Origin of the sequence: Atlanticothrix silvestris CENA357 (assembly GCF_016056295.1) — a bacterium.
Classification (GTDB): domain Bacteria; phylum Cyanobacteriota; class Cyanobacteriia; order Cyanobacteriales; family Nostocaceae; genus Atlanticothrix; species Atlanticothrix silvestris.
In genome coordinates this window covers 1-57,671 of record NZ_JAECZB010000094.1, presented here as the reverse complement: position 1 = coordinate 57,671, position 57,671 = coordinate 1, and the positions used below count along the sequence as shown (strand labels likewise).

Sequence of the window (57,671 nt, the reverse complement as noted above, 5' to 3'; positions counted from 1 at the left end):
CCTTTAAAATCTAAAGATTTAACTAAGGTTTAGTGCTAAAATAAAAATAATCTTAACAAAAGTTAATAACTTAATAAATAAGTATATTATTTGACGTAGATTTTATTGCGAATCTGCCCTAAGTAACACTATAAAATCCCCCAATAGGGCATTGAAAAAGGAATAGAAATTTTGTTTCCTATTAATTTGATGCCGTAATTATATTATTTAAATTGTGTGAGCCAACACATTCAATATAGGGGACATCATGCATATTCCTGATGGTTTTGTTTCTCCACCAGTAGCAGTGGCTACCGGCTTGGCAAGTGCGGCTGCGTTGTTTATCGCCTGTGGGCGATCGCAAGAGGCTTTTGGTATCCGTCGCGCCCCGATACTGGGCTTAACCACTGCCTTTATTTTTGCCGCCCAAATGATCAATTTTCCTGTAGCCGGAGGTACTAGCGGTCACTTGTTAGGGGGAACCTTAGCAGCGATCGTTTTGGGTAGCCCTTGGGCAGGGATTTTGTGCATTGCTACAGTTTTTATTATTCAAGCTGTGTTGTTTGCCGATGGTGGTATCACTGCCTTGGGTGCAAATATTTTAAACGCGGGAGTAATTGCTGTTTGGGTAGGCTGGGTATTAACCCAAACCTTGCAGCGTCTATTCGGAGGGTCTAAAGGTCGTTTACCTCTAGCTGCTGGCATTGCCGCTGCTGTCAGTGTAGTCGTAGCATCTGTAGCTTGTGCCATTGAGTTAGCCCTTTCTGGGACAGCATCCTTAGCCGTAGTTTTGCCAGCCATGACTGGTGTGCATATTTTGATTGGCATCGGTGAAGGGCTAATTACTGGAGGTGTACTGGCTTATCTAGCCACAGCCAGACCAGATTTATTACCAGGAGAACAACAGCAGTTTAAAGGGTGGTTAGTTCCTGTTGTCAGCATTTTCCTAATTGCCGGCGTGCTGTCATTGTTCGCCTCAGCATGGCCCGACGGTTTGGAAAGGGTTGCCGAAAACATTGGCTTTATTGACTTAGCTGATCAGGTGCGGGTAACTGTACCAACGCCTCTAGCTGACTATGGGATTGAAGGCTTAGGGCAAATTGGTGCGAGTCTTGCTGGTTTAGTTGGATCTGCGGTTTGCTTTGCTGTTGCCTTTGGAATTGCCAAGGTGGTGAAACCAAAGAATGCTTAAAATTGCTTTGCCGTTACGCTTGCATCTATCTTTAGTCATTGTCGTGGGAGCAGCCTTACTCAAGTATGATGCTTGGCCTTGGCTAGCTGTATATGCTGCGATCGCCCTTGTTTGGGCAGGAATATTGCGTGTACCTGTCCGCTATTTGGGAGGATTATTAGGTACCGAATTAATTTTCTTGACATTCATGGCATTGCCCTTGGGATGGGAGCGAGCCAGTTTTTTGCTGTTTCGTTCTCTGGTATGTCTGATCGCCATGAATAGTTTTTTGTTAACTTTACCTCCCCACAGTTTTGGTATTGCCCTCAAAAATTTACCTGTGCCAGCACCCATTAAGGAAAATTTACTATTAGCTGGACAATATCTAGAAATTTTGCTGTCGGAAGTCACACGGATGCAGCGCAGCGCTCAATTGCGAGGTCTAAATGGTGCAACCGGATGGTTACGCTATGCTAGTGCTGCCATGATTGGAGCCTTGTACCTCCGGACTCTAGACAGAGCAGAACGAGTCTATGCAGCAATGGTAATTCGTGGTTATAACGGAAAACTGCCAGTAGATTCGACATTAAGACCAAAAGAGCGTTTTGCCCTGTTAGCCGCTGGAGCGATCGCTAGTTTTTTAACCCTGACCTCTTACCTTCAGAGTTCCGTTAACAGCTAACAGTTAATGGAAGTAAAGTTGTAAATTTTGAGTTGTGCATCTTGAAATCTTTGACCTTTAATCCCCAAGCTTCAACTTCTAATCCCCATGCTGCGGTAGTCGAAGTCCAGAATTTGGTATATGCTTATTCCCGACAGGAACCAGTATTGCAAGACATTTCTTTTACCTTAAACTCAGGCGATCGCGTAGCCTTAATGGGGGCAACTGGGTCTGGTAAAAGTACCTTGCTAGAGAACCTGATTGGCTTAAAACAACCACAATCAGGCAAAATTTGGATTAATGGCATTCACGTAGAACCTAAAACTCTGCCCCAAGTGCGTCGTTACATCGGCTTTGCCTTTCAAGATGCCAACGACCAACTGTTTATGCCTACCATACTAGAAGATATTACCTTTGGGCCACGAAATTACGGCGTACCACCAGCAGTAGCAATTGATCGGGCACGGCAGCTATTAGCAGATTTTGGTTTAGAAGCCTATGCCAACCGTTCTGCCCACGAACTTTCTGGTGGACAAAGACGGCTTGCTGCCCTAGCGGCAATTTTGGCCTTAGAGCCTACAATTCTGATTTTAGATGAGCCGACTAATGGTCTTGATCCCGCATGGCGGCGACATTTAGCTCAAGTATTGTTAAAGTTGCCTGTGCAGATGATGTTAATTGCCTCCCATGAATTGCAGTGGTTGGGAAAAGTGACTCAACGGGCTTTAGTACTTTCTGGTGGTCGCATTCCCATAGATGGCCAGATTCAACCACTTTTGCAAGAGGGAAAAACTTTAGATCAGTTGGGTTTACCAGTCGATTGGTGATTATTTAGATTAGATACCGCAATGCCCAATGCCTCATGCATGGCATAAAAAATGGGCGTTGGGACTGCCTTGTATCTGCTCATATTGGTGAGAGCCTGCTAATCTCTTACTGGGAGTTCAAACCTGGGGAATTTATGCAACAAGCATCTGCTGCTCAATCAGCCTCCATCGGTAATCAGGCTATGGCTGCAAAAGATATTAAATTACTGGTTTTAGATATAGACGGTACCATTTCTGGGGAGTCTAACACCTTGAGCAAACCTGTAAAGCAAGCGATCGCAGACGTTCAAGCACAAGGAATTCGAGTGGCAATTGCCACTGGTCGTATGTATCGTTCAGCTTTACGCTTCCACCAAGAAATTAGCTCTGTCCTACCGTTAATGGCTTATCAAGGAGCTTGGATTCAAGATCCAATCAATCAAAAAATTCATCGGCATTTGGCTGTTTCTAGAGAAATTGCCCACCAGCTACTAGACTATTTTGAACAACCGCAGTTGCGATCGCTTTTATCTGTTCACTTCTATATTAATGATCAGTTATATGTGCGGGAGTTAACTAGAGAAACCCAAATTTATGCACAACGTTCTGGCATTACTCCAATTCCTGTAGGCGATTTACGTCAAGTCTTGAATAATGAACCGACAAAGGTGTTAGCTTTGTGCGATGACACAGATGTGATTAATGATTTATTAGGGAATTTACGTCGTCAATACACACCCGCTGAACTTTATCTAACAACATCTGTTGCTACTTTTTTTGAAGCGACTAATGCCTCTGTTAACAAAGGAACTGCTGTGCGTTATTTAGCTGAAGAATTATTAGGACTACAAAGCACCAACGTTATGACTATTGGTGATAATTTCAATGATCTAGAAATGCTGGAGTATGCTGGCATTGGTGTAGCTATGGGCAACGCACCAACGGCAGTTCAGGCGATCGCTCAATGGGTAGCTCCTAATGTTGAAGAAGACGGAGCCGCAATTGCAATCAAAAAATTTTTACTCTCGTAAGGGCAATTTTTTATATTTGTCCTCAGCAAAACAGGATGAAATCAGAAAGAGCACCGACGACTGGCCGTGTTTCGTCTCGGTGCTCTTGCTGGTTCGCTCCTCACACACCTGTAAATATAACTGAGGTGATCAAATGAGTCAATAGATATTATATAAAGTTTTTACTCTGTGCGTGAAAAACACTGTTGAGGAATAGCACGCTTATTCAAAGCAAAATTACGTAACCGTTTGTTGAGAAATCAAACGCCGTTATTTTAATAAAATGGTTAGTCTAATGCAAATTGAACATTGTATAATTTTTCGTTAGTCAGCAAGATTTAACACTAATGGCTCATAACTCCATCTGAGCTAAAACTCCCAGCTTTTCGACCAGCAAAAACCTTAATACAGACTGAGTAGCTATCAACAATCCCAGTCTAGCTTTGGCTAAGTCGGGAGATAAAATTTTAACCTCACCCCAAATGCGGCATTTGCACCAAAATTTTTCCCACGCTTGACTCAAATTTAGTCCCGCTTTTTCCCAATTCACCGAACCACCTCTATCATTAAACTCTAAATCGTCTACCACTTGCACTAACTCGGTAATTAGACGACTTTCATCTGGATGATTCAGACAAAGTTTGGCATTAGAGTCTAGCCAAGGTATTTGCTCTGGGGAAATTACACTCCAAAAAGCTGGGCTACTATTTGGTAAAGGTTCCCTGAGTTCAATTAATCCTTCTCGATGAGCTAGCAGCAATAGTGAGCAGCAACGCGCATGGGCATATTGAATTGCAAATAAGTGAGCAGGATTAAGAATTTGAGCATTAGATATTAATGATTCTTCTTTACTCTCCTGCTTCTTAGTATTCCCTCCTCGCCCTAAACTCCCCGCTACAAGACTTTGTAACCACGCCGCGACAAGAGGCGGACTCAATTCTAAATGAATCCAACCCGGAGGAACAATTTGGATACTAAAAACACCACTATAGTTTTCTGATAAGTAAGAGCCAATGCCATTGGCTACTTCCATAGGTTGTTGATTATGAGATTTTGACACCCCCAAAGCTATACCTGAGATATATAATATTCGACTATTATCTCTATCTTTATATAGATGACTTTTTTTATCATCTATGCTTATGCTTTTTTGCTCATTAGTATAAATACTTATTGCACTTATTATTTGACTATATATTAGCTGTTTGATTGCTGTGTATTCGCTTACTAGTAAGCTGAGATGCACGTAGTTATTAATAAATAAATTAAAACCTTTTTTTTCCGGATTTACTGTCATCTCTCTTTAGAGATAAGATTAATCTAAATGAAGAAAAATGAGAACAGCATAAAATTTGATGAATATTCTATGAATAATGGGTAAACTTTACTACCATCATTGTACAGTAAGAAGTATAACAAAAAGTAGAGAGCAATTTGCTTTCTGCTCTTTGGATGGCTGGCGCTGTTAGGCGTTAAGCCGAAACCGCCAACACAAAGACACTCCTTGCACCTTTTTATGACGTCTTTGTCTTCAGCCGAACGCTCTTTGTTACCTATGCAATCTCCATCTTCTTTTTCTGAGGCATCACGGCCTTTTTTGACTTGGCAACGAATTCTTGATTGGGCTCAAGAACACTACCGTTGCCGCACCTTTAGCAAAGATGAACGCATTCCAGCCCGGCCTGGATTGCTGTATTTGGTGCAAAGGGGTGCAATCCGCATGGTAGGAACTGCTCAAGTGAGCGCTACTGCCAGTCAGCTAACATCTCGACGAATCAACAGAACCCCAGAAGAAGCTTTCTTGGGTTTTGTAGGAGCAGGGCAACCATTTGAAATTGTTGCTCAGTCACCATTCACGCTCCAGGCATACGCTCATGTAGACCAAACTGCTGTGCTGTGGATGTACTGGCATGATTTAGACAATTGGCCTCACTTCCGTCGTGAAGTTATGGATGCCTTTAGGTATCAGCACCAGCGTAAACTGTTGTGGCTGAGTGCCTTGGGACAAAGGCGCACAATTGACCGACTCTTAGGATTTCTCACATTGTTGATTGAGGAATATGGAGAGCCGTCCATGAGTGAAACTGACCCCGACGTGATTCGCGGCTATTGTTTGCCTTTCCCTCTTACCCATGCTCAAATTGGTAGCGCTATTGGTTCGACTCGCGTTACCGTCACCCGTCTGATGGGCAAGTTGCGTCAGCGCGGTTTAATTCTCACTCAAGGGGATAATCTTATTTGCTTACCAGCAGAGTCGATTAATCGAGTCAGCTAAAGCACATTTCCCATCTCTCAAAAAACCAGTCATGCCCTACAAGCATCTACGGTAGGAATTACCGCTATACTTGTCAGCAATAGCAAGTGTCAGCAAATTGTGACATACCAGCCTAGGTCATCAGTTCCTACCCCCGATCGATAAGCAGTAAGGCGGCACCAGCAACATCCGCTTCCTGCTCAGTTTGACCAATCTGTTTGACCACCACAAACAGATTGTGTGTAATCGGGTCATTCCATTGACTGAAAGTTTCAATGTTCAATCTGTTATGTTTATCAGGAAACTCACAAGGGAGGACAAATGGTTTTTGCCTTTGTGTCCACCCTAATTGCAAGGGCTACATTGAACATTGAAAAACAACCTCTGGAGCAGAAGCGTACTACATGCTACCAGCAATATCAGCTAGTTTTGACATTACTTGGATGGTCGTGGCAACAGCATTCCACTTTCAAACCGAAAGGTTGACCATCCAAGATGTTTTAGAAAATAATTTTTCTATGATTAGTACTGTTATAGTTAAAAGATTTAATTTTTAGTAGTGGCTGATTTGTACTAGCTTAAAATCATTTATTTAAATAAAAAAGTGATTATCATTTAATATTTTGTAATTAAAATATTAAATATAATAATTTATAAACAAGGCGGAATACTGCTGTCACTGCAACAGTTAACAAGCATCCCATAACCACTAAAATTATAACTTCTTCAACCCCAATACCCCTTCTTAAAAAGGGCATAAACAATACAAGAGCAAAAGTAATTCCAGAAATAATTAATAAACTGAACTTTTCAATCCATCGCCTAGTCTGGGCAAAAATTAAAATTCCTAAAATTAGGACAGAAACTACTAGGGGAATTATTGGCGGCTTGAATAGACTAAAGAGAGCAATCGCAATTAATGCACCTTCAAACCCACTAAATGCTGCTCCACTTAACAGTTCCCAAGGGGAAAAACTGGGTTGAGGCTGTTTTGTTTGGGGTAGAAGAGTTGGTGGTATTAACTGGTGAGAGAGAACTTTGAGAACTTGATCAGCTGACTGAAAGCGTTGATTAGCAGCACTCAGGAGCATTTTGTCTAAAATGTTAGCTAGGCGAGGGTTGACAGTTACATGCATTCGCCATTGCCATTGATTACTATGAGCATCAAACAGCTGAGTAGCCTCTTGACCTGTAAGTAAAGTCAAAATAGTTACAGCCAAAGCGTATAAGTCTGTAGAGGGGTATACTTGGCCACCAGCCATCTGTTCAGGTGGCGCAAAACCTATAGAATAAATTCCCGTAGAAGAGCCAGATCTACCAGATGAAGCATTTGTTACTTGCTTAACTGCGCCAAAATCTAGTAAAAATAGTTTGCCATCACGACGGCGCATAATGTTAGAGGGTTTTATATCTCTGTGAAGTATGTTTCTATCATGGACGAACTTTAGTACATTTAGAATTTCTTGCAGCACATGTAAAACTTGCTGTTCCGAAAATCTACCTTTTTGAATTAATTCTTCCTCTAAATTTTGCCCATCAATATATTCTTGCACTAAGTAAAAAAATTGATCTTCTTGACCTAGTTGTAAACTAGGAACTGTCACCGGAAAAAAGGCAAATAAGTCAGGAATTTGCTCGTGTTCGTTACCTATTTGTGCTAAAACTTCTGCCTCTCTCTCAAAAAGTTGTTGTGCTAGTTGCAGTTGAGTAGGAGTGAAATCTCCTGCTGGCTGGAACTGCTTAACCACGCATGAACGCATTCCTGGAATCCGGCGATCGCGTGCTAAAAAGGCTGCACCAAAACCGCCCCTACCTAGCAAATTTATTGTTACATATCTACCATCTAGTATTAATGGCATTCCGCAGGTAAGACAGAATTTTTGTTGTGTTGTTTTTAGGGTTGTAATATCATCTAAATCCGCAAAATGATTTTGTGGACGCGGACAGTGCGGACGAGTGCAGTAGACTTCCATTTTTTTTGTTTTTGGTCAGTTGTGAGTCAGTTGCCAAAAGTCAAGAATTTTTTAATAACTACTGACTATTGACTACTGACTATTGACTATCGACAAAATGTTAGCCTGCGTCAGAAGAAGTAGTTGTCGCTGTATCTAAAGTGTTTACTACTAGCTTCTTTTGCGATAATTTTAATGCTTCATGATTCCATCCAGGGTTAGCAAACTGGGGTAAAATCTCCTGGCTAAACGCTTCTGCTGCCTTAGATCTGTAGCGATTAGGATTAAAAATCAGCCACAACGTTCGCTTGACAACAACACCTTCAATAGGTGTGCAATGCAGTACACCCATTTGTAATTCTTTAGCGATCGCCGAAGTGGAGACAAAAGCGGCCCCTAAACCAGATTGCACAGCATTTTTAATTGCTTCTATGGAATTTAGTTCCATTTCAAATTTAAAACGCCTTGTATCAATTTCACAGCGAGCTAGTACCTGATCAATTACTTTGCGGATAGTTGATTGAGAATCTAGAGCAATGAATTGTAGTTTATAAAGGTCTTCTTTTTGGATTGTTTCAAGTTTGGCAAAGGGATGAAAAACGGGCAAAATTAGGGATAATTCATCTTCAGCATAAGGAAGAATTTCCAAAGATTCTGCTAGTTCACCAGGAATTTCGCCACCAATGATAGCCAGATCAACTTGTCCATTAGCTACGCTCCAAGCAGTCCGACGGGTAGAGTGGACATGTAATTGCACTGCCACATCTGGATATTTTTGCCGGAACATGCCGATCATTTTGGGCAAAAGATAAGTACCGGTGGTTTGGGAAGCGCCGACAATCAAAGTACCGCCTTGGAGATTTTGTAAATCTTCGATCGCACGGCAGGTTTCTTGGCACAGACTGAGGATTTTTTCACCGTAGCTTAAAAGTAAATGCCCAGCTTCGGTTAACTGTGCGCGACGTCCTCCACGGTCGAATAAAGGGACATCCAATTGCCGTTCGAGATTTTGGACTTGTAAACTCACGGCAGGTTGGGAGACGTAAAGGCTATCAGCGGCGCGCTTGAAGCTGCCTTCTGCGGCGATCGCTTTTAAAATACGTAACTGATCTAAAGTGAAAGGAAGGTCAGACATAAGGCTCAACCCACAAACTTTGAAAGGAGCAGCTTTGGCAACAAATCAAGACTCACAGCTTTCTAGTGTGGCGTGATTCGTTGCATTTTAAACTCAGAGGTTTGACTCGAAAAAGACAGTACCACAACATTTTGACTAAACTCTCCTTTTGAATACTTTGTGGTATTGGTTGTACTGAGTTAAGTTTTCTTTAAATTACTTCACCCATGTATTATCATGTTGAATCCTTGGTTTACTCCCAGTCATTTTGTCATGTTGGGGTTACAGTTAGCTTTTGCGATCGCCCACAGTGGAGGAGCTGCTTTGCGACCTTGGGCAGAGAAGCATATAGGGCCAAGGCTTTATCGCATTTTCTTTGCATTAGTTAGTTTACCGTTGGCTGTAGTATTAATAATTTACTTTTTTAACCATCGTTATGATGGGTTGCAACTTTGGCAAGTGCAGGGCGTACCGGGAGTACAAGCATTCGTTTGGGTATTGTCAGCAATTTCCTTTTTGTTTTTGTATCCTGCCACCTTCAATCTACTAGAAATTGCTGCCATTCAAAAGCCCCAAGTCCATCTCTACGAAACAGGAATTATTCGTATTACTCGTCATCCTCAGATGGTGGGGCAAATTATGTGGTGTATTGCTCATACCCTTTGGTTAGGTACTAGCTTTACGTTGGTGACTTCTATGGGATTAGTGTTGCATCACTTGTTTGGGGTTTGGCATGGCGATCGTCGCTTAGCCCACCGCTATGGAGAAGCCTTTAAAATAGCTCAACAGCGCACGTCAATAATTCCCTTTCAGGCAATTATTGATGGTCGTCAATCTATCTTGTGGCAGGAATTTCTGCGCCCCGCCTATTTAGGAGTTGCCATTTTTATAGCTTTACTTTGGTGGGCACATCCCCTGTTGCTTGTCGCAACTAGTAAGGTAAAATGGTAGTCCTAGGTGATCCCCACTAATAAAAGAAAAGACTAAACAAATGAAAATTTCTGCTTATCAATTGCTACCAAATCAATGTAGGATGAATTGAAACAGCTGTTAGTGGGGGTGCGCTCAGTCAGTTTGTTATTTCCATACTGGTATCTCGCTGACCAATTGCCTAAGCTAGGGAGTAAATGGCACAGCAGTCTAAATTTATCTCTAGCAACGGTAATTAGGAGTAAAAAACAAAGCAGCCGCTAAAGAAGTCACATTGGCTTTTTTGGCAAAGCTCAAATCAATCCTGCAAGAGTTGCATAATAGTTTTTGCCCTGAAGCTTCTATAGGCATTGACCTGCTTGCCAACTTCTCTTGCTAATGGCTAGTTTAATAATAAAACCCTATAATTCTTAGAGGCGTCATGGTGTTGTCGGTTAGTGAGCGGACATTTACTCAAGAAGTTTTAGAATCTCCACTTCCTGTTTTAGTAAATTTTGAAGCACCTTGGTGTGGTTTATGTCGCATTATCCACCCCTTGCTGTTGCAATTTCAAGCTCAATGTGGAGAGCAAATTAAATTAGTTGGGGTTAACGCTGATGATAATTTCAAACTTGCTAATACTTATCGACTAAAATCACTACCAACTTTACTACTGGTTGATAACGGCATAGTCCAACGTCGCTTAGAAGGGTTTCGTGGTAGAGAAGATTTGCGTCTAGCTTTAGAAGAAATAAAAATTACTTACAGCAACCGTTCGAAAATATACAGCAACTCAAAGACAGCAGACTTGGAATATCGCTCTGCATGAAGTAAGTTAATAGTCAATATTCAGCACTTAAGAGTTATTACTTTTGACTGCTGACTTAGAAATTAGACTCAGTGTATTGGGCAGCAAATATAAAACCATGCTTAATTACCCCACCCAAAGCTCATTGGGTGGGGTATTTTATCCTCAAGGGTGTGTGTCACAATTATTAACAGTTCTGCCTGGACAGTTGCCTGCGGCGGAAACCGTCCGCAGTACTGTCCTAAACTTAGTCAAGAATTCTAAAAATAAGCGTCAGTGATGGAAGTAATCTATGAATATGCCTGGCTGATTCCGGTATTGCCTCTTGTAGGAGCAATGCTAGTCGGTCTAGGATTAATTTCGGTAAATCAGGTGACAAACCGCCTGCGGCAACTTAACGCTGTAGTTATCATCTCCTTGATGGGAGCAGCGATGGCGTTGTCTTTGGCCTTGCTGTGGAGTCAAATTCAAGGACACCCGGCTTATCTCCGCACCCTCGAATGGGCAGCAGCAGGTAATTTTCACCTGAGAATGGGCTACACTATCGACCACCTCACAGCCCTGATGCTGGTGATTGTGACAACGGTAGCTCTATTAGTCATGATCTACACTGATGGCTACATGGCTCATGACCCAGGGTATGTCAGGTTTTACGCCTATCTGAGCTTGTTTGGTTCCTCCATGTTGGGTCTGGTAGTTAGCCCTAACCTGGTACAGGTTTACATTTTTTGGGAACTGGTTGGCATGTGTTCCTACTTGCTGGTTGGCTTCTGGTACGATCGCAAATCCGCAGCAGATGCCTGTCAAAAAGCATTTGTAACTAACCGAGTGGGTGACTTTGGTCTTCTACTTGGCATTCTGGGACTGTTCTGGGCAACAGGCAGCTTTGATTTTAATGTGATGGGCGATCGCCTCGCACAACTCGTAGAATCAGGTTCTGTGAGCAATTTCCTCGCCATTGTCTTGGCAATTTTAGTTTTCCTGGGTCCAGTTGCTAAATCCGCCCAATTCCCCCTACATGTCTGGCTACCAGACGCAATGGAAGGCCCCACACCCATTTCTGCCCTGATTCATGCGGCAACAATGGTGGCAGCAGGTGTATTCCTAATTGCCCGGATGTATCCAGTTTTTGAACACGTTCCCGCAGCAATGAACGTAATTGCCTTTACAGGGGCATTTACGGCATTTTTAGGGGCAAGCATTGCAATTACCCAAAATGACATCAAAAAGGGTCTAGCATACTCCACCATCTCCCAATTGGGTTACATGGTGATGGCAATGGGACTAGGCTCATACAGTGCTGGATTATTCCACCTAATGACCCACGCCTATTTCAAGGCGATGCTGTTCTTAGGTTCCGGTTCTGTAATTCACGGCATGGAAGGAGTTGTTGGTCACGACCCTGCCTTAGCGCAAGATATGCGGTTGATGGGGGGATTGCGAAAGTATATGCCCATCACAGGAATTACCTTTTTGATTGGTTGCTTGGCAATTTCTGGTGTTCCACCTTTTGCTGGGTTTTGGTCAAAAGATGAAATTCTCGGACAAGCTTTTGAGGCTAACCCACTTCTGTGGTTGATTGGTTGGCTAACTGCCGGCATTACTGCTTTCTACATGTTTAGAATGTATTTCATGACATTTGAAGGCAAATTTCGCGGTACTGACGAGAAAATCAAGGACAAGCTTAAAAAGGCCGCCGCTACAATTATCCTGGAATCAGAATCAGCAGAACTAGCCCCAAATTTTGGCCCTGGGGCAATGAAACATGGTGAATTGGCTGCTACTGGTGATCATCATGATTCCCATGACTCCCACGGGCATCATAGCGATTCTCCTCACGAATCACCGTGGACAATGACCCTGCCGTTGGCACTGTTGGCTGTGCCTTCGATTTTGATTGGTTTAACAGGTACACCCTACGCTAATTATTTCGAGGAGTTTATTTTTCCTCCTAGCGAAACCCTCACTGAAGTTCTAGAAAAGGCCGCCGAGTTCAATCCGACGGAATTTTATGTGATGGCTGGGGCTTCTGTAGGTATTTCCTTAATTGGGATTACCTTGGCTTCCTTGATGTACTTACAGCGTAAAATTGACCCAGCTGCGATCGCATCTCAAATCAAACCACTTTATGAGCTATCCCTCAACAAGTGGTACTTTGATGACATTTACCATCGTGTCTTTGTCGTTGGTTTGCGTCGCATCGCTAGACAAGTTATGGAAGTTGACTTCCGTGTTGTTGATGGTGCAGTTAACCTCACAGGCTTTTTCACCCTTGTTAGTGGCGAAGGTCTGAAATACTTAGAAAACGGTCGCGCTCAATTTTACGCCTTGATTGTATTTGGGGCAGTTTTGGGTTTAGTGATTGTCTTTGGTGTCACCTGATTTTAATAGGGGTGGGCGGATGTCTGCCCCTAAGTTTTTTAAGAGTCTAATTTAGACTCTTTTTTTTGACTGAAGTTAAGATATATAAGGTAATCTAACGAATCGATAATCTAAGCATCAGTGGCTTAAATTCCCTAATTCAAAAAAGGCAGTGAATAGGCGAATGATTAAGAAAAAATACATTTATTGGCAAGATGATGATATGTGGTTAGGTTATCTCGAAGAATATCCTGACTATTGGACTCAGGGTGAAACTGAAGAGGAGCTAAGAGAAAATCTACTCGATATTTACAGTGAATTAACAAGTGGAACTATCCAAAATATTCGCAGAGTTGCAGAACTTGAAGTTTCGTGAAACGAAGAAATTTAATCAGTAAACTTGAAGAAATGGGTTGTATCTTGGTTCGTCATGGTGGCAAACATGATTGGTATCAGAATCCAATAACAAAAATTTCTCAAGCCGTTCCCAGACATAGAGAAATCAAAGAGCAACTTGCAAAACATATTATTAAGATGCTTAATGATGAAGCTGGCTAACACTGCATTAGTGTTAACTGTTGAGGTTTTATGATTTGTAATTCCAGTAAAATAAGAGGTACTGTACTAGAGAGTTTAGGTATTCACTATGACCCTTGAACAGCTTGAAGCCGAAGTTCTTGCACTTCCAAAAGATTCTCAAGTGATTTTATTAGCAAGATTACTGGAAAGATTGGGTCAAGAAAGTGGAATAGATCAAGAAATTGCGGCTAGTTGGGCTGAAGAAGCCCAGAAGCGTGATGAAGATATGAACACCAATCAAATTACTGGTATTCCGGCTGAAGAAGTATTTCAACGAGTTCGTGCATCTTTACAATGACAAGAATTGTATTTCATCCATTGGCAGAGCAAGAACTGGTTGATGTCGCAAGTTATTACGAGGAACAAAATCAGGGGCTAGGGCTAGATTTATTGACAGAAATAGAAGGTGCAGTTAATCTCCTCATACGTTATCCTACTGCTGGTGTAGTAGTTCGAGGATTTGTTCGTCGGCTTATTCTGCCTAAATTTCCTTATTCACTCCTATACCGTGTTGTCGATGATGATTTAATTCGGATTCTAGCCATAGCACATCACAAACGTAAGCCTGTGTACTGGATTGGTCGAGAATAAAATTCAGAAATCAATTAAAGGATTAGTGAAATCGGAGAAAGGCATGAAGTTATTGCTATGGGAGACAGACTACACAGTAGATAAATGATATACCATCGTGAGTGATAGTCTAGGCACGGTTTGCGATCGCTCTTTCTCTGTGTGCGATCTTTTTTAAATGTATATAGATATAAGATAAAAGTAATTGTTTATTTTAAACTATGCTAAATCAACCAATTTCAACAGTCTTAACCCGGATACGCGAAAACTTAAAACAACTCTATGGAGAACAGTTAGACAAACTAATTTTATTTGGTTCACAAGCCAGAGGAACAGCACAGCCAGACTCAGATATTGATATTTTAATTGTATTAAAAGATGTTTTTAGCTATTCTCAAGAAAGCGAAAAAATAAGTCAAAGTATTGCAGATTTATGTTTAGAATATAATGTTTTAATTAGTTGTGCGTTTGTTACCCGCGATCAACTCGAAAATTATAATAGTGGTTTCTTCCGTAATGTCAGACAAGATGGGTTAGTAATATGACCCCTGAACAACAAAGACTCCTAGAAAAAGCAGAGAGAAGTTTGCAAGCAGCGGAAGAACTCAATCAAAAAGGTTTTGCTGAATTTGCAGCATCTCGTAGCTATTACGCAATGTTTTATATTGCTACCGCTTTTTTAGAAGGCGAAGGACTTGGTTATTCTAAACATTCAGCCGTAATTGCTGCTTTTGGAGAAAGATTTGCACGTCCACAGCGAGTTCCCCGTGAATTTCATCGTTATCTAATTGATGCAGAAAGAACTCGTTTACGCGGTGACTATAATACTGATCCTAATATTACACAAGCTGATGCCGATCAGATTATTCAAAGAGCTATCGAAATTCTTAATTTTGCCAAAGCAAATATTGACTCTTTATGCCCTTGAATAATCACAAAAATCCTGTTAATCCTTTTATTTTGTTAGCGCAGCGTTAATTATACATCCTGATTCTGACATTTGATCAAATAACTCTAGGCTTCAATATCGTCCCAAAGCTCCGAAACTGGGAAAGTTTATCCTACTGCTGCTTGTCGCACGGACTCTTGCAGGTCGGCTAATATTTGTGCTTTTGGCTCCTGTTCATCAATCCAAGCTAAACCACTGACGTTATCAGAATTTATAGAACTCATCAGCTGTTGCCAAAGTTCTACAGGGACGAGTACATCTGTTGTTTCTCCATCTGTGTTGGTGACATAACGAATTTGACTTTCAATTTGTGCGATTATCATAAGCTTATTTCTCCTAATCATGCTTTTTTGCATTAAATCGCTTTTTTCAACAACTACCAAATAGATCGTGTATCCTGGGTTGGGTTATGCGTAGACGCGGAGCGGCTTGTCGTAGACATCGCATCGCTATAATTCTAGTCTAGTGGCTCTTTCAGGGTAAGTTTTTAACTTGACTGGGTGTATCCTAACCCACATCCTGCTCATCCTTCCTCTAGTCAAAAGAAACTCTCAAGAGCAAAATGGGGGATTGCCAATTTAATTAAATCAACCTAACAAGAGAGACCAAATACCCAAAAAGCTGTTAGTTAATAGCTAGTGACTTTTTGCCAAACATGACTTTGATTGCAGACGAATTGTGATGAATATAACTAATTTCCCGTGGCTGACGACGATTATCTTATTGCCGATAGCCGCGTCACTACTGATTCCCCTCATCCCAGATAAAGACGGCAAAACAGTGCGCTGGTATTCCCTAATCGTAGGGTTGATAGATTTTGCGCTGATTGTTTATGCTTTTTATACTGGGTACGACTTCTCCAATCCCGATTTGCAACTGGTAGAGAGTTACCCTTGGGTACCGCAACTAGATTTGAATTGGTCAGTAGGGGCAGATGGCTTGTCAATGCCCCTAATTATTTTGACTGGATTCATCACCACGCTGGCGATTTTAGCAGCTTGGCCTGTGACGTTTAAGCCAAAGCTATTTTACTTTTTGATTTTGGCGATGTATGGCGGTCAAATTGCTGTATTCGCTGTTCAGGATATGCTGTTATTTTTCCTGGTGTGGGAACTAGAACTAGTACCAATATACTTTCTGCTGTCGATTTGGGGAGGTAAAAAGCGGCAATACGCAGCGACAAAGTTCATTCTATACACAGCAGGTGGTTCGCTGTTTATTTTGCTGTCTGCCCTGACAATGGGATTTTACGGCGATACGGTGACGTTTGATATGCGAGCGATCGCTCTCAAGGATTTCGCCCTCAATTTCCAGTTGGCGCTATATGCCGGCTTCCTGATTGCCTACGCCGTTAAATTGCCAATCATTCCCTTGCATACCTGGCTACCAGATGCCCACGGTGAAGCAACAGCACCAGTACACATGCTACTAGCGGGTATTCTGCTGAAAATGGGCGGTTATGCCTTGGTTCGCATGAATGCTCAAATGCTCCCCGATGCCCACGCTTATTTTGCGCCGGTGTTAGTGGTGCTGGGGGTAGTTAATATCATTTACGCAGCCCTCACATCCTTTGCCCAGCGAAATCTGAAGCGAAAAATTGCCTATTCCTCAATTTCCCACATGGGCTTTGTCCTCATTGGTATTGCTTCCTTCACAGATTTGGGATTGAGTGGGGCAGTTTTACAAATGGTTTCCCACGGATTAATTGGGGCAAGTTTATTCTTCCTCGTCGGTGCAACTTATGACCGGACACATACCTTAATGTTGGATGAAATGGGTGGTGTTGGTAAGAGGATGCGGAAGATTTTCGCCATGTTCACTGCCTGTTCGATGGCTTCTTTAGCATTGCCAGGAATGAGTGGTTTTGTGGCAGAGCTAATGGTGTTTGTCGGCTTTGCTACTAGCGATGCTTATAGCTCCACATTTAAAGTCATCGTAGTATTTTTGATGGCAGTTGGAGTGATTTTAACTCCGATTTATTTGCTGTCAATGTTGCGAGAAATTTTCTACGGTCAAGAGAACGAAGAATTAGTTTCTCACCAAGCTTTGATAGATGCCGAACCCCGTGAAGTATTTATCATTGCTTGTTTGTTAGTACCAATAATTGGTATTGGTCTTTATCCCAAGTTACTGACTCAGATGTATGATGCAACCACAGTACAACTGACAGCGCGGTTGCGTAATTCTGTGCCAACATTAGCACAGCAAAAAGAAGAAGCACCACAGGTTTCTTTAAGTGCCCCAGCAATTGGTAATTAAATAGTCATTAATAATTTAAATTACTATTGCTTTGAGGGTGGGTTTTATACCCACTCTTTTTTTTGAAAAAGTTTGCTTTTACTAGAAGCATATAACAAAAACTTTATAATTTTTTATTATCGAAGGTTAATTAATTGAATAGTTTGGGAATTATATTACAAGTAAATCATTTACTGCCAAATCAATCTATTTGCAATAATTTTCAAGAAAATATGGAAGTTAAATTAGGATTTGGGGCAGTCCCAAGACCTCAATATGTTTTTGTCAGCAAGGAATCTGACTACTGTTGGTATTTGCTATCTGATGATAAAAAACCAATCCCTATTTATGACAGAGCTTTAACTGGAGTAATCACAGAGATTGAAGTTAACAAAAAAGTTGAAACTTCACATGGAGAAGCCGAAAAAACTGATATACATATTTTGGCCGATAAACCTTATGTCATACGTTCAGGTAGTGAGTCCTACTTTTCTAAAAGTTTGTTACTTTCACTTGATGCCCTAACTTCTCAACAATTGTCTCGTCCGCTAACGATCGCAGTCAGCCCTGGAGATAAAACAATTGTATTTTGCACAATTTACGATCCAGTAACTTATCGGTCTGTAGGTGTTAGTTGGGACGGGCATAAAGAGATAGATTGGCAAGCATTAGGGCAAAAAGTAAGTCTAAAAATTAACGAACATTATAATTTAAATCAAGATCAAAATTACCTTCAAATCATGCCTGAAAAACGTGAAGGTTTTATAGCTCAAACCGATACATATTTAGCACAATTAAACTGGACAGCAGATCAAGGAAGAGAATTTTTACAGCAGAAATATGGCAAGCGATCGCGCCTACAATTAACTGATGCCGAAATTCTGGATTTCATTGATTATCTGAGGTTACAAATAAACGCAAGCTACCAAGCTTAAAAGCCAATACGGTTCACTTAAGGATAATTATATGTTGGGTTGAGGCAATGCGTTACCCAACAAATCCTTGAAAATGTTGGGTTTCGTCCCTCAATCCAACCTACGCGATTTAAGGTTTTTAGTTCTAACTGAACGGTATTGGCTTAAAAGCGATTGCCTCAAAATCTCACTCATTTGCTTCTGGTAGCCAGTTTTCATCCAAAATTAATTCTAAAGGATAGGGACAATCTTCTGGAAACACAGAAATTTGAATCCCTGTTTGCTTTGCGACTTGGCGACGTGCCCTTTGATAGCTTTCCTCAAGTTGCTCTGTAGGATACTTATTGAGACTGGAACTATCTTCAATCGTTAACTCAATTTGGGTACGAGTATCAGTTATAGAATCCAACCAACTATCTAAGCGACGCTGAGGTTGATATTGCCACTTAAGCAGATGTAATAGCAGGCGAGTTAGTTGACTGGCAATACCTCGCCTTTCGCTTTTGCCCAAGTCTTCAATCTCCTCAATCAGATGTACCACATCAATTTCTTGCCAGTGATGTTGCCGTAATAGTTGGGCTGTTTGTTTAATCCACAAATTGAAATCTGCTTTATAAGTTGCACTCATGAAGGTCAAAAGCCTGAACCAGCGTAGGAGTGAAGCGCAGTATTAACCCGCGATATTTTTAAGGTAGCATTAGTTGAATTAAAACTTCTGCGTAGATGCTTCTTCGCGGCTTGCCGCAGTCATCACCTGTCAGTTGCAATGAAGTTTTAACTTGGCTGTATTATGAAGTCAAATAAAACTACCGAAACCATCAAACGATTAATAACTTGCTTTTTTTCATCAGTCAAACATCTTTTATCTTCCCAACAAACTATTTCAGCTTGATAGTGGATATTAGCTAAATCTACCGTAGTAGAAATGAACAGTGGATATTAGCTAAATCTACCGTAGTAGAAATGAACAAACGCATCGGAGATTCTACAGAAGGTAAATTATCACGTAATTGTTTCATAGTTTTACCAGAATAAGGTTGAAGAAACATAATTTGTTCTGGTAACACCTTTTGTACTTGAAGTATTTCCTCTAGTACTGATTCAAAAACACCGTTTATAAATAGAGCAACAGGCTTGAGCATACAAATTGTCTCTTTTTTAAGAACTAAAATGATACACACCTTTAGTTAAAATACCCAAATCTTTTAGCTAAAAACACAACCTAGCAAGTGTCGTCTATAGTTAGCAACATTTTTTAAAAATCTTACCAATTAAGAATTTAGGTAAACGAAAACACATTTTACATACAGAGAATAAAAAAACAGCGATGACGCTTCATCACAATTTATTCACAAGGCTCAGTGTAAACAACTACTACGAGTATTTCCAAATCTAATACAGTGTCAAAACTCCCAAATTTGGATTTTTGTCAGAATCTTGGATATCCTCTACATGCGATCGCAAAATCTCTTCAATTTGTGTGGTTGAACAATTGCCATAACGAATCCAAATCACTTTTGGAGGAAATCCTTGCAAAATGCTCAACTCGTTAAAATCAGCATTTCTCGTTACAACACAGTAAATCCACTTTGTCGGGCATACTCCCAAACAATTAAATCATCTGCTTGATCTAAGCAGATGAGAAAAAGATGCTGAGAATTTGGGTACATATCAGTCAATCGACCAACTAGGCGAGGTGATAGGTTATGGTCAAATAATAACTTCACACTTGCATTGTCAGCATTTGCCGTTCTCGATCAGCCGCATAGCTAAGGCAAGCTAAAATATCTTCTTGTGTCAAATAAGGAAAATCACTAAGCACTTCCTCGTAGGTCATGCCAGAGGCAAGATAAGATAAAACATCGTACACAGTAATTCGCATTCCTCGAATACAAGGTTTACCACCTCGTTTTCCAGGTTCAATAGTAATAATATTGTGATAATTTACAGCCATAAAATTTAATCTATATCAAAAATCTTCATCGTCAACAAAAAATTCGGCATCATCTTCAAATCGAGAATTACTCTGCCGAGAACCAGCTAGACCCCATAGTGGTTGCAATACAGCCATGCCAATCAACCCAATACCAGTACCGAAAGCCAGCACTAAACCCATTGGTATCTGAATTGATTGGAATGTTAAGAATTTTAACGATACTGGTGTAGCATTTTGGACTGAAATAATTGCGATCGCGCTTCATTTCATTTTCCGATACGTTCAAGTTCCTCTCGCAATACTCGCCGTAATACTTCTTCTAAAGGTTCACGCCGCTGCTGAATATACTCACGCAAGGCATCATTAATCAAAGTTTGGTAATTTCCCCCACCTGCTGTGTTAACTTGGTCACGAAACCATGCTAATACTTCATCATCTAGGCGAATTGTGATTCGAGTTTTACCTGTTGGTATCGGTTCAATAGCTCCCCGTTTACCTTCGCTAAAATCATACTCAGCTTCCATCACTTATCCCTCCTCATATTGCTTTTGTTCATGGCGCGTAGCTGTACGGGCACAAATCAATCTAATCTCATCATTTCGCCATGTATACACAACCACTAAAATTCGACCGAAAGCATCCATCCCAACGGTAATAAACCTTTCCTCATCAAAACGCTCGTCGGTGATGGTAATTGCTAAATCGTCAGAAAATACCGATACTGCATCAGCAAAGTCAACACCATGTTTGCGAAGATTGGCTGCTGCTTTCTGGTTATCCCATTGATACGCCATCTAAATCTATTGTATGCACATTTGTACATATTAACGGCTTGCGAGTACTTAATTAGTATGAGCGTATAACGGTGTGCTTTTATATGTTTTTCAACTCTCAAAAATCTTCATCGTCAACAAAAAATTCGGCATCGTCTTCAAATCGAGAATTACCCTGCCGAGAACCAGCTAGACCCCATAGTGGTTGCAATACAGCCATGCCAATCAACCCAATACCAGTACCGAAAGCCAGCACTAAACCCATTGGTATCTGAATTGATTGGAATGTTAAGAATTTTAACGATACTGGTGTAGCATTTTGGACTGAAATAATTGCGATCGCTACTACCCAAATAGCTACTACTAAAGATGTGAAAAAAGGAGCCAGGGTTTTCATACTTTGATCAAAATTAAGGATGAAGAGTTAAGAATTATTAATTAAATAACTAATTTTACTAAATTAAACTGCTACTGCTTCTAGCTTAACAATTATACTTTCCAGCGCTTGAGCAACGTTGGTGAGTTGTTAAGAGAGTTGGTTTGCATGTAAACGCTTACCAATTAAACCTGATGGGCTGCGGCTGGGCAACTCATTTGATGCACTTTTAATATTTGCCACAATAGTATCAGTAATCTCTGGAGTGGCAGAGTCTGCATAATCAGAGATATATTTAATCCCACAGTCAGGAGTTGGATTATGGCTGGCAGTAAACATCAATGCCCCAGCGGAATTTAGGTAACGGAAGTTGTAGATAATGACTGGTATGGGGTAATCCCGATCAGTAATTCTTACATCCCATCCTAAGTCTGCTAAGACTTCAGCCGCTGTCTGGGCACACTGGTCAGCTAAAAAGCGAGTATCGTAGGCAATAAGAACTGGTCTATCTTTTTGATAGATTATTTCGAGGCAACTTGCGATCGCTCTTGTTACTTTCCGTACTTTAGGAAAAGTAAAGTCGTCAGCAATAATCCCTCTCCACCCGTCAGTGCCAAACTTTATTTTGCTGGAATTGCTACTAGCGCCCATTTTTGTCATTTTCTCCAAATGCTATTAGGAAGCTCCCGCAAAGCGATTATCCCAACCGTGACTTCCCTCACTGCTATTTAGCAATGTCAACCCCTGATCGACCTTTTGCTAGTTATCACCTTTGGTCTTTAGTTGCCCCAGCTATAGGGCAAGAACGCTGGCATTGCCAGATGAGACGGGGGTTTATCAAAGCACGTCAACATGAACCACAAGTTAAAGCCCTATTAGCGCAGGCGACTGCACCTCAGCGGATTGGGATACTTGCCCAAAAAGGTGTTTATGAATTTCATCATCATAGGCATCTGTTGCACCAATCAGATGGGGTAGAACAAGTTGCACAGCTACTAAAATTAAGCAAATCTACCGAACAGGTACAACAGCGCGTGCTGCAAATTTTGCAAAAGTACCATGATGCTCCCTTGTTGTTGGATAAAAACATTGTCCAACTAACTCCGGGTGATGAAGGCTTCCCCAAACCGATTTTAGTAGAACAAGAAGATTATTGTTTCCGCCTCTATGCGGCTATGGACTGCGTTTTCATTGAAAGCGATCGCACTTTGCATATTTTAGATTTTAAAACTGGTAAATCCGCTTTTGACCAAAGGCAGGCACTAGTTTATTTACTGGCAGCTCGTTATCTTTATCCTGAGCGTAAAGCTGTAGCATCGTTTTATAATTTAGAACTTTGTAAAAAGTCAGATTTGATTAGCATCAACAATGGCGAATTAGAATCTTTAAAATTTGAGTTGGCTAATATCGCCCACAAGCACCAGCACGATTTGCAAAAATATCAAGAAAAAACTAGTAATTTCAGCAAAATTTTTCCACCTAATCCCGGAAATCACTGTCGTTTTTGCCCATTTCAGTCGATTTGTGATTTTTCCCAGCAGCCATCTCAATCCTACCCAATGCCCAGTTTAAGAACTAATGTTTAGGGCATTGGGCATTGGGCATTGGGCATAGAGAATGCAAAATTCAAAAAGGTGGCAATTCTTTGAGAATTGTAAACCGGATGTGATTAATTGCTAAATCTCCTAGGGGGATATCCTCTTTAGTGAGCCTTGCACCTTGACTACTTAAGGTTTCAAAAGATATACCTTTACCGATTTCAATGTGATACCAGCATAAGCCCATAAAAAAGCGCGTAGGATATGGGCCATTGTTTCCCACATCGTCAGGATTCGATTCCATTGGCAACCAGCCAAAACCGGGTATGTAGAACTCCAACCAAACATGATTAAAGTCTGGTTGTAAAGGGACTCCTTGCTGTTCCCCATTGGGAGGACATTTATATCTACCTACGGTGCGGCAGGGAATATTATTTAAACGACATAGAGCCAATAAGACACCCACATATTCGCCACAAGAGCCAACACCTCGTTCTAAAACTATATCTGGGGTGTCAATGTAGGGTTTGATGCCATAAGATAACTCATCGTAAACGTAGTTTCGGATACTGTACATTTTCCGCAGTAGATTCGTCTCTGAACCAACTGCATCCTCGGCAGCACGACGAACAATGTTAGTATCCATTGCTAAATCGTCATCATCTACTAAGTAACGAGTTTGAAATTCCGGTGATTGTTCAGGAATATTTTCTACATCTCTGGGTGTGATGCGATACTTAATGCCTCGAACTTCTAACAGTGCTTTCCAGCCAAATATATGCCGTTCGCCTGGGGTGAGAGCATCAAATTTAAATACTGCTACCCTTTGTCCATCTATGACTTCTTCGCTAAAGGGTAGACCAATAGGTTCAATGTGTTTGAGTTTTTGGCGTTCAGTTTCTGATGGTAAGGCGATGCGCCATTCTACGTCTGGCAAATATACCTCTTCTAAGGGGGCAATTTCCTCAGCGTAGGACATTTCAATAAGGTAGCCATTAGAGAGAGCGTAGTGTTTATCTGGCTGGTAATGGTAATGCAGGGGATGAATAAAAGTGCGATCGCGGTATGTTAACTCATGACTTGGGTCAGCATTTGGGTTATCCCTGATATATGGCTCCTCCGAAGAGTATGCTATGTAAAGATTTTCTTCGCCTGTATCGGCATTTTTATGTAAGGCAATGCCTGTAGGAGATGCAAATGGTGTCAAGACGCTAAAATTAATTTCTCCAGTTGCTCTATCTAGAGAATAAACTGTTTGTTCTGTGCGATCGCAAATCCAAAGAACTTCTTGACTCACTACCAAATTTTCTACGCCTACCCCAGGTGTATAAAACTTCGTAATTTCTTTACGCGTTTCGCGGTCAAAAACTAGAATATAGCCCGATTTTTGACAGCTGATGTATACTGTCGATTCCCAAACCGCAATCCCGTTAGCAGGATAAGGCAAGGTGGTAAAATGCTCTAGCCCTAAAGACGTGAGCTTAGATAAATAAACACTATTTTCGCGAGTCACCCACAGTGTATCTTCCCACACTGCTAAACCAGTGACATCGCTAAACTCTCTAACTTGGTGAGGATTGAGAATTTTACTGTTGTCAGAGGTGGGATCAATTTCTAGTAGATGCCCTTTAATAGTATCGATCGCAATCAGCGTATCTTTGATGAAAGCAATGCCGCTAAGAGTAGCAGCGGTAAGCGGTCGAATTGTCCTTTGCCCAAACATCTGGCTAGCAGTCAAACTAGGGAGTGCAAAACTCATATTAAGCTTATTTGTTCAACGGTTTAGCACCCCTAGGATTAATTTACGCTACGCGGTCAGTTGTCAATAGTCAGTTGTCAGTTGTCAGTTGTCTTATTTATCACTGTCTACTGACCATTGACCACTGTCTACTGACAAAATTCTATTTCACAAGGGACGTAGAGTTTTTATTCTGGCATATCCTATGTTACCAAACTTCAGATTTATATTACTATCAATTATCAGTACAGTGTGTTTAGAAAAATTCCCTCGCAAGAAATAATACTCAACAACTAAAGAAAGAAAAAGTGGCAATTATCAAGAATCACATTTACACTTATACAGCTAAACCATCAGCTTAATGTAACTTTAGTTGATGTTTTTGCAGCCATTACTAAATTATGATCAAATTTTGTAACTATTTCCTGTAACCTACACGATGTCTGCTAACTCTCTGCCTGAAGGTGCTGTCATGTGGCATAGTTTGGAAGTTAATAAAGCGCTAGACCTGCTTGAAAGTAATGCAGACAGTGGCTTAACACCCCCAGAAATTGAACAGCGTTTCCAAAAGTACGGCCCCAACGAACTAGAAGAACATGGCGGCCGCAGCACTTGGGAAATTTTGCTAGATCAGTTCAAGAACATTATGTTATTGATGCTGATTGGCGTAGCTTTGATTTCTGGGTTTTTAGATGCCGTAGCTTGGCAAGCAGGTCAATTAAAGCCGGGTGAAGTGCCATTTAAAGACACGATCGCGATTATGGCGATTGTCATCCTCAATGGTATCCTTGGCTATGTGCAAGAAAGTCGTGCCGAAAAAGCCTTAGCAGCACTAAAACAACTAGCCTCTCCCTTAGTGCGAGTCCTCCGCGGTGGCAGGCTCGAAGAAATAGCAGCGAAAGAACTAGTCCCAGGAGATGTGATGCTGCTAGAGGCTGGGATGCAAATCGCCGCAGATGGCCGCTTGATTGAGCAATCTAATTTACAAATCCGGGAGTCGGCACTTACAGGTGAAGCCGAAGCTGTCAACAAACAGGCAACTTTATTATTGCCTGAGGATACATCATTAGGCGATCGCCTGAATTTGGTCTTTCAAGGCACTGAAGTAGTCCAAGGACGAGCTAAAGTGCTAGTGACTAACACTGGCATGAAAACCGAACTAGGCAAAATTGCTGCCATGTTGCAAGCGGTGGAAAGTGAACCGACACCCTTGCAGCAGCGCATGACTCAATTGGGTAATGTCCTAGTTACCGGTTCTTTAATTCTAGTGGCGATCGTTGTCATTGGCGGTGTCATCCAAGCCAGAGGTTTTAGTAATATCCAAGACTTATTGGAAGTATCCTTGAGTATGGCAGTGGCGGTAGTTCCAGAAGGTTTACCCGCTGTAATTACTGTCACCTTGGCATTGGGAACTCAGCGGATGGTGCGTCACAACGCCTTGATTCGCAAACTGCCAGCAGTAGAAACATTAGGTTCTGTAACCACCATCTGTTCTGATAAAACTGGCACTCTGACTCAGAACAAAATGGTAGTGCAGTCAATTTACACAAATGACCATGCTTTTCGAGTGACAGGAGAAGGTTATGCTCCCACAGGAGATTTTCAATTAAATGAGCAAAAAATTCCCGTAGATGAATATCCAGAAATTCCTGCTTTGTTAGTCGCCTGCGCCGTTTGTAATGATGCAGTGCTGCAAAAAGAAAAAGGGGAATGGGCAATTTTGGGAGACCCCACAGAAGGCGCATTAGTCACCTTGGCGGGAAAAGCAGGCATTGAAAGAGACCAGTGGAACAGTAAGTTACCCCGTGTTGGTGAATTTCCTTTTTCCTCAGAACGCAAACGCATGAGCGTAATTGCTCAGATAGAATCAATAGCCACAGGTGAACCATCCACAGCAGTTGATCCTGCGATCGCAGGTTTTGTAAATTCTGAACCTTACTTAATGTTCACTAAAGGTTCACCAGAGTTAATTTTGGCACGTTGTACTGAAATTTATTTGGGTACTAACTCAGCCCCTTTAAGCGAAGCACAGCGCACTCAAATTTTGGCAGCAAATGACCAAATGGCGAGTAAGGGTTTACGGGTACTCGGTTTCGCCTACAAACCTTTAGCAGAAATCCCACCGGAAGGCTCAGATGAAGCATCTGAGAAAAGCTTGGTGTGGCTAGGATTAGTGGGAATGCTAGATGCCCCACGCCCAGAAGTGAGGGCAGCAGTCCAAGAGTGTCGGGATGCAGGCATTCGCCCGGTGATGATTACTGGCGACCATCAATTAACTGCACGAGCGATCGCTGTTGATTTGGGAATCGCCCAAGAAGGAGATAGAGTCCTCACAGGTCAAGAATTGCAACGGATGAGTGACCAAGAACTAGAAGAAAACGTTGATTTGGTCAGCATCTATGCAAGGGTAGCTCCAGAACACAAACTCCGAATTGTGCAAGCATTGCAACGCCGGGGTCGATTTGTCGCTATGACAGGCGATGGTGTCAACGATGCCCCAGCTTTGAAACAAGCTGACATTGGGATTGCAATGGGTATCACTGGCACTGATGTGAGTAAAGAAGCCAGTGACATGGTGTTACTAGATGACAACTTTGCTACTATCGTTGCCGCCACCAAAGAAGGTAGAGTCGTTTACACCAACATTCGCCGCTTTATTAAATACATCTTGGGGAGTAACATTGGCGAAGTTCTCACCATTGCCGCAGCCCCACTTTTAGGGCTGGGAGGTGTTCCCCTGACTCCATTGCAAATTCTCTGGATGAACTTAGTCACAGATGGTTTACCAGCTTTGGCATTGGCTGTGGAACCCCCAGAACCAGATGTGATGAAACGTCCGCCTTTTAGTCCCCGTGAAAGTATTTTTGCTAGGGGTCTGGGTTCTTACATGATTCGGATTGGGATTGTCTTTGCGATTATCACGATTATTTTGATGCAGTGGGCATATTATCATTCCCAGGCAGTAGTGGGGCCAGGGCTAAGTCCAGAACGTTGGAAGACAATGGTATTTACTTCTTTGTGTATTGCCCAAATGGGTCACGCGATCGCAATTCGCTCTAATAACAGGCTAACTATCGAAGTGAATCCTTTCTCCAATATCTTTGTGTTGGCGGCTGTGATTGTGACAACGATTTTACAGTTGATGCTGATTTACGTTCCACCCCTGAGAGGCTTCTTTGGTACATACTGGCTTCCTCCGACAGAGTTAGCAATTTGTATTGGCTTTAGTGCTTTGATGTTTGTGTGGATTGAGTTAGAAAAACTGTTCTTCCGCTTTATGGGCAAAAAGAGTGTGTAAAAAAGTGAGGAGTTATGAGTTGAAGAAAATTTTGAATTTAAAACTCAAAACTCAAAATTTCTAACTTTTAATTCCTAACTCTTAACTTTTTGCTATGTATCTTAAAACTCTGCATCTGAGACAATTTCGTAATTACCAAGAGCAAAAGGTGGAGTTTACTGCTGCCAAAACAATATTGGTAGGTAATAACGCTCAGGGAAAGTCTAATTTGTTGGAGGCGGTGGAGTTGTTGGCAACATTGCGATCGCATCGGATGGCACGCGATCGCGATTTAATTCGAGAAGGGGAACCTGTAGCTCAAATTCAAGCCACCCTAGAACGACAAAACGGCATTAGTGATTTAACCTTAACTCTCCGTCGTAATGGTCGCCGTAGTGTTGCTATTAACGGCGAGTCTGTGCGACGACAAATGGATTTTCTGGGTGTTATCAATGCGGTGCAGTTTTCCAGTTTGGATTTAGATTTAGTGCGCGGCGGCCCTGATGGTCGCCGCAATTGGTTAGATACGCTGTTAATTCAACTCGAACCGATTTATGCTCACATTTTGCAGCAATATAATCAGGTGTTACGCCAGCGCAATGCCTTTTTAAAACAAGCTCAAGATTCAGCTTCTAGTACTCAGAACTTAGAACAATTAGCTGTGTGGGATGCCCAGTTAGCAACCACAGGGACAAAAGTAATTAGAAGACGCGATCGCGCTATCCAAAGACTTGCTCCTATTGCTGCCACTTGGCACGCTAATATTAGCGGCAGCACAGAGGTTTTACAAATTCAGTATGTGCCTAGTGTTCCTTTAACACAAAACCATCCCGAAGAAGTACAATTAGCTTTTTTAACCAAAATTCAACAACGATCTGTTGCCGAACTGTACCGAGGCACTACCCTTGTCGGCCCCCATCGTGACGAAGTAGAATTGACCATTAATCAAACGCCTGCTCGTCAGTATGGTTCTCAAGGTCAGCAACGAACCTTGGTACTAGCCTTAAAACTAGCAGAATTGCAATTAATTGAAGAAGTCGTCAAAGAGCCTCCATTACTCTTGCTAGATGACGTTTTAGCTGAGTTAGACCCATCGCGTCAAAATCAATTACTTGATGCCATTCAAGACCGTTTTCAAACTTTGATTACTACCACTCATTTGAATTCTTTTGATTCCCAGTGGTTAAATTCTTCCCAAGTTCTACTTGTTAATGCAGGAGAAATATCATCGCCTGCTACTTTTTTCTAAGCTAAAAATTAAAAAGAAAAACCTTTTGGTCATGAATTAGGTTTACAAATATTGCAGTTATGCCCCCAAAAAATCACATTTTAGATAAAAACGAAATCGCATCACTAGGTGCATCATTACGAGAAATTGAACAAAAATTACTAAAACAAGATCATAAAAAAGGTAATACAAGAATTTGGTTCCAAGGCGAAGAACCATATTTTGATGTTTTCTTTGATTTCAGTAATGATGAAATTTCCTGGTTTCAATTTACATTTCGCGGCAAATCTATTTCCTGGGATAAAAGAAAACCAGAGTTACAAACAGGTACTACCAACGAATTATGTATTGATGATGTGAGTTTTTATGCAGCTAGCAAAACAATTGAGAATGATAAACAACTAGATGTGGAGTTTATTGAGTTAGTTAAATCAATTTTAAAAACTAGATCAAAAGAAGCAATTTTTGCTCAAGCGTTGGCATTATTTTAGTTAAGCATTAACTACATATCTTCTAATCTTTTAAACAAGTTGAGAACTATAAAAGTCAACACAGCACCAATCAATCCTAAACGCCATAAACCTAACCCAGCTGCAATTCCCAAACCAGCAGAAACCCAAATAGATGCAGCTGATGTAAGTCCGTGAATTTCCAGTCGCTGTGATTTTTTGGAAGATTGGCTGACAATTTCGCCAGCCCCAAGAAATCCCACCCCAGCGGCAATACCTTGGATTACCCGGCTGATAGCATCAGAACTTGGTTGTAGCGTAACTATTTGTAGAGGCATGAGAGTAAACACGGCTGAGCCTAGACACACTAACATGTGGGTTCTTAAACCTGCGGGTTTATTTCTAACTTCACGTTCAATACCAATAATTGACCCCATCAGTAAAGCAAGGCATAGTCTCAAGACGATGTTCAGCCAATCATCGGGCGCAAGATAGTAAGTGTTTGACAATTTTGACACTAAGAAAAAATACTACATACTATATTACCAAGTAATGTATATCCAAATATTTTCAAAAAATATTTGGACTTAAATTTTAATAGCTTGACTACAGATTCTAAATTTTATTGAAAAAAACGTTGAATTATATTTTTATAACCATACAACAATCTTTTATATTTGTTTGCTTGCTGGTTGATTCAACCAGATATTTTTATTCAGTAAGATCAGATTTCATTTATAATTTATGTCAAGATTAATTATCTTTATTAATCACAAGCAATAAAAAATAGATTGATATAGATATTTAATTGTCAAAAATAACTATAATTTATTATTCTACCTCAAATTAGTAAAATTAACTATACATTTAATACATTGATTATAAAATGTATTATTAAACGGTAGTTACTCCATTTCAGTAAATCGTAAGACTCCCCTAGTTCACAACAAATAAACAATAAATTGAGTGGATAAACTCTACTGGCTTGACCAAATTAAACTGCAAGACCGCGCTCAAGTAGGTGACAAAGCATTCTACTTGAGCAGAATCATGCAGCGTGGCTACCCAGTAGTACCTGGTTTTGTAGTTTCAGCAGAAGTTTTGCGGCAATTCCTAGAAACTCTCAATAGTTCAGAGTCATTAGTTGCAGACTTACCCTATTCTTCTTTGCACTTAGATGTAGCCAATTGGCGGCAACTTCAACAAGTAGCAGGTCGCTTGCGTCAAGAAATTATGACCGCAACTGTACCATCACAGTGGGTAAGTGCAATTTTTCAGGCGGCTGGAGAATGGGAAAGTAATTATCTAATTTTGCGGCCAACGTTAGCATTATCAACGATGGTGCAAGGGTTGGGAAATACATCTGGACTATTAGAGTCAATATTTTGCTCCTGTAATGAAAAAGCGATCGCCAAAGCCTTAAAGCATACCTGGAGCCAGCTATTTCGTGCCAGAAGTTTAATATATTGGCAGCAATTGGGAATTAGCCTTCAAAAAATTAATTTAGCAGTATTAGTGCAACCAGTACAAAATGCGATCGCTAGTGGTTTACTCAATGCCAACTCTTCAGGGTGGAAAATAGAGGCTACTTGGGGATTAGGAATGGCGATCGCCCAAGGCGATGTGTCACCAGATACGTACTACTTACAACACGATACTGGAGTTGTATTAGAGCGTCATTTAGGCAACAAAATGCTAGCTTATCGTTTTGATAATGGCACATCTGTAGATGCTTCACAGTCTACACTTAGGTCAGTACTAATAGCAGATAATACTGGTATATCTGCTTATGTACTTGAAGAAGCCAAACAAAAACAGTACGCTTTACAAGAAGAACACCTACAACAAGTAATCACTCTGGGGAATCAACTTGTGAGTGAATTAGGTAAACGTTTTACCTTTGAGTGGACTATTTCTGATTCAGAGCCAGCCCCTAAGCTTTATTTAACACAAGTTATTAGTCCCCAATCTGCAATTCCTAATTTACAGTTTCTTAAAGGACTAGCGGCAGCGGCGGGACGCATCACAGCAACGGCTCATGTAATCACTAATTCTCAACAAAAGCCAGAACAACTCCCTAAAGGAGTAATTTTAGTAGTTAAAGCATTAACACCTGACTGGTTGCCATTGCTACAACAAGTTTCTGGAATTATTACGCAACAAGGAGGGTTGACCAGCCATGCTGCAATTTTGGCTAGAGAACTCGGTATCCCCTCAGTGGTGAGTGCCACAGATGCCACTATCCTGATTCAAAACGGCGAACGGCTGCTTTTGGATGGTGATCGCGGTGAAGTTTATCGTATTAGAGGAGACAAAGGAGGCGGAGTGGAAAATCAGGCACTACATCACTTCATCACTCCATCACCTCATCCTCTTATTATTCCTAACCTACCCATGATTGCTACCCAGCTGTTGGTTAATCTCAGTCAGCCCAGCTTAGTAGAACAAGTGCAAAGTTTACCTGTGGATGGGGTAGGATTATTGCGCTCAGAATTAATGTTACTAAGTACACTAGAGGGACGGCATCCTCAAAATTGGCTGCTCACTGGACGACGAGCAGAGTTATTAGAGTTATGGTCTGAGCAAATTATGCGGTTTGCTCGTACTTTTGCTCCCAGACCAGTATTTTATCGCTCTTTGGATTGGCGATCGCCCGATTTTCCATCACACGCTAATAGTTCCCAGTCTGCGCTTCAGTCGATGCTAGGCGATCGCGGTACATTTAGCTATGTAGGCAATCCTGAAGTCTTTGAATTGGAACTGGCAGCTTTAGCAGCTGTCCAAAAAGCTGGTTACAGCAATATTCACCTATTGTTACCTTTTGTGCGGAGTGTAGCAGAGTTTTCCTTTTGTCGGCAAAAGGTTGAGCAAGCAGGTTTAACCCAGGTATCTCAGTTTCAACTGTGGATTATGGCAGAAGTTCCAAGTGTACTGTTTTTACTACCAGAATACGTAAAAGCAGGTGTAGCCGGAATTTCCATAGGTACAAATGATTTAACACAACTGTTGCTAGGAGTAGATCGAGAAGAAGGACAACTAGCAAAAGTATTTAATGAACGTCATCCGGCGGTAATGAGTGCGATCGCTAAATTAATTCAAATGGCGAAAAGTGCGGGGATACCATGTTCAATCTGCGGACAAGCACCAGCACTTTATCCAGAAATAATCGATCAACTCGTGGAATGGGGCATTACTTCGATTTCTGTAGAACCCGAAGCAGTAGAGCGAACATATCAGGCGATTGCTCGTGCTGAACAACGTTTGATTTTAACGATGGCACGCAACCAAATTGCTAAGTAGAAAGTGAGTAAATTTTGAATTTACTTTGTATATCCAGTCTCCCGCAAAAACTTACGTAAATCGGCAAAATACTGGAGGCGATCGCTTTTTTGATAAGTTTGTTGCACTCGTTTCCAACCATCTTGTCCTTGACCTAATAAATATTTATCTGCCAAGTAAGCTGCTAAAAATCCTTTACCGTCGTCTCCTTGTTGCCGTTCCTGATTGTAAGTTTTCCATAACTCAAAGGCATTATTGTAGATTAACTTGGGATAGCGACGAGTAACAGCGATCGTTTCTGCTGTGCTGGGTTGTACGAATACAGCCGAAATGCTCAAAACAGCTAAACTTATCAGAGATTGATTAATGAAAGTACGAATAATATTCATCATGAGTGTTGTATGTAGCTGGTTCAACTTTATACAACACTACAAAAATGATCAATATCGAAAAATTGCTGCTGCTAGCGTAGACTCTGGCATTTGTTCTGGCTCAACAACATAAACTGTGCCACCGTTCAGGAGTGTATGAATGGCGACAAAATCTAACATATCTTTATCGTTAGGCTCTGGTTCTGGATGTAAATCCACAGTAATTGTATCTGGATCAAATTCACCCCAGATTTGCTGTCCTACAGGCACAAACAAAGAATCAACTCTTCGACAATAAGCAGCAGAGGCAATCTCTTTAATCTCATTAGAGGCTTTACCAGTACCCTCCCCGGCAAGTTGCTGGTAAAGCTCCATTACATTTTTTTCTGACTCATGAAATAGAGGTTCAACGATTTGCCAGGCTTCTGTGTGTAATTCTTCTGGCTGGAAAAGTTCAGGTCTGCGGGTAATGCCTGCTTCTACCAAATGCTGGTAAGTATTCGCCTCTCGGTAAATGGGATGGAGATACTCAACTCCTGCCAAAACTAAAGGTGCTTTTTGATCTCGCAATTGCTCGTGCAATGCCTTATCAATAACGTGACAGAATTGCAAAATGTCTTCTTGGCGTTTATCTCTATCAGGGCTTCCCTGGCCATGAAACGCGCCTGGTTGCTGAGCAGGATTAGTGCTTCCTCCTCTTGATGTGCCTATGCGATGCTGTACTCCTTTTTGAATCTCTTCCTCCATAAGAGCTTCATCGAGACTCTGAGGCATATTTTCTACTTCCACCTCATTGATACCAAAGCGTGTTCCTGTAAAAAATTTTACCTCTTGTTGGCTCAGAGCGAGGACATAAAACTTACCATCATTATTGATTAAATGTAGCAAGGGCTTCAAGTGAAAGCGATCGCTAACAACCACCAATTCTTGCACCTGCATTGGTAGGCGGTAATAGCGAAACATTTGTGGGGAAATAAAAATTGCCAATCCGTGGTCTTGATGTTCCCAAAAATCGCTAGTATCAAGTTCCATAGCTGGCTGGAGAAAATCTCCTATCTCAGTATGACGAATCCCCATTTCATCCAACCGTTTCTCTGCTTCACGGATTAAATTTTTGAAGCGAATTGGATTTTGTCGAATCTCTGACCCCGCTTTTTGCATAGGTGCATAAAGAGTCACACAAGGACTTTGAGGATTTTCGACTAAAGTTTTTAGTTCATCAATAGAAAATAATGCCATTAATGATTAAACCCCTATCTATTTCAATCAAGGCTGAACGATTTATACCAATTTTCATTAGTATTAGATTTATTTCAAAGCCTGAATTGTCAAAATTCATCTTTCTTCCGATAAGAAATTACCCACCATGTACACCATTCTTTAGATGGATAAACAGGTGGGTAAACACATGAATATTTTTGAATTTAATTTTTATTCATCCAGCATTTGGAGTGTTAGATTTGGTTTGTGGGGCGTTGATAGCTGTCCCAGTTTGCCGTTGTATAGCGAAACCTAAAGATACTCGCTTCATCAGCCAGTACAAACCTAGAAGAATCACAAAACTCACAGCAATAATCACCAACGGCTGTTTACCAAGAAGTTCCTCCACACCTCTAGTTAGTAAAGCATCTGGTTGAGTGATGAAATCCCAGCTATTGAAACGCAAGAACCTTCCCCAATAAATACCAACAGCACACAAAGCATGAGTAATTAATTCAACTCCTAAAATCCATTGGCTTTTACCAATGCGGTGTAAATAGTAACCTAAATTAATTAAGGAAATTACGTAAGCTTCAAATCCAGCTAAAATTACTAGTAGATAAACAGGAATTAGCACTAAGGTAATCATCCACACCGATTGAATTGTGCGAATGTCGTGGATGAGATGAATTACATCAGTCAACAAATAAGGCGCATTTGGTAAAAATGCGTAGAAAACTAAGAATCCTAGCCACCAAACCCAAGAACGGCCGCGTCTGCCACGAAATAGCCAGACACTTAAAGCTAAAGGGATAAAAGCCAAAAACAAATTCCAAGTCATCCAACTCATGTTAATACGCAAGACCTGTAAAACTCTGGCTATCAATTCCTCTTTCATAGCTGTTCACTCGTAAGACATGTGATTGATTGGGGTTTGCTTTAGTAATATTAATTTCAGTAATTGCTTGGCAAAATAGTCAAAATCTAATTATGGTTCTCTTGTTTTTTGAGGCAATTTATTTATTGGAAAGCCAAACAGGGTTTTTGTGCATTTCATACTTCGACTGTAGAAATAACCAGCCTAAGTAACTAGTATAGCCAGAAAATCTATAGAGACGAAGTTATCACTACTGTGAACCTCCTGATCTAGAATCTCGCTTTAGGTTTGATATTAACTTCAATATGCCTTAGGCGAATTACAGAATAGTTGGATAGCTAATCCTCGAAAAATATGGTGTTATGGCATTTTACAAAATTATGTATGGCAACAGCCCGATCAGCGAATCAGTTAAAGTAAAGATAAGTAAAGAAAGTGTTTTAAACTAAATGGCTGCTCTACCCTTAGAGGAAATCTCTGCTCAGTTAGAAAGTCCAAATTTGCGCGATCGCATGGTAGCCCTTGCCAATCTGCGCCATGTATCTCCCGAAGAAGCAGTACCTTTAATTAAAAAGGTGTTAGATGATGAATCTCTGCAACTGCGATCTATGGCCATATTTGCATTAGGAATTAAGCCAACACCAGAAAGTTATCCAATTTTGGTAAAAATTTTGGAGAACGACCCAGACTATGGCATTCGCGCTGATGCTGCCGGTGCTTTAGGATATTTGGGTGATGCTAGAGCCTTTGAAGTGCTGGCACGAGCATTTTATGAAGATACTGATTGGCTAGTACGCTTTAGTGCAGCAGTTTCCTTGGGTAATATTAAAGATCCACGCGCCAGTAAAATACTCATTCAAGCTTTAGATAGCAAAGAACTTGTTGTGCAAGAAGCTGCAATCTCCGCGCTTGGAGAAATTCAAGACATTGAATCTGTTGATAGTATCTTGCGGTTTGCCCAATCAGAGGATTGGTTAATGCGGCAACGTCTCGCAGAAGCTTTAGGGCATCTCCCTACTGCCAAAAGCATCTCAGCTTTGAAATACTTGGCAAAAGACAACCATCCTCATGTTGCCGAAGCAGCAAAAATTTCTCTTCAGAGGCTTGAAGAATTAGGCAATCAAGTTTAATATCAGTACCTCCTGATATCTTTTAATAATAATTAAGTGGGATTTTTAGCATTTGAATCATGAATATTGAAGAATTTTTTCAGTTAAGTGCTGGTAAATGGTTTTCCCATCGTACTAGTCACCATTTGGCTTTTAATAAATCAGAAGACGGCAAGTCAGACATCATCATTGAGATGCTGACAGCAGATCATCCAGAGGTAATCAAGTTATGTCAACTCTACGAAATTCCTTCTAGTTCCGCTTCCTGTGGTGCTAAAGTTAGCTGGAATGGAATAACGGAAGGAGTTCAACAAAAGTACAGTGGCTCTACCGTGTTAGTATTAGTACCTGATGTGGATAAGGCCGACGAAGGTAAATTACTGCGGGAAATAGGTGACACCGAGAAAGCCCTTGTTCCCGGACGTTATAAAATGGGCAGCGATGAGGCGTTGACCTTAACTACGGAGTCAGAAACCATCTGTTCTGAAGAACGTTTGTGGTTTGCTAGCCCTAATTTGCGAATGCGTGTACTTGTTGTCAAGCGCATTGATGGTTTTAGTACAGCTTCCTTCACTTCCGAAATTCGTATGGGTGGTAGTCCAACAGCGTCCAAGGTATCAGAGACTGCTAATCCTGTATCAAGTTAGTCTTGCAGCTTACAAACACTCAAATACATAGCAAAACCCAACATAATTTAAAGCTTTGTTGGGTTTTATTTCTCAAACGCCACTTGATGAGAATTCAGCTAGAGTTTTTCGCAAACCGCAATCAGGTACGAAATATTTCGGTATCCATACCCCTGAGACAATCCTTTATCCTTCAATAGAGACAGAACTTGCCTTAGTTCTTCTTCAATACCTCGCTCCTGAATATGCAACTCAGCCAACAACATTTTTTGAATAGGTTTGACAATCCGCCTCATTTGCTCTTGATTTAGTTCTTCATCTTCTGGGTGTTCTGTGATAAAATTATGAGTAATAAATAATTCAAAATCGTTAATATTTTTACTATTAATTACTTGAAAAATTTCTTGAAAATTTTCCTGAACAAATCGCTCAGTAGTATACTTTAAAACCACGGGGTCTAGTATATAAATGGTAGTAATATCTTCTATATTTTTAATAATAAAAGAATGTTTCGATATTAAATCATCTAAAGTTTTAAATAACTGATTATACGAAAAAAATTGATGACTATCTTGTACTAATTGATGCCATGTAGCTGAATTGCGTCTGAGAGCTACCCAATAAATGAGAGTTGTTTCTGCTTTTGATAGTTCTTGAAATTGCTGATCTAAAAACTGTGTAATTACATCATCAACAAAAACTGATGTATTTTCCAAAAAATCTGATATATCTGGAGATACATTCTGAACCTTCTGGGCAATTCTCTTAAGTATCCACGGGTTGCTATAGCGCTTGCTAAATTCTTTCAGCTCACTATCTGTGGCAGAAATCCCTTCTGCTTTCAAAATTTCTGTTGCTTCTTCATAGGCTAAGGCTCCCAATCTTTTTAAACGAACTAATTTTCCTTCTAATATTTCAATATTTGGAGTTCTTGTTCTACTAAGTAATAATAAACTACTTCTGTGGACTTCTTTAGCAACTCTATCTACAAATGCGCTATAGTTCGCATAATCTTCGCTCTCATTGTCTGTGATTTCTTCCCAGCCATCTAGTACTATTAAACATCTGTAATTATTTAAGTACTGGATTAGTTGAGAAATATCACCTTCTTCTTTTTCACCTTTAGATAAAAAATGTACTAGTTTTATCAGTATTTCTAAAAATGGAGGCGCTGATGTTAAAGAAAGCCAGATTAAGTAATCATATTTATCAGCTATTTTGTCTACTAAATGGCGAGCTAAAGCGCTTTTCCCAATTCCCCCTATTCCGTGAATCACAACTAAGCGACAGTGTTCTTGAACGAGCCATTGCTGAAGTTCGGCTAACTCTTGGGTGCGACCATAAAAATTAGATATATCTGGTGCTTCGCTGAGATTTTTGCGGTGTTCTAGCTCATTTTCTGCTACATTCTCCCACTTTAAATTCAATACTTGGCAAAAAGCCTTGAAAGTATCGGCTTTAATGGGTTGTCTTGCTTCTTTAAAGCGTTTCCAAGTCGCTGGTGCGACAGCAAATATTTCAGCATTATCCCAGTTTTGACGTGGTTCTAAAATTTTACTTGCTTCTCTAAGAAATATTTCGTCCATATCCCAAGCTTTTTCAATCTTGCCTAGTGCCTCAATTCTTTCCTTTTTGGCTTGTTCAATTTTTTGTATCCTGGCTTTTTTAATGAGAAGTTTTCCGCTTTGAGAAACTTTGAGACTTACCATAGTCTTTTAGCACTGTATTCATTTTTAATCTTTAATTCCATTTTGCGGTACTAGGGATTATTTCGTTCTGGTGACTTTAAATGATTAAAGCGGTATTTATTGGTTTTAGGGTTATATTGAGCTTGTACTAAAATACCAATATTTTTAACTTGTTTGCGATCGTGCTGCTCATCAAATTCTATATTTGCTGTAGCACCAAGCACTAAAAAACTCGGTTCTTTTAATTTTTCGTAGACCTGCTGACTGGTTGGATTATTATTTCCTTGATTTCTTAGATCAGTCAAAGCTTTAACAAATACTTTCGCTGCATCATAAGAAGTAAGTGTTCTCCAACTCACATCTGATGTTCCCCAAAGTTTTGTGGCTGTCCCAATAAAATTAGTATTAGCAAGACTTGCATGAGAAGATACAGCAACCACCATATCATCGGCTACATCTACTACATCTCCAAGGTCTAAAGTCTGTGTGTCATACAGAACATCTCCTCCTAAAATTTGACGATTTCGCTTTTGTAATTTAACTTCTTTTACAATATTTAGTGCTTTTTTTAAAGTATCAGCGCTAGGAGCTAACATTAGTACTTGCACGTTTTCTTCTTTTGCTTTATCTTTACAAAGTTGCAATGCATCTGCACGCTTTAAATCACAACCTGTAATATTTTTATATATTGCTCCTAATCTCCTCAGTTCTTGTTCAAATTCATCTTTTAGAGACTTGCTATAATTGTTTTCAGAATCAAAACCAATTAATACTTTCTGCCACTGGCTATTGCTCCGCATGTAGTTAGCTAAATCTTTAGCAGCAATAGAATCATTAGAAGCTGTGCGGAAAACATATTCGTTTAAACGCTGTTGATTATGAAAATCATATCGTCTAATAGCAGTACTTGTGGGTGAAATCAGCACAAGCTGCTTTTTACCAAAAATATCTCCTGGTTTCAAAATTTCGTGGCTACTATAACGACCAACCACCCCTAATATTTTACTATTGCTAAAATATTGAAGGTCTCCGGGAATATTCTGCTCAGCAATATATTCAACTTCTTGTTGTTGACTATCATATTTTGCTATGAGTATTTGCAATACTGGCGCGCTTTCTTGCTCACTTTGAACTTGGGCAATACCACGCAATATTTCTAGAGAATCACCCCGTTCGTCTTCTAGACCGGAAATAACAACTGCTATAGTTGGAAGACTACCATTAATGGCAAGTTGAGTTTGAGCAACTTTAGAGTTGTAATAATAAATCCATGTCTCTGGGTCAATGTGACACTTATTTTCGCTAGAGGATGTTTTTGTTTTATTATAAGCGTTTTTAAATTCTTTTATGGATTTGAAAAAAGCATCTTCAGCTGTTCTAAAATCTGCTGGAGAACTAGCATTTGCAAATGCTTCCATTCCTTGTTTCTTTAAATCATAAGCTGTTCTACATTCTGGAATGGTGGCAACTGCTTGTGCTTCGGCAATTAAAGCTTCTTCTCCCCTGCTAAAATATTCAGCAAAAGGTGGTGGTGGCGTTGGAGTTGATGGTCTAGATAAAGGTGTTTCGGTTGGTTGTTTGACTAATGGGTTTGATGTGTTTGCTTGAATTGCCCAATGTAGAATAACTGCGATCGCTAATCCTAATAAAGCTAAACCACCTAAACTTATCCAACGCTTCCGTCTAGGAATTCCTTTCAGCCAATCGAGAAACTTCTGAAGTAAATTAGGTTGTTGTTTAGTAGACAGAGCATCAAGAACCTCCTGAGCAGATTGAGGTCGATCTTCTTGCTTATATTTGAGCATTGAGTCTAAAACTGTTGCTAAACTCTGGTTGCTCACATTTGTATATTGTCTCCAATTTGAATTCAAAAGCAGCTCTCTGGGATTACCACCTCCTGTCAACAAACACACACAGGTTGCAGCTAAGGCGTATAAATCTGATGCAGGAGATACTTTTTCGCCAGCGAATTGCTCAGGGGGTGCAAAACCAGGAGTTAGAACTACAGATGATGTATCGGCCGGTAATCCTTCTACTACCTGTCTAACTGCACCGAAATCTATCAAATACAGCAATCCATCTCTACGACGGCGCATGATATTTGCAGGTTTAATATCCCTATGTATAGCTCCCCGATTCTCATCAAAATTATGGATATACTGTAGGATTTTTAAAATTTCTTTGAGAATATGAACAACTTCATCCTCTAAAAATTGTCCTTTCTTCTTTAAAATCTGAGCTAAATCCTGACCTTCGATATAATCCTGTACCAAGTAAAAAAACTTTTGCGGATGGCTTGTTTCATGATCAGCTTCCACCACAAAAAATGCCCATGCTCTAGGAATTTGTTGATGATTCAGTTCCGCTAAAATATTTGCTTCACGCTGAAATAATTGTTCTATTCGTTGTAGCTCCGACGGATTCAGCACTCTTCCAGAAGGGTTTCTAGGGTGCAACTGTTTAATTACACGCAGTGGTCTATGGGGAAAGCTAATATCCCGTGCTAAAAAAGTTCTACCAAATCCACCCCGTTCTTCATCAGAAACTAATAATCCTAGCGGTAAGAAATGCCCCCCCAAAATCAATGGCATTCCACATTTAGAGCAACATTGTTCCCTAATGGAAGTAGAAGTGAGAGATTGCTCTGGAATCAAATTTTGAGGTTGATCACAGTTGGGGCGAGTGCAGTAAACTTCAATAGAGGAATCGCTATTAACCATTGATTAACCTTTAGCGTTACTTTAGCTACACACTAAATGACAAAAATTTTTTCAACCTGATATAGTGTTGCAGATCACAATTCAACTAAACTAGTCAGTACTAAGGTTACGCCTGCCTTCTCAGAATTCTTACTTACGTAATAATTCTGTACTATCGTCATGTTTTTTGCAATTCCTTAAAATTAGGTTTTTTCAATAGCAATATCCTATGGATTGCATAAGGACAAATCTATGACTAATCTTTTGAATTTCCCTTCATATCTCGAAAGTAGTTCTAATTACTCCCAAAAAAATGTCACCATTTTGACTGTTATGATTTGGTGCTGTCAGCCAAAGAAGACCAGGAGTAATACTGATATTGTCGTTGATTTTATACCTATAAAACCCTTCAATGTGAAACCCAGTATCTGGGTCACGACGAGGCAAGCCTGCTAAAGGTGCTGAAGTATTAGTCAACCTAGGCTGCATACCGATAATAATCCCCCCCAAATTACCCTGTTTGCCCAAATCAGGAAAGGCTAGAGTGACAGCCCAGTTCCAAATATCAGCATCGCCTTTAACTTCTCCAGTCAGGGCCCGCGCACTGGTATAGCCTACCCATCCACCCACCTGAAAACCACTATTAATTTTGACATTCGTTTCAATACCGTAAGAGTTAGAGGAAACTTTCCTGCCTCCCAAGTTAGATGGTAAGCTGCCAGTATTATGGCCTAAACCATCCTCGTTGTAGGCATTGACATAAGTAAAAGCAATTTTGGTCACTGGGTCTTCGCTATTTGGATAGAAGACAATCTGCCCCAATGCACCATAACCACTGTTAAATAAGCCGTTACCAGGATTATTAGCATTTTTCGCTAGGTACATTGCCTCTGCTTTGATGTTTCTGTTCGGCTTATAAGTAACTATTACACCCGTATCTCCACCCAAACGATAAATGGCATTGTATCGACCAAAGCGAGAAATAGTCGCATTTACATCACTTTGTAGAGGGTTAATAACATCCCCATCATCAAAGTAAGTATTAAAACCTGTGGCAGCCAAAATAGATACTTGCTCGTTTAAAGGAAAACGATATTGCAGTTTACTGAGTGCTACATTGTTAGTTGTATCACTACCAGATTGGAAAGCTACACGAGCTTCATTGCCGGGTGCATTCGGATTAATAATATTACTCGCTTGCAGTCGTATACGTAACTGATCTTTTCCAGTAAAGCTAGTATCAAAGTTAAGGCGTATTCGGCTAGAAAACGTGAGGTTGCTATTATCTTCATCACCACTACGGCTAGCATCTCCAAAAGCATCTACAGCAGCAAATATAACTTGACCATTGAGTTTTGTCGTTGCAGAAAACTGCTGTTTTTCTAGCTGTTCGGTACGTGCTTCCACAATATCAACTCTACCCTGTAAGGTAGTGAGTTCTGTTTTGAACTCCTCTTGTAGCTTTTGCAAAGTTGCCAAATCTTCTTTAACAACTCCGTCTGTGATATCAGCAGTAATTCTTTGGTTAATTCTGTCTAAGCAGTCGTTTAATGCAGTAGCAAACTCAAAGCGAGTCATAGCGCGACTTCCTTTGAAACTACCATCAGGATAGCCAGCAATACAGCTATAACGCTCAACTAGAGACTGCAATGCTTGAAATGCCCAGTCAGTAGACTGCACATCAGAAAGCTGAGAAACTGAAGTAACTGGCGTAGAATTTAGTTGAACATATTGATTAACTTTCTGAGGAAAATCAATTGAATGATCACCAGATTTCAATTTTTCAGCTTTAACGTTTGCATTTGGAATTAATATTAAAATCAAGGCAGCAGGAAGTACGCACAGAAAAAGTCTGATAAATTTCAACATGTTTGTGGTTTCAAAAAATTAATCTAGATACTTTTACGTTGAAGCTTTTTTAATAAAGTATCAGAGATATCATTCATTTTGTAAACGGATTTTCAGTTATATATTCAACTTTAAATTCAAAATATTCAAGATATTCAGTTTGGTTGTTCAATTTATTGAAGGCATCCATTTAATTCCGAAATTAAGCTAAGCTCACTAAAAGGATTTATTTCCAACTGAGAGATGGGCATTGAAAAGATATCGGAACTCATAAGAGTGGCAAATGAGCTAGTTATTCCCATAACAGGAATAGGTTTGACAGATGTACAAAAATCTATTTTGGAGCAGGTTTTCGCAGGAAAAAAACTTAAAGATATTCAGGTCACTGGATACGCGGGCGGCACGGTGCAGAGAGTATTTTGTCCCAAACTTTGGGAGTTATTATCAGACGCTACAAAGCAAAAGATACGTATTAATACAGTTGAGTTAGTTTTAGAAAAATTATTACAAGAGCCGAAGTATAACAGAAGTGAAATTGTTACAGACATTGAATTACCTTTAATTTCTTTACCTATTGCCTCAAAACGTCTGCGTCACAACTTACCGGCTCCTAGTTGCACTACATTTGTGGGTAGAGAAGAGGAAATTACTCGGCTTTTGGAGTTACTTTCACCCAGGCATTCTGCACATTTAGTGAGCGTCGATGGTATTGGTGGTGTAGGCAAAACAACCCTTGTACTGGAAGCAGCTTATCGTTGTTTACACGCCAGTTACAATAATGAAACTTTATTGGGTGTGCCTACTTTTGATACGATTATTTTTACTTCAGCCAAACAGTCTTACCTTACCTCCTTCGGTTTATTACCAAGTTTGGCTCCAAGACGAACTTTACGTGATATTTTCCACCAGATTGCACGCATATTGAATGAGTTAGATATTACTGGGGTGAGTTTTGAAGAGCAATTAGATTTAATTAAGGATGCCTTTTCTTGTCAGCGCACACTGCTAATTGTCGATAATTTGGAGACGGTGGAAAATCAGCAAGATGTTTTGGCATTTTTGTATGAATTACCACCAACTGTCAAAGCAGTGATTACTACCCGCGAACAAATTTTGTTTGTACCTGTGCGGTTAACATCAATGCCAGAATCAGATGGTCTCTGTTTAATTAAGCACGAAGCTCAAGAAAAAGGAGTTTCTCTCAGTAATAAAGATAGTCAAACACTTTACAAATTTACGGGTGGTATTCCAGTAGCCATCAGTTACGCCATTGGTCAGCTAGCTAACGGGTACCCCATTCAAGAAGTATTGGGAGGGGTGTCTCAATCTACGGGAGACGTTGCCCGTTTTTGTTTTGAAACTTCCGTCAACCCCCTTGCAGGACAATCAGCCCATAAGTTATTGATGGCACTAGCGCTATTTCCAATGCCACCTTTACAGGATGCACTCGTACAAGTAGCAGTACCAGAAATGAATTTAAATACAACAAGTGCTGATTTAGCTCGATTGCGGGGTCTTTCGTTAGTCAGGCAAGAGAATAATCGCTACAGTATGCTACCACTAACCCGCGAGTATGCCCTTGCCGAACTAAAGAACTACCCTGACTTTGAAGGGGAAGCAAGGGAGAGGTGGATTAGTTGGTACTTAAATTTTTCACAGAGGTATATCGGACAAGATGCTAAAGGGTGGCAAGGGCAGTTTGATGGTTTGGAGGAAGAGTGGCAAAATTTACAAGCTGCAATTGAGTGGTGTATGGTTGAGGGTCGATACACAGAAATGTTGAAGTTTTGGCAAAATCTTGAGGCATACACCCATATTATGGGTAGGCGAGAAAGTCGTTTGCGATATTGGGACGATCGCCTGAGTTGGACAGCATGGCTAATTCAAGCAGCAGAACAACGCGGGGACTGGTCAGTTACAGCAAAAGTCATGGTTGACCGTGCTTGGACTCTCACCTCAATGGGTAGACAGAAGCAGTTAGAAGAAGCAGACGAACTGTTTACTAAAGCTTGGGAGTTACGTCATCATCAAGAAACTTTGTTTATGTTGACCTTGGCAAGAAATATAGCGGTCTTACGCATTCAACAGCAAAGGCTGGATGAGGCGCAGACTTGGCTAACTCAAGCAAGACAACTATTGCAAGAGACGCAATTAGAGCAACAGCAGCGATCGCGGCAATTAGTGCAAATTCAATATTATCAAGGTGAAATTTTCTTTAAACATGAAAAATATGAGCAAGCAAAAATAATTTTTCAAGAAACCCTAGAACTTGCACAAGCGATGAACTGGATACGCGCCATCTTCTGTACCCAAAATTGGTTGGCTGACGTTGCCATCAAACAACAAAGACTAGATGAAGCCGAACGACTATTAACAGAAGGATTGCGTGTAGCAGAAGCCAACGAAGATAAAAGCCGCATTGCATTTTGTCAACGTTCATTTTCTTTTCTGGCAAAGGCCAAGGGCAATTTAGCTGATGCTCAAAATTGGGCAAACAAAGCCTTAGAAAATTTTGAAAAGCTGGGGATGTTACCGGAAGTAGAGGAAACGCTAAATATACTGCAAAACTTAGATATTAAAATATGAAATCCCTAATATTTTGTAAAATTGAAACTCTGATCTTTTGTCATGAATCTATAAACAGCCGAACTATGTATTCTTCAAAAGAATTTCACAACAAGCAGCGGGGGAATTACCCATAGCACCTTGCCCAAAATTCAATTCAAATAATTTCTGAGTTTGAGCAAAAGCTAATTGCCATTCTAAACGTTCAGCTTCTCCTGTAACTCCAAAATTGGGAACGTGTTGAAGATAAACACTAAAGAGGTTCTGACAGTCTTCTTCAAACTGATGAATATTAGCTATATGTGCGTGTAAGACTGTATCAATTTCTTGATTAGGAACCATTCTGATGTATGGATATTTTTGGATTAAAAACAGTAACCTTCTATACTGTTGAATCGCCAGTAAGGCTTGTATTACACTCATTTTTTGATCTTTATGTGATTTAATGAGGCTAAAAAATATCGCTTGCCAGTCAATCAATTTAACTTTGTTAAAGAAATTGTAATTTTTCCTAAACTGGCAAAAAATTTTGGGTGCCATCTGGATTATATTCAATTTAATACTCCTAAGATAAACTTTATTTAGAGCTTGATTTAGCAATAATTATGTGAGGCAAAATCCATGAATATAATTATTCATAAATGCTCGAATTGGAGTAACGAATACGCTCTGGGTAAACTCGAAAAGAATCAAAGAAGTTAACAGCTTCTGTAGTTAATTCATCTTTTGTTAAAGACCCCATAAAATAAAGACGCTGATTAACTACAAATGCGCGATATTGTCCCAGACTCCCATCCGAGTGTTGCATCAATAATTCCAAGCCAGGATGTCCATCAATTACAAGATTGGTAGTTCTAATAACCTTGCCAGTATGGCCAATCGTTTCTCGCATTGCACTTTGCAATACTTGCCGAAGCTGGGGGATAGGTATTCTAGAAGCTTCTGGAAAGTCTCTCTGTATAATGGTGTACGCAGTTTGGGTAGTAGCACTAAAAGATGTCAAGCGATCAAGCATGTTTTCTGTGACTACACCTGGCATCATAATTTGACAGTCCCGTTGCGCCCCCCAATATATGTAGTTTTGAACTACTAAAAGAGGCTGTTTAGGCATCTGAATACTAGTATTAATGGATACTAATTTATTTGAAGATATAGATTGATTGACTAATCCGAATGCTGGGCATTGGAACGCAGAAATCAGGACAAAAGAACTGAAAGTAAAAGTTTTTAGAGTATTTATAAGTAGCATGAATCTCCCTTTTTCTGTGTGTTAAATTAATATCTCTTTATTGAGCTACAATTAAGGGTTTACCATTAAAACAAATATGAGGTCAAACCTCAGTTTTAGTTCAAAAAAGAGTTCATTTAATGTTCACAGATAGGTTCATGTATCGTTGATTACAGGTATAAAAAAGTCGCTATAGCTTTAAGCACACAGCGATGTCTAGCGTTTTGCAGAGAACGCTAAGAGAGGTTACTTATTTCTCTGTGTCCAGAATGACACAAGAAAGTTATAAATATTTAAATTTGCAACAAACGAGCGATCGCCTGGGGTAGTGGCAGCACAATCATTACTAATAAAGCCATTGCTACCAACCCCAAAATGTCACGTCCGTTATTCAATTCAGTGACATCATTTAAGGCAGGTTCATCAATTAAGGGGATGAATAACAAGATAATCGCCCATACAAAAAATTCTGGCTGCACTAGAGAAAGTAGTAGCAGTAACAAGCGTGAAATTTGCCCAATAACGATTGCAGTCCTTTGTCCAAACATTGCATGGACAATGTGACCCCCATCTAATTGACCCACAGGCATCAAATTTAATGCGGTTACGATTAATCCTAGAAAGCCAGCCACGGCGATGGGATGCAAATCAATAGCTGATTTCGCTGTTAACTGACTTCCTAATGCTAATTTGGAGAGCAACGCTAATAAGATTGAATATTTGGGATTGAGTGCATCGGGATTCAACAGTCCTGTTTTTTCAGTCAGGGGAACCACTTCGGAATTAGCTAAACCCCATATTAGTAAGGGTAAAGTGGCGATAAAACCTGCAATTGGCCCAGCAATGCTAACGTCAAATAAAGCTTTGCGGTTAGGAATTGGACTCCGCATTTGAATAAATGCACCAAAGGTTCCCAAGAAAAAAGGCATTGGGATAAAGTAAGGCAAAGTCGAGCGAATTTTGTAGAATTTAGCTGTCAAATAATGACCAAGTTCGTGGATGCCTAAAATAGTCATCAACCCTAAAGCATAGGGTAATCCTTTCAAAAATACCGTTGGGTCAGATTGAAGCGTCGTCGGATCAACACCAGCAGTTTTTGCCCCGACTAGGGTAGTAGTTAATAAAGTAGCTACTAGTAGTGATAATGCTAAGACTGGCCGAGTTAACTTTTCTGGCTTGCTGGAATTTTCTGCTTTAGCTGCTTGAGTGTTGGGAACAAGCACAAAGAAGGGTTTACCATTGAGACCCTCTTGAAAAATTACCAAAAAGCGATCGCCAAATTCTGCTTCAATATTTGTTTTAATCTGTTGATAGGCTTTAGCGGGCGTTGTTCTTAAGTGACCTCGGCAGATCACAGCCTGAGGTCTGTATTCAATGTTTTGGATGTAGTATACAGACCAAGAAAAACAATTTCGCAGTTGAGTTTCTTCCGTTGGTTCAATGGGACGCACTGGTACTGGTTCTGCGATAGGATGGATAGCCGATTGTGATTCTGGAGATTGGGGTTCAGTTTGCGTATCTTTTGGTATTCTACGCCCCCATTGAAACAATAGCCAGTATAACAAAAGACAGATAAGCGAAGGCCAAATAATCAGTGATGGCGGCGGAGGTTGCTTCACCCCATACATTAGCGTCCATCCGCTTAATAGCAATGCTGGTGTCATTAACACCAGCCACAACAACCAGACAGGAGTTTGGGTGATGTTAGCGACACTGCGCTGCACCATCAGATAAGTAGCTAGTCCCAGTAGGAGGAGAAACCAAAATGTCATGTGATCTTCAGTAATTTTGAAAAAACGTCCTACCAGTAGTGTCAGCACCACATCTATCACTACCAAGCAGAATTTTAACCCCAATTTTTGCTGCAACAGTTAATAGTAGTTGTTCAGTCTCAAGTGTAAATTCTTAAGAAGTTCAACTCTATAACTAGATTTTTTACAACTCCTCAGTTTCGGTTTTTTGCCCATGTGCCCCTTACCTCAACCGCCGAACCATACAGTTAAACCACCACGGGCTGTATTAGAAAGTATCTTTGCCTTTCCACCAAATCGAGACACGTTAGGAGGAACATCTTACTTCATTGTAAGAAATGAAGGCAATATTCTCATCGATTGCCCTACCCTAGACCAAACAAATCAAGATTTTTTGCGATCGCATGGGGGCGTGCGTTGGTTATTTCTCACTCATCGAGGTGCTATTGGTAAAACAGCAGAAATTCAACAAATCTTGGGTTGCGAAGTTCTAATTCAAGAGCAAGAAGCGTATTTACTGCCAGGATTAACCGTAACTACTTTTGGTCAAGAACTTAATTTTACTGCAACAACACAAATTATTTGGACACCTGGTCATTCTCCCGGTTCATCTTGTCTGTATTACAGTGACTTTGGAGGTGTGCTGTTTTCTGGCCGTCATTTAGTTCCTAACCAGCAGGGCGAACCAGTACCGTTACGCACAGCAAAAACTTTTCACTGGCCACGACAAATTAAGAGCCTCCAGTTTTTACTAGAAATTTATTCGCCAGATACTCTCCAATATATTTGTCCTGGAGCTAACACGGGTTTTCTCAGAGGTAAACGTTTAATAGACAACGCTTATCAGCGCCTCACTAACTTAGATTTACAAGCCTTGCTTCAGGCACAACCCATTATTTAGAGGGCATGGGGTAAGGGGGAAAGGGGCAGGGTTAAAGGGTTTGTTTCTTCATCCTTTACCCTTTAACCTTTAACCTTTCCCCCTCTTCTTGCTCCCCTGCTCCCCTGCTCCCCTGCTCCCCTGCTCCTCTGCCTCCTCTACTTCCCTACTCCCGATACTACCGAATTTTTATTCAATAGCTCCAATGCTGCTTTATATTGTAAATCTGCTTCTGTAGCAATCTGTTCGCGCTTGATTGGCTCTTGAGTAATCACTGTATCTGGCTTAATACCTAATTTGTTAATATCTCGGTGTTGAGGAGTTTCATACTTAGCAATTGTAACTGCCAATCCAGAACCATCTGACAATTCAAATAACGACTGAATTAAGCCTTTACCAAAGGTAGTTTCACCTATTAACTGGGCACGACCGTTATCTTGTAGTGCGCCGGCAAGAATTTCACTGGCACTAGCAGTTCCTTGATTAACCAAAATTACTAGAGGATCGTCTGTCAAAGCTGGCCCAAATGATTCAAAACTACCCTGAATACCTTGGCGATTTACGGTGTAAACTACGGTGCCAGAATTTAACCACAGGCGGGCAATTTCAATTCCTGATTGCAAGAGTCCACCAGGATTATTTCGTAAATCTAGAATATAGGCAGCAGCGCCTTTTTTCTCTAGACTAGAAATGGCGTGTGCCAATTCCATTGAGGCATTGGCATTAAATTGGCTCAGGCGAAGATAGCCAATGGGCGTACCCTCTGGAGAGAGTCGCAAATCGGCCACGACAGGGTTTAAAGCAATGCGATCGCGCATGACTCTAACTTCAATCTCTCCTTCTCCCTCTCGTTCAATCAAAAGTGTGACTAAACTACCAATAGACCCGCGCATCCTAGCCGCTGCTTCGTCGAGGGTCAGATTTTCTGTGGAAATGCCTTCAATTTTGAGAATGCGATCGCGCGGTCTGATTCCTGCTTGATCTGCTGGGGAACCCTCTATGGGAGTTACCACTTGTAATGTTCCTGTTTGAGGATCGAGGGCTATTTGCAAACCTACCCCAGTTAATTCTCCAGAAGTATTCACCTGCAAACTGCGGTACTGCTCTGGGTCTAAAAAACGCGTAAAAGGATCATCAAGACTCTGGAGCATTTTCTGAATCGCCGCATAAGTAGCTTTTTGATCATTAAGCGGCTTTTCAAGAGCTTTTTGCCGCACTGCTGCCCAATTTTGATGATTAAACGTCTCATCCAGATAAGAGCGATTGACAATTCGCCAAACTTCTGAAACTAACTTCTGTTCGTCCGTCAATGCTGTTGCTGGTTGAATGAGTAAACCCAGCGCTAAACAAAAAGCCATTAGTACTGAAAATCCCAACCTAAAAACCTGTTTCTGCATGAACCCCATGTTTAATTCCACCTCAACCCAAACTGCCTAGAACTGCCCAATTACCTTGTTGTTGATGAAATCTATCTCTCGATTATGTTACTTTTTTTATAGAAGTGGTGCATTGTTCTCATCAACTTGTTAAAGCAATTGATGCTCATGCATAGCACTCAACAAACGATAAGATCTACTTTGTGTCCACCATTTTGTGTGTTGGGTTGCGAAGAGAACGCAATATATTTCATATTTGCAGAGTGTTAAGTTTCTTAAAATTCTTACCACTCTGAAAGCTCAAAAGCAAACAAACCAACTCCTCTTTGTGAAAATCCCAAAATTGCTAATTTGGGAGATTGTCAACCGCAACCGATTTTTAGGAACTTGAGATTGTATGGCCAACGTTTACGACTGGTTTGAGGAACGCTTGGAAATTCAAGCGCTTGCTGAAGATGTTACTAGCAAGTATGTACCTCCCCATGTCAATATCTTCTACTGTCTGGGTGGGATTACCCTGGTTTGCTTTCTGATCCAGTTTGCTACTGGATTTGCAATGACGTTCTACTACAGACCAACGGTTGCTGAAGCTTACTCCTCTGTGCAGTACATCATGAATGATGTAAACTTCGGCTGGTTAATTCGTTCCATCCACCGCTGGTCTGCCAGCATGATGGTATTAATGATGATTTTGCACGTCTTCCGGGTGTACCTCACAGGTGGTTTCAAAAAGCCCCGTGAATTGACTTGGGTAAGTGGTGTTATCCTGGCTGTGATCACCGTTTCTTTTGGTGTAACAGGCTATTCATTACCTTGGGATCAAGTTGGCTACTGGGCTGTGAAAATTGTCAGCGGCGTACCAGAAGCAATTCCCGTAGTTGGCGTTTTAATTTCAGACCTCTTGCGCGGTGGTTCTAGTGTTGGTCAAGCAACACTGACTCGCTACTACAGCGCCCACACATTTGTACTACCTTGGTTAATTGCGGTCTTCATGCTGTTCCACTTCTTGATGATCCGCAAGCAAGGTATTTCCGGCCCCTTGTAATCTAAATGAGCCAATAGCTTATAGCTGATGGCTTTCACAAATGCTTTAATTGAATTTAAGCAGGAGAGCGCGTTTAAAAATGGCAACACAGAAAAAACCCGATCTGAGTGATCCTAAATTAAGAGCCAAACTAGCCCAAGGCATGGGTCACAACTACTATGGTGAACCCGCCTGGCCTAATGATTTGCTGTACGTGTTCCCAATTGTAATCATGGGTTCGTTTGCTTGTATTGTGGCTCTAGCTGTGCTAGATCCCGCTATGACAGGTGAGCCAGCAAATCCTTTCGCTACACCATTGGAAATTTTGCCAGAGTGGTACTTGTATCCAGTCTTCCAGATTTTGCGATCGCTTCCTAACAAACTTTTAGGAGTGTTAGCAATGGCATCCGTGCCTTTGGGATTGATCCTCGTTCCCTTCATTGAGAACGTCAACAAGTTCCAAAATCCTTTCCGTCGTCCAGTAGCGACTACAGTGTTCCTTTTTGGTACTCTCGTTACTCTGTGGTTGGGTATTGGTGCTGCTCTCCCATTGGATAAATCTTTGACCTTGGGATTGTTCTAAATTAGTCACCACAAAAAGTTTTGACGCCTGTAAGTTTCAAGAGTACGTCACGAAGTGAACAACTGCGGCAGTCGTCGCTTCTTAGCCTCGTAGATGCACTCTTGAAAAAATCCACAGGCGTCAATTTTAGTAATCCAGCCTAATGCTTTAGTTTTGAATTTTGGATGCAAAAGCGATTCCAAAATCTCAAACCGTTATAAAGACGGAAGATCCCAGCATTTTTACTTATTTTATATTCAAGTCACGGTCAATGCTTAGCATGGTGAAGCGAGACCATCTGACAGTGAAGAGCGACCTGAAGCTCTTAAACAAAGTGCAACAATGGTTTGATCAATTTTGTCTGCAACATGTGTCTCAACTGGGTTGGTCAGAAGGCCAACTTTATCGCCTCAATTTAGCATTAGCAGAGGGCTTTACTAACGCGGTTCGTCATGCTCATCGTGCTTTACCACCCGAAACAACCATAGAAATTCAAGTTAGTCTGTGGATTAACAAATTAGAAATGAGAATTTGGGATCATGGAAAACCTTTTGACCCCGATGCGATCGCAGAGCCAGAACCAGGTACTCTGCAAGTAGGAGGCTACGGATGGTTTTTGTTGCGGCGTTTGGCTGACCGTGTTGTTTATGAACGCAGTACAGATGGTAGAAATTGTCTTTTGATCGTCAAATATGCCCATGAAGATCAAATGAAGTGAGAATTTTAGAGACAATTAGGCGAATATAATTTGCTACTACACAAGCAAAGTCCAGCTACGTGGACTTCATACAACAATCTGCAAAGAGAAGTTGTTATAGCGTTCGCGTAGCGCCTTGTAACTTTGTCAGAAGAATATAAAAATTTTGGTATAAAAAAAATACTCAATTTAGTAAAGTCAGCATACGAGTTGCAGTTACTCCTTTGCTAGGATTTGACAAGTAGTGCTGGAAGTTAAAAAAAGCTAGGCTGGGAACCCCAAGTCAGTTTTAAGGAAATTTTAAAGAAAATGATACAGACATATATGGAGCGATTGCAAAATCGTACAACCACACCCGCTGCTAAATCCTCTGTAGGAAGATAAAAAGATAAATGCTAATTGATACAGTGGGAAAAAAACTAGATCCAAGTAAAAATCCTTGCAAACAAGCTAACCATGTCTTCGTTTTCCTAGAGATTTTTACACACGAAGGTGGGATTCAATCCTATGTAAAAGATATTTTTCGTAGTTATTTGGGATTGAATACAGGCTCTCAGGCAGATGTCTTTTTGCTACGAGATACTTTTAAATGCTCAAATCCTTTTGAGTCCGATAATTTAAAATTTCATTACTTTCAAAATCAGTCCCCCCAGATAGGAAGAATGAAAATGGGGGTAACTCTGCTGAAGTATCTGTTGCACAAACGCCCCCAACATGTTTTTTGTGGTCATATTAACTTAGCAGTACTGATCCAAAATCTTTGCCAACCGTTGGGTATTCCCTACACAGTACTAACTTATGGTAAGGAAGTTTGGGAACCACTTAAAAATCAGGAACGCCGCGCCCTTGCCTCAGCAGCAGGAATTTGGACAATTAGTCGCTATAGCCGCGATCGCGCCTGTGCTACTAACGGTTTAGATCCCAATAAAATCAAAATGCTTCCTTGTACGATTGATGGTGAGCAATTTACTCCTGGTTCTAAGCAGTCAGAATTAGTTGAGAAATATGGCTTAACAGGGAATAAAGTTCTAATGACTGTAGCACGGTTATGGTCAGGAGATATTTACAAAGGTGTAGATGTTACGATTCGCGCTATACCACAAATCGCTCAGATTTTCCCAGAAGTGAAATATTTGGTAATTGGCCGTGGTGATGACCAACCAAGATTAGCTCAGTTAGCAAAAGATTTAGGTGTGAGCGATCGCGTGGTATTTGCGGGTTTTGTACCTACAGAAGCATTAATAGCACACTACCGCCTTGCTGATGCCTATATTATGCCTTCTCAAGAAGGCTTTGGCATTGTTTATCTAGAGGCTATGGCTTGTGGGTTGCCTGTGCTATCTGGTGACGACGATGGGTCAGCCGACCCCTTGCAGGATGGTAAGCTGGGATGGCGAGTACCCCATCGCAACCCAGAGGCGGTAGCAGCAGCTTGTATAGAAATCCTCAAAGGAGATGATCAACGTTGTGATGGACAATGGCTAAGAGAGCAAGCGATCGCTCTTTTTGGTAAAGATGCCTTCCAAAAGCGATTGCAGGAACTGCTATCGTCATGAATCATTAACTTGATAGTCCTAAGTTTTTGACCATTAACTTTTGACTCTTGGCTAAACTCGCTATCCTAGAAAGAGCAGCATGACATTTAAAAAATGGGCCTTAAATCTTTACAATTAAGTCTTGTGAATCTTCGCCCTTGGCTGACTTTGTTAGCAGTAGCTTGGTTGCTGGCATCATTAGGCTTGGGCTGGTTAGTAAACTCGTTATTGATTCTTTTCGGATTGCTATTGTTAGCACCTGTTGTAGCTTTTTTTGGATTTCGTTGGTGGCTGCAACGCAACTTGGTTACTGATCAATGTCCCGTCTGTAATTATGAATTTACAGGTTTAAACAATAGTCAGTTGCAGTGTCCTAACTGTGGAGAGCAACTTTCTGTACAACAGGGTCATTTTCAGCGCTTCACACCAGACGGCACAATTGATGTTAAAGCGATCGAAGTACCAACAAAATCCCTAGAAGACTAAGCAGTTAGTCTAGTAGATATTTTATAAGTCATTTTAAAAGGGCCAATCTTAGCTACTATCAAAAGTTTGATATTTTTTAGAGGCGTTGCAGTACATGCAACGTCTCTGATTAAATTGATTAGGCCGTAATAAAATCAGAAGCAGTTAGATTAGTGGTATTAATTCCCGTAAGTTTTGCCAGGATTTCACTCGTAGAAGTCACTAAAATATTGTTACCACAAAAACTCAGTTGACCAAAAGTTAAGCCACCAGACAATCCAATCAAGTCAGTACCCTTGCGGAAGTCGGTAATGGTATCAGTACCTTCCTTAGAGGCAAAAACAAATTTATCTTTACCATTGCCACCTGTGAGCATGTCATTACCTTTACCACCAGAGATGGTATCGTTACCATTGCCACCTGTGAGGATGTCCTTACCCTTACCGCCATAGATGGTATCTTTGCCATTGCCACCAGAGATAGTATCGTTACCCTTCCCGCCACAGATGGTGTCGTTGCCATTGCCACCACAGATTTTGTCATCGCCTGGAGTGCCAGAAATAGTATCGTTGCGGTTAGTGCCAGTGATGTTAGCACCAACAGCGATCGCTACAGTAGTAGTACTAGTTAAGCTACCATCGCTAATGGTGTAGTTGAACTTGGCATTGCCACTAAACCCATTAGTCGGGGTAAACACGATGAAATCATCTGCCGAGTTGTCTTGAGTGCCGTTATTATTCAGCACAGCAATACCCTTGGTTGCACCACTAACGCCAGTAATGCTGAGGCTACTACTATCGATGTCAGTATCATTAGCCAGCAGAGTACTAGCTTGAATACTTACCGCAGTATTGAAACTAGTAGTAAAACGATCATTGGCTGCCACAGGCGCATCGTTGACTGGCTTGACGTTGAGGTTAAAAGCACTACTAATGCTACCGCCATTACCGTCACTGACAGTGAAATTAAAGCTGTCAGTGCCGTTGTAGTTGGCATTGGGGGTGTAGGTGAAGAAGTCGTCGCTGGGGTTGTCTTGGGTGCCGTTGTCGTTAAATGTGAGTGTGCCGTTAGTAGGGTTGGTGAAGTCATTGATGGTTAAGCGTTCGCCCTCTACATCTGTATATTTACGTAGAATATTCCTAGCTAAGATTGTCACGGCAGTATCTTCGTTAGTGGTAGCCGCAGTTGTAAAGCCAAAGCCAAAGACCACATAGCTTGACCCTGCATAGCCTTGTCCGTTGGGGTCGGCACTTGATGCGCCAATAATCAAGTCATCGAAGCTATCACCGTTGATATCCCCCGCACTGCTGACGGATCTGCCTGAGGAGTCATCGTTATTAATGCCGTTAATTACAAAGCCGTTGCTGCCATCAAGAGATGAAAGGTTAAGGCTAGCGTTAAAACCACTACTGCTACCAAAGACTACGTAGCTTGACCCTGCTTGATATTGACCGTTAGGGGAGGCATTACTTGCCCCGATAATCAAGTCATCGAAGCTATCACCGTTGATATCCCCCGCACTGCTGACGGAGCCGCCTGAGTAGTCATCGCTATTAATGCCGTTAATTACAAAGCCGTTGCTGCCATCAAGAGATGAGAGGTTAAGGCTGGCGTTAAAACCACTACTGCGACCAAAAACCACGTAGCTTGACCCTGCACGATATTGACCGTTGGGGTCGGCACTTGATGCGCCAATAATCAAGTCATCGATACCGTCACCGTTGATGTCCCCCGCACTGCTGACAGAACTGCCTGAGGAGTCAAAGCTATTAATACCGTTAATTACAAAGCCGTTGCTGCCATCAAGAGATGAGAGGTTAAGGCTGGCGTTAAAACCACTACTGCTACCAAAGACTACGTAGCTTGACCCTGCACCGCTTTCTCTGTTGGGGGAGGCATTACTTGCCCCGATAATCAAGTCATCGATGCCGTCGCCGTTGATATCCCCCGCACTGCTGACGGATCTGCCTAAGGAGTCAAAGCTATTAATACCGTTAATTACAAAGCCGTTGCTGCCATCGAGAGATGAGAGGTTGAGACCCGCACTAAAGCCACTGTTGCGACCAAACACCACGTAGCTTGACCCTGCAATAGGTGTTCCGTTGGGGGAGGCACCATCTGCGCCGATAGTTAGGTCATCGATGCCGTCGCCGTTGATGTCCCCCGCACTGCTGACGGAGGTGCCTAAGAAGTCACCGCTATTAATACCGTTAATTACAAAGCCGTTACTACCATCAAGAGATGAAAGGTTAAGGCTAGCGTTAAAACCACTACTGCTACCAAAGACTACGTAGCTTGACC

Annotated in this window: 58 protein-coding genes and 1 pseudogene; 31 read left to right on the top strand and 28 right to left on the bottom strand. The window is 40.9% G+C overall.

Annotated elements, in window-relative coordinates; all coding sequences use genetic code 11:
* Positions 1-247 precede the first annotated feature (247 nt).
* The 4 genes from I8751_RS24215 (at position 248) to I8751_RS24200 (ending at position 3,648) form a co-directional block, all read left to right on the top strand.
* On the top strand, positions 248-1,171 hold the full coding sequence (locus I8751_RS24215) for an energy-coupling factor ABC transporter permease (protein ID WP_214441640.1): 924 nt from the start codon (positions 248-250) through the stop codon (positions 1,169-1,171).
* Positions 1,164-1,832 (top strand): energy-coupling factor transporter transmembrane component T family protein, encoded by a 669-nt coding sequence (locus tag I8751_RS24210; protein ID WP_214441639.1) that lies wholly within the window; start codon positions 1,164-1,166, stop codon positions 1,830-1,832. Before I8751_RS24215 ends, I8751_RS24210 begins: the two co-directional genes overlap by 8 nt.
* A 41-nt stretch (positions 1,833-1,873) precedes the next feature.
* The gene (locus I8751_RS24205; RefSeq protein WP_214441638.1) at positions 1,874-2,638 is read left to right on the top strand and encodes an energy-coupling factor ABC transporter ATP-binding protein; all 765 of its coding nucleotides are present in this window, start codon (positions 1,874-1,876) and stop codon (positions 2,636-2,638) included.
* Positions 2,639-2,772: 134 nt separating this feature from the next.
* A complete protein-coding gene (locus tag I8751_RS24200) occupies positions 2,773-3,648 on the top strand; it encodes a Cof-type HAD-IIB family hydrolase (RefSeq protein WP_214441637.1) in 876 nt (291 codons plus the stop codon).
* Positions 3,649-3,979: 331 nt separating this feature from the next.
* Here I8751_RS24200 and I8751_RS24195 read toward each other — a convergent pair whose 3' ends face one another.
* Positions 3,980-4,687, bottom strand: coding sequence for a DALR anticodon-binding domain-containing protein (locus I8751_RS24195; RefSeq protein ID WP_318780364.1), 708 nt, complete (start codon positions 4,685-4,687; stop codon positions 3,980-3,982).
* 456 nt (positions 4,688-5,143) lie between these two features.
* Between I8751_RS24195 and I8751_RS24190 the strand changes: the two genes are divergently transcribed.
* Positions 5,144-5,902: a Crp/Fnr family transcriptional regulator gene (locus I8751_RS24190; protein WP_214441636.1), complete on the top strand. Its 759-nt coding sequence runs from the start codon at positions 5,144-5,146 to the stop codon at positions 5,900-5,902.
* 127 nt (positions 5,903-6,029) lie between these two features.
* Here I8751_RS24190 and I8751_RS24185 read toward each other — a convergent pair whose 3' ends face one another.
* The 3 genes from I8751_RS24185 to I8751_RS24175 all read right to left on the bottom strand — a co-directional run bounded on the left by I8751_RS24185 (position 6,030) and on the right by I8751_RS24175 (position 8,968).
* On the bottom strand, positions 6,030-6,236 hold the full coding sequence (locus I8751_RS24185) for a hypothetical protein (protein WP_214441635.1): 207 nt from the start codon (positions 6,234-6,236) through the stop codon (positions 6,030-6,032).
* A gap of 274 nt (positions 6,237-6,510) precedes the next feature.
* Positions 6,511-7,854, bottom strand: coding sequence for a serine/threonine-protein kinase (locus I8751_RS24180; protein ID WP_214441634.1), 1,344 nt, complete (start codon positions 7,852-7,854; stop codon positions 6,511-6,513).
* 100 nt (positions 7,855-7,954) lie between these two features.
* Entirely contained in the window at positions 7,955-8,968 is a 1,014-nt protein-coding gene (locus tag I8751_RS24175; RefSeq protein ID WP_214441633.1) for a LysR family transcriptional regulator, read from the bottom strand.
* A gap of 216 nt (positions 8,969-9,184) precedes the next feature.
* Between I8751_RS24175 and I8751_RS24170 the strand changes: the two genes are divergently transcribed.
* The 10 genes from I8751_RS24170 to I8751_RS24125 all read left to right on the top strand — a co-directional run bounded on the left by I8751_RS24170 (position 9,185) and on the right by I8751_RS24125 (position 15,102).
* Positions 9,185-9,898: an NnrU family protein gene (locus tag I8751_RS24170; RefSeq protein WP_214441632.1), complete on the top strand. Its 714-nt coding sequence runs from the start codon at positions 9,185-9,187 to the stop codon at positions 9,896-9,898.
* A 400-nt stretch (positions 9,899-10,298) separates the two neighbouring features.
* On the top strand, positions 10,299-10,685 hold the full coding sequence (locus I8751_RS24165) for a thioredoxin family protein (RefSeq protein ID WP_214441631.1): 387 nt from the start codon (positions 10,299-10,301) through the stop codon (positions 10,683-10,685).
* 43 nt (positions 10,686-10,728) lie between these two features.
* Positions 10,729-10,944, top strand: a complete 216-nt coding sequence (locus tag I8751_RS24160) for a hypothetical protein (protein WP_214441630.1) — start codon at positions 10,729-10,731, stop codon at positions 10,942-10,944.
* Positions 10,944-13,046 carry an NAD(P)H-quinone oxidoreductase subunit 5 gene (locus I8751_RS24155; protein WP_214441629.1) on the top strand — a complete coding sequence of 701 codons (2,103 nt, stop codon included), beginning with the start codon at positions 10,944-10,946 and terminating at the stop codon, positions 13,044-13,046. The genes I8751_RS24160 and I8751_RS24155 overlap by 1 nt, the downstream gene beginning before the upstream one ends.
* Before the next feature lie 151 nt (positions 13,047-13,197).
* A complete protein-coding gene (locus I8751_RS24150; RefSeq protein ID WP_318780363.1) occupies positions 13,198-13,401 on the top strand; it encodes a type II toxin-antitoxin system HicB family antitoxin in 204 nt (67 codons plus the stop codon).
* Positions 13,398-13,583, top strand: a complete 186-nt coding sequence (locus I8751_RS24145; protein ID WP_214441628.1) for a type II toxin-antitoxin system HicA family toxin — start codon at positions 13,398-13,400, stop codon at positions 13,581-13,583. Before I8751_RS24150 ends, I8751_RS24145 begins: the two co-directional genes overlap by 4 nt.
* Before the next feature lie 88 nt (positions 13,584-13,671).
* Complete coding sequence (locus I8751_RS24140; protein WP_118162842.1) at positions 13,672-13,902, top strand: addiction module protein; 231 nt, start codon at positions 13,672-13,674, stop codon at positions 13,900-13,902.
* The gene (locus tag I8751_RS24135; protein ID WP_214441627.1) at positions 13,899-14,195 is read left to right on the top strand and encodes a type II toxin-antitoxin system RelE/ParE family toxin; all 297 of its coding nucleotides are present in this window, start codon (positions 13,899-13,901) and stop codon (positions 14,193-14,195) included. The genes I8751_RS24140 and I8751_RS24135 overlap by 4 nt, the downstream gene beginning before the upstream one ends.
* A 200-nt stretch (positions 14,196-14,395) precedes the next feature.
* Complete coding sequence (locus I8751_RS24130) at positions 14,396-14,719, top strand: nucleotidyltransferase domain-containing protein (protein WP_214441626.1); 324 nt, start codon at positions 14,396-14,398, stop codon at positions 14,717-14,719.
* The gene (locus I8751_RS24125) at positions 14,716-15,102 is read left to right on the top strand and encodes a HEPN domain-containing protein (RefSeq protein ID WP_214441625.1); all 387 of its coding nucleotides are present in this window, start codon (positions 14,716-14,718) and stop codon (positions 15,100-15,102) included. The genes I8751_RS24130 and I8751_RS24125 overlap by 4 nt, the downstream gene beginning before the upstream one ends.
* Before the next feature lie 128 nt (positions 15,103-15,230).
* On the opposite strand, the gene I8751_RS24120 is transcribed toward I8751_RS24125, so the two are convergent.
* The gene (locus I8751_RS24120; protein WP_214441624.1) at positions 15,231-15,446 is read right to left on the bottom strand and encodes a hypothetical protein; all 216 of its coding nucleotides are present in this window, start codon (positions 15,444-15,446) and stop codon (positions 15,231-15,233) included.
* A 358-nt stretch (positions 15,447-15,804) separates the two neighbouring features.
* Between I8751_RS24120 and I8751_RS24115 the strand changes: the two genes are divergently transcribed.
* Both I8751_RS24115 and I8751_RS24110 read left to right on the top strand, forming a co-directional pair.
* Entirely contained in the window at positions 15,805-17,382 is a 1,578-nt protein-coding gene (locus I8751_RS24115; RefSeq protein ID WP_214441623.1) for an NAD(P)H-quinone oxidoreductase subunit 4, read from the top strand.
* Positions 17,383-17,594: 212 nt separating this feature from the next.
* Positions 17,595-18,296 carry a hypothetical protein gene (locus I8751_RS24110; protein ID WP_214441622.1) on the top strand — a complete coding sequence of 234 codons (702 nt, stop codon included), beginning with the start codon at positions 17,595-17,597 and terminating at the stop codon, positions 18,294-18,296.
* 166 nt (positions 18,297-18,462) lie between these two features.
* On the opposite strand, the gene I8751_RS24105 is transcribed toward I8751_RS24110, so the two are convergent.
* The 10 genes and pseudogenes from I8751_RS24105 to I8751_RS24065 form a co-directional block, all read right to left on the bottom strand.
* On the bottom strand, positions 18,463-18,903 hold the full coding sequence (locus I8751_RS24105) for a DUF29 domain-containing protein (protein WP_214441621.1): 441 nt from the start codon (positions 18,901-18,903) through the stop codon (positions 18,463-18,465).
* 283 nt (positions 18,904-19,186) lie between these two features.
* Positions 19,187-19,417 carry a hypothetical protein gene (locus I8751_RS24100; protein ID WP_214441620.1) on the bottom strand — a complete coding sequence of 77 codons (231 nt, stop codon included), beginning with the start codon at positions 19,415-19,417 and terminating at the stop codon, positions 19,187-19,189.
* A 250-nt stretch (positions 19,418-19,667) separates the two neighbouring features.
* Positions 19,668-19,811: a DUF5615 family PIN-like protein gene (locus I8751_RS30125; protein WP_404800453.1), complete on the bottom strand. Its 144-nt coding sequence runs from the start codon at positions 19,809-19,811 to the stop codon at positions 19,668-19,670.
* Positions 19,812-19,843: 32 nt separating this feature from the next.
* Positions 19,844-19,945 (bottom strand): hypothetical protein, encoded by a 102-nt coding sequence (locus I8751_RS30120; RefSeq protein WP_263973534.1) that lies wholly within the window; start codon positions 19,943-19,945, stop codon positions 19,844-19,846.
* 53 nt (positions 19,946-19,998) lie between these two features.
* Positions 19,999-20,229 carry a DUF433 domain-containing protein gene (locus tag I8751_RS24090; RefSeq protein WP_214441619.1) on the bottom strand — a complete coding sequence of 77 codons (231 nt, stop codon included), beginning with the start codon at positions 20,227-20,229 and terminating at the stop codon, positions 19,999-20,001.
* Between the two features lie 15 nt (positions 20,230-20,244).
* Positions 20,245-20,466, bottom strand: a complete 222-nt coding sequence (locus tag I8751_RS24085) for a LapA family protein (RefSeq protein ID WP_214441692.1) — start codon at positions 20,464-20,466, stop codon at positions 20,245-20,247.
* Between the two features lie 11 nt (positions 20,467-20,477).
* A complete protein-coding gene (locus I8751_RS24080; protein ID WP_214441618.1) occupies positions 20,478-20,735 on the bottom strand; it encodes a BrnA antitoxin family protein in 258 nt (85 codons plus the stop codon).
* 3 nt (positions 20,736-20,738) lie between these two features.
* Positions 20,739-21,005: a BrnT family toxin gene (locus I8751_RS24075; protein WP_214441617.1), complete on the bottom strand. Its 267-nt coding sequence runs from the start codon at positions 21,003-21,005 to the stop codon at positions 20,739-20,741.
* A gap of 97 nt (positions 21,006-21,102) precedes the next feature.
* Complete coding sequence (locus I8751_RS24070) at positions 21,103-21,381, bottom strand: lipopolysaccharide assembly protein LapA domain-containing protein (protein ID WP_214441616.1); 279 nt, start codon at positions 21,379-21,381, stop codon at positions 21,103-21,105.
* A 162-nt stretch (positions 21,382-21,543) separates the two neighbouring features.
* Positions 21,544-22,011, bottom strand: a pseudogene (locus I8751_RS24065) (phosphoglucomutase/phosphomannomutase family protein); the annotation flags it as partial.
* Between the two features lie 83 nt (positions 22,012-22,094).
* Here I8751_RS24065 and I8751_RS24060 point away from each other — a divergent pair.
* Positions 22,095-22,946 carry a PD-(D/E)XK nuclease family protein gene (locus tag I8751_RS24060; protein WP_214441615.1) on the top strand — a complete coding sequence of 284 codons (852 nt, stop codon included), beginning with the start codon at positions 22,095-22,097 and terminating at the stop codon, positions 22,944-22,946.
* 40 nt (positions 22,947-22,986) lie between these two features.
* Here I8751_RS24060 and I8751_RS24055 read toward each other — a convergent pair whose 3' ends face one another.
* Positions 22,987-24,657 carry a transglutaminase-like domain-containing protein gene (locus I8751_RS24055; RefSeq protein ID WP_214441614.1) on the bottom strand — a complete coding sequence of 557 codons (1,671 nt, stop codon included), beginning with the start codon at positions 24,655-24,657 and terminating at the stop codon, positions 22,987-22,989.
* Positions 24,658-25,075: 418 nt separating this feature from the next.
* Here I8751_RS24055 and I8751_RS24050 point away from each other — a divergent pair, with 418 nt between their 5' ends.
* From I8751_RS24050 to I8751_RS24040, 3 genes are all read left to right on the top strand, one after another.
* On the top strand, positions 25,076-27,934 hold the full coding sequence (locus I8751_RS24050; RefSeq protein ID WP_214441613.1) for a cation-translocating P-type ATPase: 2,859 nt from the start codon (positions 25,076-25,078) through the stop codon (positions 27,932-27,934).
* Between the two features lie 94 nt (positions 27,935-28,028).
* Positions 28,029-29,162 carry a DNA replication/repair protein RecF gene (recF, locus tag I8751_RS24045; protein WP_214441612.1) on the top strand — a complete coding sequence of 378 codons (1,134 nt, stop codon included), beginning with the start codon at positions 28,029-28,031 and terminating at the stop codon, positions 29,160-29,162.
* Between the two features lie 59 nt (positions 29,163-29,221).
* Complete coding sequence (locus I8751_RS24040; RefSeq protein ID WP_214441611.1) at positions 29,222-29,632, top strand: hypothetical protein; 411 nt, start codon at positions 29,222-29,224, stop codon at positions 29,630-29,632.
* An 11-nt stretch (positions 29,633-29,643) separates the two neighbouring features.
* Here the strand turns inward: I8751_RS24040 and I8751_RS24035 are convergent, their stop codons facing one another.
* Positions 29,644-30,099: an MgtC/SapB family protein gene (locus I8751_RS24035; protein ID WP_214441610.1), complete on the bottom strand. Its 456-nt coding sequence runs from the start codon at positions 30,097-30,099 to the stop codon at positions 29,644-29,646.
* 457 nt (positions 30,100-30,556) lie between these two features.
* On the opposite strand from I8751_RS24035, the gene I8751_RS24030 reads away from it, so the two are divergent.
* On the top strand, positions 30,557-32,890 hold the full coding sequence (locus tag I8751_RS24030) for a putative PEP-binding protein (RefSeq protein ID WP_214441609.1): 2,334 nt from the start codon (positions 30,557-30,559) through the stop codon (positions 32,888-32,890).
* A gap of 20 nt (positions 32,891-32,910) precedes the next feature.
* Here the strand turns inward: I8751_RS24030 and I8751_RS24025 are convergent, their stop codons facing one another.
* The 3 genes from I8751_RS24025 to I8751_RS24015 all read right to left on the bottom strand — a co-directional run bounded on the left by I8751_RS24025 (position 32,911) and on the right by I8751_RS24015 (position 35,338).
* Positions 32,911-33,261, bottom strand: a complete 351-nt coding sequence (locus I8751_RS24025; protein WP_225894383.1) for a hypothetical protein — start codon at positions 33,259-33,261, stop codon at positions 32,911-32,913.
* 48 nt (positions 33,262-33,309) lie between these two features.
* The gene (locus tag I8751_RS24020; protein WP_214441608.1) at positions 33,310-34,479 is read right to left on the bottom strand and encodes a baeRF7 domain-containing protein; all 1,170 of its coding nucleotides are present in this window, start codon (positions 34,477-34,479) and stop codon (positions 33,310-33,312) included.
* A gap of 196 nt (positions 34,480-34,675) precedes the next feature.
* On the bottom strand, positions 34,676-35,338 hold the full coding sequence (locus I8751_RS24015; protein ID WP_214441607.1) for a DUF1361 domain-containing protein: 663 nt from the start codon (positions 35,336-35,338) through the stop codon (positions 34,676-34,678).
* A gap of 428 nt (positions 35,339-35,766) precedes the next feature.
* On the opposite strand from I8751_RS24015, the gene I8751_RS24010 reads away from it, so the two are divergent.
* The gene (locus I8751_RS24010; protein ID WP_214441606.1) at positions 35,767-36,447 is read left to right on the top strand and encodes a HEAT repeat domain-containing protein; all 681 of its coding nucleotides are present in this window, start codon (positions 35,767-35,769) and stop codon (positions 36,445-36,447) included.
* A 59-nt stretch (positions 36,448-36,506) separates the two neighbouring features.
* A complete protein-coding gene (locus I8751_RS24005; protein ID WP_214441605.1) occupies positions 36,507-37,073 on the top strand; it encodes a phycobiliprotein lyase in 567 nt (188 codons plus the stop codon).
* 98 nt (positions 37,074-37,171) lie between these two features.
* Here the strand turns inward: I8751_RS24005 and I8751_RS24000 are convergent, their stop codons facing one another.
* The 3 genes from I8751_RS24000 to I8751_RS23990 form a co-directional block, all read right to left on the bottom strand.
* Positions 37,172-38,761 (bottom strand): NB-ARC domain-containing protein, encoded by a 1,590-nt coding sequence (locus I8751_RS24000; RefSeq protein WP_214441604.1) that lies wholly within the window; start codon positions 38,759-38,761, stop codon positions 37,172-37,174.
* Between the two features lie 50 nt (positions 38,762-38,811).
* The gene (locus tag I8751_RS23995) at positions 38,812-41,460 is read right to left on the bottom strand and encodes a bifunctional serine/threonine-protein kinase/ABC transporter substrate-binding protein (RefSeq protein WP_214441603.1); all 2,649 of its coding nucleotides are present in this window, start codon (positions 41,458-41,460) and stop codon (positions 38,812-38,814) included.
* 255 nt (positions 41,461-41,715) lie between these two features.
* Positions 41,716-43,218, bottom strand: a complete 1,503-nt coding sequence (locus I8751_RS23990; RefSeq protein ID WP_214441602.1) for an iron uptake porin — start codon at positions 43,216-43,218, stop codon at positions 41,716-41,718.
* 345 nt (positions 43,219-43,563) lie between these two features.
* Here I8751_RS23990 and I8751_RS23985 point away from each other — a divergent pair, with 345 nt between their 5' ends.
* Positions 43,564-45,873, top strand: coding sequence for a tetratricopeptide repeat protein (locus tag I8751_RS23985; protein ID WP_214441601.1), 2,310 nt, complete (start codon positions 43,564-43,566; stop codon positions 45,871-45,873).
* Positions 45,874-45,936: 63 nt separating this feature from the next.
* Here I8751_RS23985 and I8751_RS23980 read toward each other — a convergent pair whose 3' ends face one another.
* The 3 genes from I8751_RS23980 to I8751_RS23970 form a co-directional block, all read right to left on the bottom strand.
* The gene (locus I8751_RS23980; RefSeq protein WP_214441600.1) at positions 45,937-46,275 is read right to left on the bottom strand and encodes a glycine-rich domain-containing protein; all 339 of its coding nucleotides are present in this window, start codon (positions 46,273-46,275) and stop codon (positions 45,937-45,939) included.
* A 208-nt stretch (positions 46,276-46,483) separates the two neighbouring features.
* Positions 46,484-46,963 (bottom strand): hypothetical protein, encoded by a 480-nt coding sequence (locus I8751_RS23975; protein ID WP_225894381.1) that lies wholly within the window; start codon positions 46,961-46,963, stop codon positions 46,484-46,486.
* 410 nt (positions 46,964-47,373) lie between these two features.
* Positions 47,374-48,852, bottom strand: coding sequence for a site-2 protease family protein (locus I8751_RS23970; protein WP_214441691.1), 1,479 nt, complete (start codon positions 48,850-48,852; stop codon positions 47,374-47,376).
* Positions 48,853-49,045: 193 nt separating this feature from the next.
* On the opposite strand from I8751_RS23970, the gene I8751_RS23965 reads away from it, so the two are divergent.
* Entirely contained in the window at positions 49,046-49,732 is a 687-nt protein-coding gene (locus I8751_RS23965; RefSeq protein WP_214441598.1) for an MBL fold metallo-hydrolase, read from the top strand.
* Positions 49,733-49,869: 137 nt separating this feature from the next.
* Here I8751_RS23965 and ctpA read toward each other — a convergent pair whose 3' ends face one another.
* On the bottom strand, positions 49,870-51,117 hold the full coding sequence (gene ctpA / locus I8751_RS23960) for a carboxyl-terminal processing protease CtpA (protein ID WP_214441597.1): 1,248 nt from the start codon (positions 51,115-51,117) through the stop codon (positions 49,870-49,872).
* Between the two features lie 367 nt (positions 51,118-51,484).
* Here ctpA and petB point away from each other — a divergent pair, with 367 nt between their 5' ends.
* The 5 genes from petB to I8751_RS23935 all read left to right on the top strand — a co-directional run bounded on the left by petB (position 51,485) and on the right by I8751_RS23935 (position 55,391).
* Positions 51,485-52,132, top strand: coding sequence for a cytochrome b6 (petB, locus tag I8751_RS23955; protein ID WP_214441596.1), 648 nt, complete (start codon positions 51,485-51,487; stop codon positions 52,130-52,132).
* Between the two features lie 79 nt (positions 52,133-52,211).
* Complete coding sequence (gene petD / locus I8751_RS23950) at positions 52,212-52,694, top strand: cytochrome b6-f complex subunit IV (RefSeq protein WP_214441595.1); 483 nt, start codon at positions 52,212-52,214, stop codon at positions 52,692-52,694.
* A 250-nt stretch (positions 52,695-52,944) separates the two neighbouring features.
* Positions 52,945-53,391 carry an ATP-binding protein gene (locus I8751_RS23945; protein ID WP_214441594.1) on the top strand — a complete coding sequence of 149 codons (447 nt, stop codon included), beginning with the start codon at positions 52,945-52,947 and terminating at the stop codon, positions 53,389-53,391.
* 371 nt (positions 53,392-53,762) lie between these two features.
* Positions 53,763-54,926 (top strand): glycosyltransferase, encoded by a 1,164-nt coding sequence (locus I8751_RS23940; RefSeq protein ID WP_214441593.1) that lies wholly within the window; start codon positions 53,763-53,765, stop codon positions 54,924-54,926.
* A gap of 93 nt (positions 54,927-55,019) precedes the next feature.
* Positions 55,020-55,391 (top strand): hypothetical protein, encoded by a 372-nt coding sequence (locus tag I8751_RS23935; RefSeq protein WP_214441592.1) that lies wholly within the window; start codon positions 55,020-55,022, stop codon positions 55,389-55,391.
* A gap of 118 nt (positions 55,392-55,509) precedes the next feature.
* Here the strand turns inward: I8751_RS23935 and I8751_RS23930 are convergent.
* Positions 55,510-57,671, bottom strand: a 2,162-nt coding sequence (locus I8751_RS23930) for a cadherin-like domain-containing protein (protein ID WP_214441591.1), incomplete at its 5' end; no start/stop codon positions are given.

Bases quoted from the DNA above. Each gene is read 5' to 3' on its own strand.
- I8751_RS24215 (WP_214441640.1), top strand. From the start codon at position 248: ATGCATATTCCTGATGGTTTTGTTTCTCCACCAGTAGCAGTGGCTACC.
- I8751_RS24210 (WP_214441639.1), top strand. From the start codon at position 1,164: ATGCTTAAAATTGCTTTGCCGTTACGCTTGCATCTATCTTTAGTCATT.
- I8751_RS24200 (WP_214441637.1), top strand. From the start codon at position 2,773: ATGCAACAAGCATCTGCTGCTCAATCAGCCTCCATCGGTAATCAGGCT.
- I8751_RS24190 (WP_214441636.1), top strand. From the start codon at position 5,144: ATGACGTCTTTGTCTTCAGCCGAACGCTCTTTGTTACCTATGCAATCT.
- I8751_RS24180 (WP_214441634.1), bottom strand. From the start codon at position 7,854: ATGGAAGTCTACTGCACTCGTCCGCACTGTCCGCGTCCACAAAATCAT.
- I8751_RS24175 (WP_214441633.1), bottom strand. From the start codon at position 8,968: ATGTCTGACCTTCCTTTCACTTTAGATCAGTTACGTATTTTAAAAGCG.
- I8751_RS24170 (WP_214441632.1), top strand. From the start codon at position 9,185: ATGTTGAATCCTTGGTTTACTCCCAGTCATTTTGTCATGTTGGGGTTA.
- I8751_RS24165 (WP_214441631.1), top strand. From the start codon at position 10,299: ATGGTGTTGTCGGTTAGTGAGCGGACATTTACTCAAGAAGTTTTAGAA.
- I8751_RS24155 (WP_214441629.1), top strand. From the start codon at position 10,944: ATGGAAGTAATCTATGAATATGCCTGGCTGATTCCGGTATTGCCTCTT.
- I8751_RS24140 (WP_118162842.1), top strand. From the start codon at position 13,672: ATGACCCTTGAACAGCTTGAAGCCGAAGTTCTTGCACTTCCAAAAGAT.
- I8751_RS24135 (WP_214441627.1), top strand. From the start codon at position 13,899: ATGACAAGAATTGTATTTCATCCATTGGCAGAGCAAGAACTGGTTGAT.
- I8751_RS24130 (WP_214441626.1), top strand. From the start codon at position 14,396: ATGCTAAATCAACCAATTTCAACAGTCTTAACCCGGATACGCGAAAAC.
- I8751_RS24125 (WP_214441625.1), top strand. From the start codon at position 14,716: ATGACCCCTGAACAACAAAGACTCCTAGAAAAAGCAGAGAGAAGTTTG.
- I8751_RS24120 (WP_214441624.1), bottom strand. From the start codon at position 15,446: ATGATAATCGCACAAATTGAAAGTCAAATTCGTTATGTCACCAACACA.
- I8751_RS24115 (WP_214441623.1), top strand. From the start codon at position 15,805: ATGAATATAACTAATTTCCCGTGGCTGACGACGATTATCTTATTGCCG.
- I8751_RS24110 (WP_214441622.1), top strand. From the start codon at position 17,595: ATGGAAGTTAAATTAGGATTTGGGGCAGTCCCAAGACCTCAATATGTT.
- I8751_RS24105 (WP_214441621.1), bottom strand. From the start codon at position 18,903: ATGAGTGCAACTTATAAAGCAGATTTCAATTTGTGGATTAAACAAACA.
- I8751_RS24100 (WP_214441620.1), bottom strand. From the start codon at position 19,417: ATGCTCAAGCCTGTTGCTCTATTTATAAACGGTGTTTTTGAATCAGTA.
- I8751_RS30120 (WP_263973534.1), bottom strand. From the start codon at position 19,945: ATGTACCCAAATTCTCAGCATCTTTTTCTCATCTGCTTAGATCAAGCA.
- I8751_RS24090 (WP_214441619.1), bottom strand. From the start codon at position 20,229: ATGGCTGTAAATTATCACAATATTATTACTATTGAACCTGGAAAACGA.
- I8751_RS24080 (WP_214441618.1), bottom strand. From the start codon at position 20,735: ATGGAAGCTGAGTATGATTTTAGCGAAGGTAAACGGGGAGCTATTGAA.
- I8751_RS24075 (WP_214441617.1), bottom strand. From the start codon at position 21,005: ATGGCGTATCAATGGGATAACCAGAAAGCAGCAGCCAATCTTCGCAAA.
- I8751_RS24070 (WP_214441616.1), bottom strand. From the start codon at position 21,381: ATGAAAACCCTGGCTCCTTTTTTCACATCTTTAGTAGTAGCTATTTGG.
- I8751_RS24060 (WP_214441615.1), top strand. From the start codon at position 22,095: ATGTCAACCCCTGATCGACCTTTTGCTAGTTATCACCTTTGGTCTTTA.
- I8751_RS24055 (WP_214441614.1), bottom strand. From the start codon at position 24,657: ATGAGTTTTGCACTCCCTAGTTTGACTGCTAGCCAGATGTTTGGGCAA.
- I8751_RS24050 (WP_214441613.1), top strand. From the start codon at position 25,076: ATGTCTGCTAACTCTCTGCCTGAAGGTGCTGTCATGTGGCATAGTTTG.
- recF (WP_214441612.1), top strand. From the start codon at position 28,029: ATGTATCTTAAAACTCTGCATCTGAGACAATTTCGTAATTACCAAGAG.
- I8751_RS24040 (WP_214441611.1), top strand. From the start codon at position 29,222: ATGCCCCCAAAAAATCACATTTTAGATAAAAACGAAATCGCATCACTA.
- I8751_RS24025 (WP_225894383.1), bottom strand. From the start codon at position 33,261: ATGATGAATATTATTCGTACTTTCATTAATCAATCTCTGATAAGTTTA.
- I8751_RS24020 (WP_214441608.1), bottom strand. From the start codon at position 34,479: ATGGCATTATTTTCTATTGATGAACTAAAAACTTTAGTCGAAAATCCT.
- I8751_RS24015 (WP_214441607.1), bottom strand. From the start codon at position 35,338: ATGAAAGAGGAATTGATAGCCAGAGTTTTACAGGTCTTGCGTATTAAC.
- I8751_RS24010 (WP_214441606.1), top strand. From the start codon at position 35,767: ATGGCTGCTCTACCCTTAGAGGAAATCTCTGCTCAGTTAGAAAGTCCA.
- I8751_RS24005 (WP_214441605.1), top strand. From the start codon at position 36,507: ATGAATATTGAAGAATTTTTTCAGTTAAGTGCTGGTAAATGGTTTTCC.
- I8751_RS24000 (WP_214441604.1), bottom strand. From the start codon at position 38,761: ATGGTAAGTCTCAAAGTTTCTCAAAGCGGAAAACTTCTCATTAAAAAA.
- I8751_RS23995 (WP_214441603.1), bottom strand. From the start codon at position 41,460: ATGGTTAATAGCGATTCCTCTATTGAAGTTTACTGCACTCGCCCCAAC.
- I8751_RS23980 (WP_214441600.1), bottom strand. From the start codon at position 46,275: ATGAGTGTAATACAAGCCTTACTGGCGATTCAACAGTATAGAAGGTTA.
- I8751_RS23975 (WP_225894381.1), bottom strand. From the start codon at position 46,963: ATGCCTAAACAGCCTCTTTTAGTAGTTCAAAACTACATATATTGGGGG.
- I8751_RS23970 (WP_214441691.1), bottom strand. From the start codon at position 48,852: ATGACATTTTGGTTTCTCCTCCTACTGGGACTAGCTACTTATCTGATG.
- I8751_RS23965 (WP_214441598.1), top strand. From the start codon at position 49,046: ATGTGCCCCTTACCTCAACCGCCGAACCATACAGTTAAACCACCACGG.
- ctpA (WP_214441597.1), bottom strand. From the start codon at position 51,117: ATGGGGTTCATGCAGAAACAGGTTTTTAGGTTGGGATTTTCAGTACTA.
- petB (WP_214441596.1), top strand. From the start codon at position 51,485: ATGGCCAACGTTTACGACTGGTTTGAGGAACGCTTGGAAATTCAAGCG.
- petD (WP_214441595.1), top strand. From the start codon at position 52,212: ATGGCAACACAGAAAAAACCCGATCTGAGTGATCCTAAATTAAGAGCC.
- I8751_RS23945 (WP_214441594.1), top strand. From the start codon at position 52,945: ATGCTTAGCATGGTGAAGCGAGACCATCTGACAGTGAAGAGCGACCTG.
- I8751_RS23940 (WP_214441593.1), top strand. From the start codon at position 53,763: ATGCTAATTGATACAGTGGGAAAAAAACTAGATCCAAGTAAAAATCCT.
- I8751_RS23935 (WP_214441592.1), top strand. From the start codon at position 55,020: ATGGGCCTTAAATCTTTACAATTAAGTCTTGTGAATCTTCGCCCTTGG.